The sequence below is a fragment of the Xenorhabdus mauleonii genome (assembly GCF_900113945.1).
Lineage (GTDB): Bacteria > Pseudomonadota > Gammaproteobacteria > Enterobacterales > Enterobacteriaceae > Xenorhabdus > Xenorhabdus mauleonii.
Window position 1 is genome coordinate 57,672 of sequence record NZ_FORG01000012.1, and the last position, 57,671, is coordinate 115,342.

The window sequence follows — 57,671 nt, forward strand, 5'->3', positions numbered from 1 at the left end:
CAACAGCACCCGTGCAGGCAGTTCTGTACTTAAAAAGTCGGATATTGACCGGACTCAAGCTGACAACGTTGCTCAATTACTTGATCAACTCCCCGGTGTATCAATGTCAGGCTCTCCGCGCCCCGGCGGGCAAACTTTGAATATCTGGGGAATGGGTTCAAATGAAGATGTAAAAGTCACTCTGGATGGTGTTCCGAAAGGTTTTCAAAAATATCGTCAAGGTTCCATCTTTCTTGAACCAGAGTTAATTAAGCGTATAGATGTTGATAAAGGGCCTCACAACATACTGAATGGCAACGGGGGATTTGGTGGTTCTGTTAAAATTGTCACCAAAGACGCCAGTGATTTTCTTCGCCCCGATGAAAACTGGGGAGGATTGATCAAACAAAGCTACCACACCAATGACAGGCAATGGATCAATTCTGGAACAATATACGGCAGAGATCCCAACGGCTTTGCTGACGGATTACTCTATGTAAATAAGCGCAATGGACATAATATCAAACGCCCTGATGGCACACGTTTTGAATTCTCACAGAACAATCAAACATCCTATTTATTAAAAACCAATTTCTACCCGAATGACACCCATACTATAAGCCTGTCCGCCATGCGTTCTGAATCAGCTGGTTGGCAACCATGGGCTGCTAAACGAGATGCAATGGTCGTTCCATCTGCTGCAGAAGTAAAAAAGTATGGTTGGGATAATGCATGGAAAAGAAAATTAATTTTTCGTGATCAGATTGATCAAAATTACACGGCTAAATGGAATATCGCACCAGAGGATAATCCATGGCTAAATATGACGATAACATATGGATATTCCAAAACAAAACAAGATGATAGCCGCCCAGAAAATGCATCCAATTCTTTCAGTGGATTAATGGGTAATAAAAGCTGGGTTGACTACATTGATAATATCGCAAAAATCCAGAATGAGAGTGTATTCTCAACAGGCATAATTGAACATGAGTTATTGGTGGGAGCACGTTGGCATAAAAAAGATAACGATGTTTTAATGTTCGATAAGAACAAAAAAAATAAAGCTGATTATAATTATGGTTATTACCAACCTAATTATATGCCGTCTGGCAGTCAGCAAACTTACAGTTTTTATGTTCAGGATTCTTTGAAACTGGGCAATGTTACTATCACTCCTGGTGTCCGTTACGACCATATCAAGAATACTGGTGAAGAAAATAAGGCACCGAGATTTAACAATAAATCACCTAACGTAAACCATGACTACCGTAGTGTAACATATACTGGTTGGTCACCTCATTTAGGCGCAATGTGGCAAGCCAATAAAAACCTTTCCCTATTTGCAGATATCAGCCGTACATGGCGAGCACCATTGGTTGATGAGCAATATGAAGTTCAGTCAGCAATTACCAGCTTGCCGGGTTCAAGCCGCAATCTTGATGTTGAGAAAATGACAGGGATACGCCTTGGTGCCATTCTCGATTTCGACAATTTGATGCTTGAGGGTGACAACCTGCAAATTCGTACCACGCTATTCCGCAATCGTGGTAAAGATGAAATTTTTAAAAGACGTGGTATCTACTGTGAAGCTCAGATCGAAAGTGGCTCAACAAAATCATGTGGAAAACCGCTGTCAAACTATCGTAACCTGCCGGGATATACCATCGAAGGTCTGGAAATAGAAACCTTCTATAACAGCAATACCTTATTCGGGAAATTCTCTTTTTCCACCCTGCGCGGCCAGCGTGATGCTTCAATGCGTGATCCGTGGATAGGGCATAAAACCTGGACTGATGAAATTCCACCGACTTCTGCTCATGCTATGTTGGGTTTCAAGATCCCACAATTACAAATGGAGATGGGATGGAAAGGCGATTTTATTCGCAAACAAGATCGCTCACCGGCAGATGGTGATCCAATGGCCGGTTATTGGTCATTACCTAAAAGTAAAGGTTATGCCTTGCACGGCCTGTTTGCGAACTGGCGTCCGACTTACATAAAAGGATTTGAAGCGCGCATCACCGTCGATAACCTGTTCAACCGTGATTACTATCCTTACTTAGGAGAAAAAGTTTCAGGCATTGGCCGTAACTTCAAATTCAGTATTTCGCAACAGTTTTAACCTACAACCTTACATATAATTCTTTCATCCCTTGCCCTCTTAATTTTGAAGAGGGCTTGTAGTCATAATGAAATGGAAAATAAACTGTAGCACTTAATGTCTACATAAGAGATACCTAATTATATACACTGTATAAATAATTAATAACTGATTCTCTTTCTTATCATTTACAAAAATATTTTCTTGGCTCCCAATATAATTAATTATCAGTATTATTTAATTATGAGATCAAAAGAGAAAAATATCTAAATAGCATATCACTATGGCAGTTTACCGTCTCCCGCGCCACGTGGGACGATAATCTAATACTATTAAGGTAACTTATTTCATTTAAATTATTTTCCTCAGAATTGAGTTAATAAATATACACGCATCGTTCTTCAACGATGCGTTGATTATTTCCTTATAAATCGGAAAAAAACCGGCTCAAGTTTATTCCAATCGTACCAAACTTAAATCAGCCAAGCCAAAACGGGAAATCTATAAAGGATGAATTAAAGATATCTGAATTATGTGAGACCCGGAAAAATTGACTGTTTAGCATTAACCATTTGATTAAAAAGAGGCTAGTTAGTATGACAGCGATAATTGATTGTGAGGATAAAGTCATCATTGTAGGGGCGGGAATCGGAGGGGTAACACTTGCTGCCCAACTTTCTTTATCAGGAATAAAATGTGACGTTTATGAACAGCGAATGAATTTTTCTGAAGTTGGATTTGGCTTAAATATTCAACCTGATGCAGTATCAGTTTTATACCGTTTAGGGCTTGCTGAAAAGTTGGATTCTTGTGGTATACAAACCAGAGCACACCGCTATGTTGACCATTTAGGGACTACTCTTTTCGAAGAAGAAAGGGGGATAAAAGCAGGTTTCGATGCTCCGCAGATATCTATATCTCGTTCCAAACTGCTTAACCTAATATTTTCTATAGCTAATACAAAAGCAGCCTTTAACTTTGGCACGACGTTTTCTACTAATGTTTTACAAAACCCAGAATGGGCAAAAAGCCTTATCGTAGGGGCTGATGGTATACATTCAGTAGTGCGGCAAAATTTATTTCCAGACTCTATGCAACTCAATGCTGGCAATATGATGTTATGGCGGGGAATTACCCCCATGCCAAAGCTTCTGGATGGTCGAACCATGATTCACGCAAACAATAATGAGAATAAGGTTCGTCTCATTGCATATCCTGTATCCAAAGCTCATGATCTGCGTGGGGAAAGCCTTATTAATTGGGTGCTCCTTGTTCCTATTTCACTTGATAAGCCATTTGATGTAATAGCCAATCGATCCCAAGCGACAGATTACCTACTTGACCTCATTAAAGAGTGGCATTTTGATTGGCTTAATCTCCGAACATTAATCACCGAAAGCAAGGCATTGATGCGAACCGAGATGGTGGATAGAAACCCGCTGGATAAATGGAGTCATAATCAGTCTGTTCTAATAGGAGATGCTGCCCATCCTATGTTCCCAATCGGTGCAAATGGAGCAACTCAATCTATCATTGATGCCGAAGTCCTTGCTTCCGCTATCAAAGAAACCTCTGACTTCAGATCTGCAATAGAGAAATATGAGCAAAAACGTATACCTGCTGTATCCAAAATTGTAATGGTGAATAGGGAAATGAACTTACGTGAACTTGCGAATCAAACTCTCAGTCAACAAGCGCGTATTCAAGCAATTGCCGACACAACAAGCCATTACAGAGTTGAAACAACAGGGAGGTTTTCGAATTCATAACGAATTAGGGTTAAAAGTACTTGATATCGAAAAAGGTAAGAATGTCGGCGGTACTTGGTATTGGAATCGTTATCCTGATATTCGTACTGCGTTTGTAGTGCCGGTGGGGCAATAATTGAAACACTCAGGAGCTTATGTTCAGAGTCAGTCACCGCCTGATTAATCTTTTAAAGCTCTCTGGGCTTTTTGCCTTATCTCCCTCGCCCGTACTGGGCGAAGGAGATAAGGCGCATTTTGCTAAATGACCTAACGTTTTGATGAGATTGTATTCTCATCAAAGAATGCGGTTTTTCTCCAGTTGGGCAAGACGAGCGGCTTCCCTTGCTTCGCGTTTTTTGCGGGCATCGCAAGGTTCAGGGCAATCACATACTTTTTCTACACCGATGCTGCCCAATCCACCACAACTTCCCTGAATACTCTTGCGCTTGACGATATAGCCCAGTGCCATTCCTGCAAAAGCCAGCAGGAAGAAGATAAAAGCGGCGATAAAGACTTCCATAACTTTTCCCCCTTCTTATTTCTTCTGTAAGTATGCTTTAAAAGCCGCGCTATAGCGCTCTTCGAAGCCATCTTTGGTTTTGACAATCATAAAGACCGGGATATTCAGTTTCTCAGCCACTTTCATTCCCTCCTCAGGCCCCAATACATCCAAGCCGGTAGAAAAGCCATCTGCGCTCATGCAGGTTGGCGCTATTACCGTAATTGAAACCAGATTATGCCTGATCGGCTTTCCGGTTTTAGGATTAATCGTGTGGGAATAACGTACGCCATTTTGTTCAAAATAATTACGATAGTCGCCGGATGTCGCTACGGCCATATTTCCCGGCGCAATTATTTCTTGAGCACTCTGGGCCATCCCTTTGTCTGATGGCTTTTCAATTGCAATCCGCCATGGATTTCCTTTGCCATTGTGACCCGATGTGCGAACTTCACCACCAATATCAACCATGTAATTTTTGATGTTCTGGGATTCCAGATATTCGGCTACAACATCGACACCATAGCCTTTGGCGATAGAGGAGAGATCAACATAAAGTTCAGGGATAGATTTGATCAGGTTATTGCCCTCAACGGACAATTTATCGATTCCCGTCCAAGCACGGCGAGTTTCTAACTCATTATTCGTCGGTGCCTTGGTTACCCTTCCTTCTGGCCCAAATCCCCACAAATTGACTAATGGGCCAACAGTCACATCCAGCGCGCCTTCAGTGAGCTTATTAATTCTAATAGCTTCTTTGACAACTTTGGCTGTAGCGGCAGAGACCGGGAAAGGTTTATTCACTTCACGACTTTGATTAAAACGACTCAATTCAGAATTTGGCCGATAAGTGGACATTTGATTGTTGACTTCTTCCAGCAACCGATCAATTTCTTTTTGCTGGTCTTCCGGAGCAGCTACCGACGAGTCAGAAACGTATTTAACGGAGTAATAAGTCCCCATCGTCTGCCCACTCAAGTCTTGCTGTTCAGGGCCGCCGCACGCCGACAACAGCACAACCGCAAAAAACAATGTACCCCAGTTGATAATTTTTTTACTCAACATAACTTACTCTTTCTGACTTATGTTTGCCTTGTTCTGAATCGTCAGCGCCCACCTAGAGTGGGCGCTGCCGTTAAATCAATGCACTACCCTTTATATTCGCGGTCTTTCAAGCTATCGCACGGGTGGCTGAAACTTGAAATCGATTGACTTGAAATATATTGGGTACATCATCAACCGCCGAAATCATCCAGCATGATGTTTTCATCTTCTACGCCGAGGTCTTTCAACATCTTGATTACTGCGGCGTTCATGACCGGAGGCCCACACATGTAGAACTCACAATCTTCTGGTGCTGGATGATCTTTCAGGTAGTTTTCATACAGGACATTATGGATAAAGCCTGTGTAACCATCCCAATTATCTTCCGGCAGGGCATCAGACAACGCTACATGCCAGCTAAAGTTCTCGTTTTCTGCGGCCAAACTGTCGAAATCTTCGGTATAAAACATTTCACGCTTAGAACGTGCGCCATACCAGAAGGTGATCTTACGCTTGGAATTCAAACGATTGAGCTGATCTAAGATGTGAGAACGCATTGGCGCCATACCCGCACCACCACCGATGAAGATCATTTCTGCATCCGTGTCTTTTGCAAAGAACTCACCAAATGGGCCAGAAATCGTCACCTTATCACCGGCTTTCAATGACCAGATGTAAGAAGACATGATACCCGGAGTAACATCTGGGTTTCTTGGCGGTGGAGTCGCAATACGCACGTTCAGCATGATAATGCCGTGCTCTTCCGGATAGTTCGCCATTGAGTATGCACGAACCGTTGGCTCTTTGACTTCAGAAACATAACGGAACAGATTGAATTTATCCCAATCTTCACGGTATTCCTCTGGTACGTCATAGTCAGCATAACGGGCTACGTGTGGCGGACATTCAATCTGAATGTAACCACCGGCACGGAATGGCACGACTTCTCCCTCAGGAATTTTCAGTTTCAATTCTTTAATGAAAGTCGCTTTGTTATCGTTGGAGATAACTTCACATTCCCATTTCTTAACGCCGAAAATTTCCTCTGGCAATTCGATTTTCAGGTCTTGTTTAACATTGACCTGACACGCCAAACGGCAACCTTCTTTCGCTTCACGCTTATTAATGTGAGACAGTTCGGTAGGCAGAATATCGCCGCCGCCCTCTTTGATTTTCACACGGCACTGACCACAAGAGCCACCACCACCACACGCAGAGGACACAAAAATCCCCTGGCCGGAAAGCACATTCAACAATTTGTCACCGGCGGGAGCAGAGAAACTTTTGTCCTCATCGCCATTGACTTCAACTTTAATATCCCCGGTGTTCACTAACTTAGATTTTGCGAACAAAATCATTGCCGTCAGTACCAACACAATCAGGGTAAACATTACTACGCCTAAAATGATTATATCCATGAATTCTTCTCGCCTTTAGAGCTGCACACCGGAGAAGGACATAAAGCCCAATGCCATCAAGCCAGTAGTGACAAAGGTGATCCCCAACCCTTTCAGACCCGCCGGAACATCCGCATATTTCATTTTTTCACGGATAGCGGCCATCAGAACAATCGCCAGCATCCAGCCCATGCCGGAACCGAAGCCATATACGATGGATTCACTGAAGTTATAGTCACGCTGTGCCATGAAAGAAACGCCACCGAAAATCGCACAGTTTACGGTAATCAACGGCAGGAAAATTCCTAACGCGTTGTAAAGTGCCGGAACATAGCGATCCAAGATCATTTCCAGAATCTGTACCAGTGCAGCAATCACCCCGATAAAGGTGATGAAGTTCAAGAAGCTGAGATCAACCCCATCCATCAAGGCCCCGTCACGGAGTACCAGATTGTAGACAAGGTTGTTGGCAGGGACAGAAATACCCAATACAACCGTTACAGCAACACCGAGGCCAAAAGCCGTCTTCACGTTCTTTGATACCGCCAGAAACGTACACATACCGAGGAAGAAAGATAACGCCATATTCTCGATAAAGACTGCGCGGACAAACAAACTAATATAGTGTTCCATTTTGTTTGTTACTCCTTCTCAACCTGCGCAGGTTTCAGAGTCCGCAGACCCCAAATCAGCATACCAATAATGAAGAATGCACTCGGTGCCAGCAGGAACAGGCCATTCGGCTGATACCAACCGCCATTTTTGACAGATTCCAACACCGTGATACCTAACAATTTTCCGGAACCAAACAGTTCACGCAGGAAGCCAACCAGCAACAAAATCACGCCGTAGCCTAAACCGTTACCGATACCGTCCATGAAACTTTCAACAGGCGGTGATTTCATCGCATAGGCTTCAGCACGTCCCATTACGATACAGTTCGTAATAATAAGGCCGACAAACACCGATAACTGTTTGGAAATTTCGTAAGCATAAGCCCGCAAGATTTGGTCTACTACGATAACCAGTGATGCGATAATAGCCATTTGTACAATGATTCGCACGCTGCCCGGAATGAAGTTGCGAATCAATGAAATGAAAAAGTTAGAAAACGCTGTAACCAGTGTCACAGCAATTGTCATAACCAATGCAGTTTCCAGCTTGGTGGTCACAGCCAATGCTGAACACACACCCAAAACCTGCAATGCAATTGGGTTATTATCAAACAGCGGCCCAAGAAGGACGCGTTTTATCTCTTTACTATCAGCCATCTTTCAGGGCTCCCTCACGTACTTTTTTCAGGAACGGGCCAAAACCATTATCACCCAACCAGAAATCAAACATATGCTGAACACCGTTGGAGGTCAGGGTCGCGCCGGATAAACCATCTACACCGTAAGGATTATCACCTGCCCCACCACGAACGATCTTAAGTGCCGGAACACCTTGCGGGTTGTAGAGTTTTTTACCTACCCATTGCTTGCGCCACTGAGGGTTATCAACTTCTCCACCCAAGCCCGGGGTTTCACCATGAGAGTAATAACTGATACCACGAGATGTCACACCGTCTACATCAATGGAAATAAAGGCGTACATCACTGACCACAAACCTGATCCGTAGATAGGCAGAACCAGTTCTGTCGTCTTACCGGCTTCATCTTTCACCAAATAGATTTCTGCCATATTGGCGCGACGGCGGATTTTTGCCAGATCCTGCTCTGGTGGCAAAGCAATACTGCTTTCATCACTGCGCAAAGCGTTATTCAGATCAAAATCGCCATTAGTTTTTTCCAGCGTTGCTGTTTTCAAATCAAGCAATTCAGGCTGGATACGGCTGTTGTAAATCTCTTTGATTTCCGCAGTTGTCATGCCTGGTTTCAATAAACCGGCTACATCCAAAATATTACGCTGTTTATCCAGTTGTTTTTGTTCTTGCTGCTGTGCTTTCAGGCCTACAGCTGATCCCGCAACCACAATCGAACATACAAGGCACAGCACAAAAACAACGAGAAACGTTCTACCAATGCTGTCATTATTTTTTGGTTTATCATTAGCCACGGGCTTTTCTCCGCTTAATATTGGCCTGAACGACCAGATAATCGAACAGTGGCGCGAACAGGTTAGCAAACAGAATCGCCAACATCATGCCTTCCGGGTAAGCTGGGTTTACTACTCTGATAAGAACACACATAGCACCAATCAGAATACCGTATGCCCATTTACCTTTGTCCGTAAATGCAGCGGAGACAGGATCGGTCGCCATAAAGATCATACCGAAAGCAAAGCCACCCAGAACCAGATGCCAATACCACTCCATAGCAAACATTGGGTTAGTGGTAGAGCCAATCAGATTAAACAGGTAAGAAGTCGCAATCATACCGAGCATCACACCCGCGACAATGCGCCATGAAGCGATGCGGGCAAACAAAATGATGGCACCACCGATAAGGATCATCAACGTGGAAACTTCGCCGATTGAACCAGGAATATTACCGATAAAAGCGTCCATCCATGTGACTGGCTGCCCAGTAATGGTATTTACCAAGCCGTGACTACCGGAGGTTGCCCATTGAGACAGAGGAGTCGCACCAGAAAAACCATCAGCTGCTGTCCAAACCAAATCACCTGAAATTTGAGCCGGATAAGCAAAGAACAAGAAAGCACGGCCAGCTAAAGCAGGGTTAAGGAAGTTACGCCCTGTACCACCGAAGATTTCCTTGGCAATCACAACACCAAAGGTAATCCCTATGGCTGCTTGCCATAATGGCAAGGTTGGCGGAACAATCAACGCAAACAGAATAGAACTGACGAAGAAACCTTCGTTGATTTCATGTTTACGGATAATGGCGAACAGAACTTCCCAGAAGCCACCCACCACAAAAACCACGGCATAAATTGGCAGGAAGTAGGTTGCGCCCAGCAACATTTTGCTGCCCCAACCTGCATCAGGTGTCAGCGAGGCCCCAAGATACTGCGCAAGCACATAGTGCCAGTCAGAAGCCAAAACCTGCTGTAACGCATCTCCGCTGTATAAATGGGTCAGCGCCGGAATGGCCTGATTACCAACGTTATACATTCCCCAGAACATTGCTGGAAAAACAGACATCCATACCAAGATCATCATACGTTTGAGATCGATGGCATCACGGACGTGGGCACGCCCTTTTGTTACTGTACCCGGAGTATAGAAAACGGTGCTCACTGCCTCATAAAGAGGATAATACTTTTCCAGTTTGCCACCGGCCTCAAAGTGGTGTTCTACTTTTTCAAATAAATTTTTCAGGCCCATGAATTACCCTTCCAGCTCAATCTTAGTCAGCACGTCACGCAATACCGGACCGTACTCATATTTGCCGGGGCAAACATAGGTACACAATGCCAAATCTTCTTCATCCAGTTCCAGACAACCCAGCGCCTGAGAACTGTCAGTATCGCCTGCAAGCAAGTCACGCAGCAGATGTGTTGCCATGATGTCCAACGGCATCACACGCTCGTAGTTGCCAATCGGCACCATAGAGCGCTCACCACCATTTGTGGTGGTTGAGAAAGCAAAACGTTTCTTTTTCAGGAAGTGACCAATTGTGGTACGGGTAATGGAGAACTTATTAACTCCTGGCGCAATCCAGCCAAACAGCTCTTTTTCACGGCCTTCTGCCAGCACAGAAACCAGAGTGTGGAAACGGCCAAGGTATTGATGAGCATCATCCGATTTTGTACCACACAGCACAGAACCGGAAATAATGCGGTTTTCATCTTCTTTCAGCTGATTTTGTGTTAGTTCCAGTAAGTCTGCACCCAGACGGGTACGCACTAAACGTGGCGTTTTAACTTGAGGGCCAGCCAGAGATACCACACGCTCGGCGTAAAGTTCACCTGTCGTGAATAACTTACCAATGGCGATAACATCCTGATAGCCTAAATGCCACACCATTTTTTGGATACTGACAGGCGCAAGGAAATGAATATGAGTACCAACCAGACCTGCTGGGTGCGGCCCGGCAAATTGGTTATAGGTAATTTGCGTGTTGTTTCCTGCGGTTGGGATCTTTCCAGCGCCATGACAGACGTGGATTTTTCCCTCTGTCAATTTTGACAGAATATTCAGGCCATCAACAAAAGCCTCTTCCTGTGTCGCGATAACAACCAATGGATCAGCAGCCAGTGGCTGGGTATCCATTGCAGTGACGAAGATAGCCTTTGGTGTGGAACCGGGAACAGGAGAACGACTGAAAGGACGCGTACGCAGTGCTGTCCACAACCCTGACGCAAGCAGGTTTTTTTCTACTTGTTCACGGCTAAGACCAGCAAGCTCTGCACGATCATAACAATCAAACATCACTTTCTCATCGCCATTCACTTCAATCACGACAGATTGCAGGATACGGCGCTCACCGCGAGCGATAGTTACAATTTTTCCGCTTGCGGGACTAGTAAAAACAACCCCTGGATTCTTTTTATCTTCAAAAAGAATTTGCCCTTTTTTGACATGCTCACCTTCCTTTACCAGCATAGAAGGACGCATTCCAACATATTCTTCGCCGAGTAAAGCGACATGGCGAATCGTCGGACCATCTTCTATAACTTGGGCAGGCGCTCCTGCTATCGGGAGGTCGAGTCCTTTTTTAATTTTAATCATAAGATTTGCACAAGTTTATCAATTAAATCATATGCTACCAATTACCCTTGGGGTAACGCAGCGACTTCAGTAATTAAAAACAGCTTGAGCGATATGCGGCTCAAGTCATTCACTCCGATAATTGTTACAATTTTCTCTTAATTTTCGCCGGCGGTAATTCTAACATTTCCCCCACTGGCTGTCTGAATAATCAAGTGACTTAGTTCAAGCAAATAAGAATAATTTCTCTGCTGAACCGTTAACTATTCGAGAAAGGCGAGCTATAAGCTCATTTTTACCTACACCAGAATACTTTTTAACCAAAAAGTATCTTCACATAGGTCAGTTATCACTGCTATCTTTTACTCAATCTTTCGCTAAAATTTTGTAATCCTGCATTCAATATTTTGATAACTCCACACCCTTTCATACGGTTACTTTATGAAAAAAATCATTTTTTCTCTTTCAGTAAACCTATTGCTATTGCATATTCCGCTTTCTGCTACCGCACAGACAGCCATACAACAATCATCTTCATCGTGGCTCAACTTACCGCCCCAAAAAACATTATTAAAACAACTTGGTGCTGAGATTTTCATCCAAATACTCAAAGAAGAGAAACTTCTTGAAATTTATACAAAAAACAGCAATGGCCGTTACCAGTTAACCCAAAGTTATCCGATCTGCAATTACTCTGGTGGGCTTGGCCCCAAAATATTGCCTGGAGACTTTAAAAGCCCCGAAGGGTTTTATCACGTCAGGCTTAAACAGTTAAAGCCGAATAGCCACTATTATCGGGCCATTAATCTAGGTTTCCCCAATGAGTTTGATAAATCCAGAGGTTATTCCGGCAGTAACTTAATGATTCATGGTGAATGCAAGTCTATTGGCTGTTATGCCATGACCAATCGCTATATGGATGAAATATATCAATATACGGAAAGTGCACTTTATCACGGACAACATGAAATCAAGATCAATATTTATCCCTTCAGGATGACATCACAAAATATGGTACGGCATAAAAATAACGACAATTATCCTTTTTGGAAACAGTTGCAGCCCGCCTATGAGTATTTTGCCAAACATAGTGTTCCTGCCAATGTCAGCGTAATAGGCGGGCAATACATCGTTAGCGCAAATCCCGAAAAGCAACCTCTGCCCGAAAATATTGAATCAAACTACACGCTCACCAAAATGGAATAGCACATAGCTCCCTGGTTCAATACGATGCCAATTTTCATTGCCGGTCAAAGGCTGAGTCGCAATGACTGAGACTACATCCCCGGGTTGGGTATGCTGCTGAAAATCGATCTCAACATCCTGATCAAGTAACTTTGCCCTGCCAAAAGGGGCACGACGGGTAATCCAATTTAATTGAGTAGAACAGTAAGCCATCACAAACTGCCCGTCTGACAAGAGCATATTGAAAACCCCTTTCTTTCTCAACTCATCGGCTAAAGATGCAATGAATTTAAATACAGGCTTCCAGTTAGAAGGCCGTTTAGGATACTTTAGGGATAATTGATGTAATATCCAGCAGAATGCCCACTCGCTGTCCGTCTCACCAACCGGGCGGAAATGACCCGTTTTCAGACTACGAAATCCTTTCAGTTGCCCATTGTGGGCATAAGTCCAATATTTACCCCAAAGCTCGCGGGTAAATGGATGAGTATTTACCAGAGAAACATTACCGCGGTTTGCTTGACGAATGTGAGCGACAATCACTTCCGACTTAATCGGGCAACCCTGTACAAATTGCGCCACAGGGGAGCGACAACTGGACTGGTGGTCTTTAAACGTCCGGTATCCCAACCCTTCATAAAAAGTAATTCCCCAACCATCCTTGTGAGGGCCGGTGTGCCCACCTCGTTGAATCAGCCCACTCAGGCTGAAAACGATATCTGTTGGTACATTGGCACTCATACCAAGTAATTCACACATTGCCTACCCCTAACAACTGCCCCTGCTTCCTACCCCTGCGGATAGAAATCAGGCTTTAACCATTTCTTTTTCAATCAATTGAATCAAGATGTGAATCACCTTGATGTGAATTTCCTGAATGCGATCCGCATAACCAAAATGCGGTACTCTGATTTCAACATCTGCCGTTCCCGCCATTTTCCCGCCATCTTTACCGGTTAAAGTAATCACTTTCATCCCCTTGGCACGAGCGGCTTCAATCGCCTTGATAATATTGCCGGAATTTCCTGACGTTGAAATCCCCAACAAAACATCGCCTTTCTGACCAACGGCTTCAAGGTAACGGGAAAAAACATAATCGTAACCAAAGTCATTGCTCACACAGGACAAATGGCTTGGATCAGAAATCGCAATGCCCGGATAGCCCGGACGGTTTTCCCGGTAGCGGCCAGTCAACTCTTCCGCAAAATGCATGGCATCACAATGTGAACCACCATTGCCACAGGAAAGCACTTTTCCTCCTGCCTTGAATGAATCAGCCAGCAAAACCGCTGCTTCTTGGATAGCATTAATATTTGCATCATCATTGAGGAATTTAGCCAGCGTGTCTGCGGCTTCAGATAATTCACTGCGGATCAGATCTTGATACATGGGACTCATACTCCTGAAAGGTCTTCGGGATTAATAACATCAGCCGCTCAGTGTAACGGATTCCCCCCTTTGAAAGAAGATGCCATTGCCTCCCTGTGAAATTATTCCGTACAAAACTTGAGTGACTTTGTGAGCTGGATTGTAATTAAGATGTAAATATATTGATAATTGCCCTTTCCTCATCTAAAACAGAAGGACATCGCAACAGGTCAGACCTCTGACAACTCAACCTGAGATTTACAGGAGTTTTACTATGACCGCTCTCAGCATTATTTTATTTTTAGTCTTGATTGGCGGGCTTTGCTACCACAAAGTCAGCTTGATGCTCAGTAGCTTACTGCTTGCTGCCTATACTATTGTCATGGGTATGGCTGGCCTTTGGAGTTACTGGCTGCTGTTACCGTTAGCCATTGTTCTTTTACCACTTATCTTCACTCCAGTACGTATTTCTTTATTCTCTGCCCCTGGCTTGAAAACTTTCCGCAAAGTCATGCCAAGCATGTCCACAACAGAGAAAGAAGCTATTGACGCAGGAACAACTTGGTGGGAAGGCGATCTGTTCAGCGGTAATCCAGATTGGCAAAAAATGCATAACTACCCAAAACCACAATTGACTGCTGAAGAGCAAGCCTTTATTGATGGTCCGGTAGAAGAAGCCTGCCGCATGGCAAATGATTTTCAAATCTCCCATGAACTGGCTGATTTACCGCCAGAGCTGTGGAATTATCTGAAAGAAAAGCGTTTCTTTGCCATGATCATCAAGAAAGAATACGGTGGTCTGGAATTTTCCGCTTACGCTCAATCTCAGGTACTACAAAAACTGTCTGGGGTATCCGGTATTCTGGCAATTACTGTTGGCGTGCCTAACTCTTTGGGCCCAGGTGAATTGCTGCAACACTACGGCACCGATGAGCAGAAAAAACACTATCTGCCAGGTCTGGCCCGTGGTGAAGAGATCCCTTGTTTTGCTTTAACCAGCCCTGAAGCTGGCTCTGATGCCGGTTCTATTCCGGATACAGGCGTCGTCTGTATGGGTGAATGGCAAGGCAAGCAAGTGCTTGGCATGCGCCTGAACTGGAATAAGCGCTATATCACGCTGGCACCTATCGCTACTGTATTGGGCCTAGCATTCAAACTGTACGATCCTGATCATCTGCTAGGTGATACTGAGTCTCTGGGCATCACTTGTGCCTTGATCCCAACCAACACCCCGGGTGTTGAGATTGGCAAGCGCCACTTCCCGTTGAATATTCCATTCCAAAATGGCCCAACCCGCGGTAAAGATATTTTTGTTCCTATCGATTACATCATCGGTGGGCCAAAAATGGCAGGCCAGGGTTGGAGAATGCTGGTTGAATGTCTGTCTGTTGGCCGTGGCATTACCCTGCCTTCCAATGCAACAGGTGGACTGAAAAGTGCTGCCATGGCGATTGGGGCTTACTCCCATATCCGCCGTCAATTCAAAGTTTCCATCGGTAAAATGGAAGGCATTGAAGAGCCATTGGCACGTATCGCCGGTAACTCTTACCTAATGGATGCAGCAGCAACCATGGTTACCACCGGCATTATGCTAGGCGAAAAACCTGCTGTTCTTTCCGCTATCGTGAAATACCACTGTACTCACAGAGGACAACGCGCCTTTATCGATGCAATGGATATCGCTGGCGGTAAAGGCATCTGCCTTGGGCCATCCAACTTCCTTGCCCGCGGTTATCAGGGCGCCCCGATTGCCATTACTGTAGAAGGTGCGAATATCTTGACCCGCAGTCTGATAATCTTCGGTCAGGGTGCAATTCGCTGCCATCCTTATGTTCTGGCTGAAATCGCGGCGGCAGAAAATAACAACGTGAAAGCCTTTGACAAGGCGCTGTTTGGTCATCTCGGCCATGTTGCCAGCAATACTCTGCGCAGCCTGTGGCTCGGCCTTACCAAGGGCAGAACCAGCAAATCACCAATGAATGACGCAACCCGTCGCTACTACCAGCAGATCAATAGATTAAGTGCCAACCTTGCCCTGCTTTCTGATGTCTCAATGGGCGTATTGGGTGGCAGCCTGAAACGTCGTGAGCGCGTTTCTGCACGCTTGGGTGATATTCTGAGTCAAATTTTCTTGGCTTCCGCTGCGTTAAAACGCTACGAAGATGAAGGCCGCCAAAAAGAAGATTTGCCATTGGTGCAATGGGCTGTAGAAGATAGCTTGCATCAAGCAGAGCTGGCGATGAACGATTTACTGCTCAATTTCCCGAACCGCCTGATTGCTGGTTTAATGCATGTTATCGTCTTCCCATTGGGTCGCGCGCATACTGCACCATCCGATAAACTGGATCACAAGCTGGCTCAGATATTGCAAACGCCTTCTGCAACCCGTAGCCGTATCGGGCGTGGCCAATACCTGACACCCAGCGAACACAATCCTCACGGCTTATTGGAAGAAGCATTGCTCGATATCCTCGCAGCAGAGCCAATCCATGCCCGTTTAAGCCGTGAAGCAGGCAAAAATCTGAGCTTTACTCGCTTGGATAACTTGGCCGAAAAAGCGCTGGCAGAGAATAAAATCACTCAAGAAGAGGCGAATATTCTCAAACGTGCTGAAAACAGCCGCCTGCGTTCAATCAATGTTGATGAGTTTGAGGCGGATGCTTTTGCTGTACCGCATTCAGCAAAAAAGCTTGAAAGTCAGAGTCAAACTAAAGTTGCCTGACACTGACTAACTCTGATGCTGATTGAAGAAAGAAAGAGTTGAAGCAAGATAAATAAGACAAATACGGGGACATAAAACGCCCCGTATTTTATTTTACACAGACTCCAGCAATAACAGTTCCTCTATTGTCTGGCGACGCCGAATCAAACGAGCCAGTCCTCCAGTGAACAAAACTTCGGGAATCAAAGGGCGGCTATTATAATTAGAAGACATGGATGCGCCGTACGCTCCTGTATCATGGAAAATCAGATAATCACCAACCTGAACGCGAGGCAGCATACGCGGTATAACTTCCCCTCCTTCCAACTGGGTAAAAACGTCACCTGATTCACATAATGGTCCGGCGACCAACGTTTCCTGCAAGTCGTTTTCCTGTAGATTGCGGCTATCATCATGAACGGTTGCAGGCAACACTGAAATATGGTGATAACTGCCATACATTGCCGGTCGCATCAAATCATTGAATCCCGCATCCCCCAGCACATAATGACGACTTCCCATCGATTTCACGGCCCGCACTTCTGCCATTAAGATGCCGGACTGAGCAACCAAAAAACGCCCCGGTTCAATTTCCAACTCAACATGGTGCCCCAGATGTTGCTCGATGCGCTGACGGGCTTCATGCCACAAACTATAATAGTGTTCCGTATCCACGGCTTCTTCGCTGCTATTGTAAGGAATCGATAGTCCCCCTCCCGCTGAGATAGCCTGAATATCTTCCCCACACAATATGACCTGTTCCACCATCGCATTGCATACATTGGCAAGGTGCTGATAATCCACACCTGAACCAATGTGCATATGCAATCCCATCAATTTCAATCCGTTCTGACGAATCTTTTCAATCGCAGAAGAAATTTCCTGATACCAAATGCCATGTTTGCTGTTTTCGCCACCTGTATTCGTTTTCTGGCTATGCCCATGCCCAAATCCGGGGTTGATGCGTAGCCAAACAGGATGTCCGGGCTGGCGTTCACCTATCTGGTCCAGCATATCAATAGAGCCAACGTTTACAGGAATATCCAGTTCAATGACACGGGCCAGAGTTGCTTCATCAATCACATCAGCAGTAAACACAATTTCTGATTTTTTCCGCCCCGGTTGAAAACCCGCATAAAGCGCCCGTTCAATTTCGCCCAATGACACCGCATCGACTTTAACACCCTGCTCTCTCATTAAACGCAGGATATGAGTATTGGAGCATGCTTTTTGCGCAAATCGGATAACATCAAACTGTTTTAATTTCTCGATTTGTTGAATGATGCTATCGCCATCGTAAACCCATAATGGAGTTCCATATTGATGAGGTAATTGAGAAAGGTGCTCACGGGTAAAATGTTTCCCAAAATTGGGGGGAAAAGTTGCAATTGTCATTGAAGTACCTTACAGAATCAGCAGATGATTCATTATGGGCAATAACAAGGTTGGAAAAAAATATCCATTTATCCGCACTCTATTCACCTGTGATATAGAGTTGTCTATTTTTAGAGCCGCTTTTTAGTATAATATTTACGTGGCATGAGAATATCATGCCAACCTATCGTGAACGGACGATTCCAGCGGGCACAAACAATAAAGGAAAAATATATGCATCCTTGTTCATGGCGACATATTGAGATTTTTCATGCAGTAATGACCACTAACAATCTGACCGATGCTGCGATCTTGTTGAAAACATCTCAACCAACAGTCAGTCGTGAACTCGCCCGACTTGAAAAATTGCTGAAACTAAAATTATTTGATCGCATCAAAGGACGATTGTTTCCTACAGTACAGGGATTGCGGTTATTTGAAGAGGTACAGCGTTCTTACTACGGCCTAGAGAGAATAATCAATGCAGCAGACAGTATTCGCCAATTTGAATATGCCCAACTATCCATCGCCTGTTTGCCCATGTTCACCCAATCCCTGCTTCCCAAAGTTTGCAGTAGCTTTATCCAGCGTTATCCTGAGGCGAAATTGACTATCATTCCTCAAGAATCCCCTTTGTTGGAAGAATGGCTTTCAGCGCAGCGTCACGATTTTGGTTTAACCGAACACTTACAGACACCCGCAGGCACTGAACAAGAAACCCTGATGACTTTAAATGAGGTTTGCGTTCTGCCGGCCAATCACCCACTCAGCCAAAAATCACATCTGACACCAGAAGATTTTCACGGGCAGAATTTTATCAGCCTGTCGATAACAGACAGTTATCGACAGCTCATTGATGCAATATTTACTGAACATCACGTCAGCCGAAAAATGGTGATGGAAACCCACAGTACGGCCTCAATTTGTGCCATGATTAATGAAAGCATTGGCATATCTATTATCAATCCACTCACGGCTTTGGACTACTTAGATAGGAATACCGAGATTTGCATTCGCCCATTCAGTATCAATATTCCTTTCACCGTAAGTTTAATCAAGCCAATACACCGCCCCACCTCAGAGCCTGTAGAGGCGTTTATCACTCATTTAAAACAGCACATAGTTTCATTTCCCGAAAAATTATCTTCAGCGTTTCAGCATTAATTTTTGCCAGTGCTCTGATGTAGCAAACCAGTTCACCAGAAAATCCAGCAATACACGCAAAGTCGCCGGCATATTTTGCCGGCTGGCATAGATACCATAAATCCCCATCGCCTGAGGTTGGTAATCCGGCATCAACTCGACTAGCTGCCCTGACATTAAATAAGAAGCAACAGAATAATAAGGTTGCATTGCGATTCCAGCCCCTTGCAAAGCGGCTTCCATTAATACCGTGGACTCATTGGCGCTTAGTGTGCCACTGACCGGAACTGAATAGCATTCATGCTGTTTTTCAAATACCCACAAACTTTTGCCGAAAAAATTATAAGTCAGGCAATTATGTGATGCTAAATCTTCGGGATTTTTAGGTGGTGAATTCTTTGCCAAGTAAGATGGGGCAGCGCAAATAATGGAATGGCAGGTCGATAATGGACGAGCGATCAGATTTGGCTCCAGGTTGTTAGTAATGCGGATTGCCAAATCAACACGTTCTTCTATCAAATTAACGACTTTATTATTCATTTGCAGATTGACAGCAATCTGTGGATACATCTGCATAAATTCTGGAATGGCAACCGCCAGCGCACTCATGCCCAATGATTGAGAACAACTGACACGCAACGATCCCCTCAATGTTTGTGCTTCCAATGATTGCTGCACAGGCATGGCTTCCGCCAATTCCATTAACTTAAGACAGCGATGATATACACTCTCCCCTGCCGAAGTCAGGCTAATTTTGCGCGTTGTACGATGCAATAAACGAATTCCCGCCCATTTTTCCATTTCAGCCAAATAACGTGACACCATTGCTCTTGACATATCCAACCGCTCTGCCGCCGCAATTAAACTTCCTTGCTCAACAATCGTCACAAACACTTGTGCTGCTGTGATCCTGTCCATTTCAACCACCCATTAGATCGATATACGCAACAAATAATTGCTGATTATGGTGTTTTTAAATCGAAATATGCAACTTATCATACGTGCCATTCAAGCAAACAAGCATTTTGATATAGGAATTCAATGATGGCTCGCAAAACAACATCAACTATCGCTCTGGCGGCGACCCTGTCTTTAGGAATGACAGCACTGGCTCAAGCTGCCGAACTCAAGATGGGTATCTACAACCCAGGTGAAAAAGGCATTTTCCCTGTTTCTTCAGAAATTATCAGTGGTGACCGTGAAGTTGTCCTGATCGATGCCCAGTTTAAGAAAAATGATGCGCAAGAGCTGGTAAAAATGATCCAGCAGACCGGCAAAAAATTAACAACGATTTACATCAGCCATTCTGATCCCGATTTTTATTTTGGGCTTGATGTGATAACAGACGCGTTCCCTGACGCCAAAATCATTGCATCACCTGAAACCATCAAAGCCATCAATGAAACCAAAGACGGTAAACTGGCTTATTGGGGTGAAATTCTGGCAGATCAGGCACCTAAAAAAATCGTTGTGCCTGAGCCACTGAAAGGCAACACATTTATGGTTGATGGCGAAAAATTGATTGTTGAAGGCTTGGATGGCCCGGCAGCAGATCGTACATTTGTCTGGATACCGAAACTGAAAGCCGTCGTGGGTGGCGTTATCGTTTCAGACAACATTCATGTCTGGACTGCGGATACTCAAACTAAAGAATCGCGTCAACATTGGGTACAAACATTAGATCGCATTAAAAAACTGAAACCAGAGACTGTTGTACCAAGCCATTACCTGGGCGATTCATCGATGTCATTGCAGTCAGTGAATTTCACGCAAAATTATCTGACTACACTGGAAAAAGAGTTGCCAAAAGCAAAAGATTCCGAAGCGTTGATTGCCGCGATGAAGAAACACTATCCAAACCTTGCTGATGAATCCAGCCTGGAAATGGGTGCCAAAGTGCTGAAAGGCGAGATGAAGTGGCCTCAATAATCTGACAATGTATACCGGACGCTGCAAACAGCAGCGCCCGGCCTTGCTTTTTCTCATTCTTACCGTTTTTTCAGCTAATTTTTCCCTATAGGCCAATCCAACTGATAGAACGACATCCGCAAGGACTAGTGGTATCTAGTCAGCCATAGAAGCCACGCGCATATCCCAATTGCGCATGATTTCCGTAACCGCCGCATCCAGCACAGCACCAGATACCCCATCGCGCGCCAATATGGACAATCCACCGAGGAAACAGTAAAAGGCGGCGGCAAAAGCCTGTATGTCGGTATCCGCAGGCAGTTCCCCAGAGTTGACTGCACGCTGCATACACTGTCGAAACCCTTCACTCGTACGCTCACGCTGTTTGGCAAGTAACTTCTGTACATGCTCATGCTCTGGTGAACAAGTGCTGGTTGACAGCACCAGCAGACACCCTTTGGGGTGATCTGGTTCAGTTTGCATCTTTGCAGAGCGGCGCAAAGAAAGTTCGACGGCTTGGCGCGGTGAAAGATTTTCATCCCATAAACTGGTGATGACTTGACCGTGTGTAGCGATATACCGTTCCACCACCTCTCGAAACAGCGCTTCTTTGGAACCGAAGGCAGCATAAAAACTGGGGGCGGTTATGCCACCACCAATGCCTGCTTTAAGCAGCGATAGGGATGTGGATTCGTAACCATGTTCCCAGAACAGGTTCATCGCCTGTTGGACAGCTTCATCACGATCGAAGGTACGGGGACGACCCATTTTTGCCATAACTGACTCCTCTGGTGCAACGGCATAAATACTGTTCTACATAAATACGACCTTATATAAATACTAATCGATATAAAAGTCATTGACAATGTGAGACCGTCTCATCTATATTTATATCGATCGGTACATAATGACATAAAAGCCCAGCTTAACCCGCGTTCCGCCTGTTGTGGTGGCCGGGCCTGCACAGCAAACGGAAAACACTCAAGCAGGTGCAGGGGGAAAAATGTTATTTATTTTTTGACTATACCTAGGAGTCCATAACATGAGTTCACTTGCAGGAAAAGTCGCCCTCGTTACCGGAGGCAGCCGTGGAATTGGTGCAGCCATTGCGCGCACCCTGGCCGCACAAGGTGCGGACATTGCTATCACCTATGGCACATCTCAGGATAAGGCACAAGCCGTGGCCGACGAGATTCGTTCACTCGGCCGCCGTGCCGAAATTATCGCTGCCGATGCAACTGATGCCACACAGGTCATCGCGGCAGTGGATACCGTCGTCGCCAAATTCGGGCAGTTGGATATTTTGGTCAACAACGCTGGTAACTTCCTGACTGGTACTATCGACCAACTCACGCTTGACGACTTTGAGCGCACTATTTCTGTCAATCTGCGAGCGGTGTTCGCCGCCACCATGCAGGCGGTTAAATATCTTCCCGACGGTGGGCGTATTATCTCCATCGGCAGTTGCCTTGCTACACGCGCAGGGGAGCCTGGTCTCAGCTTGTATGCCACCAGCAAAGCGGCCCTGGTTGGCTTCACCAAAGGTGTGGCACGCGATCTGGGTGCACGCCGTATCATGGTCAACCTCGTACAGCCAGGCCCAACAAATACTGACATGAATCCAGCCGATGGCCCGCGTGCACCTTCAAAACTGGCTGGATTGGCACTGCCGGCTTACGGTCAACCCGAAGATATTGCTGCTACCGTGCTGCATCTGGCTGGCGATGGCGGGCATTTTATTACTGGCTCGGTATTCGATGTAGACGGCGGTTTCAGCGCTTAATTCGACCCTAAAGAGGAAGCTATAATGCCCACACATGATGCCGGTGTACGCCGCTGGTTGTTGTTACTGTCCGTCTGCCTGACCGGCATCCTGACACCATTGTGCTTCACCGGCCCAGCGGTAGTGTTGCCGTCCATCCATCAGGTACTGGGAGGCACACCCAGTCAACTCAATTGGGTAATAAATGGCTACATTCTCACCTACGGCAGCCTGATGATGGCTGCTGGCAGTCTGGCTGATACCTATGGGCGCAAGCGCGTCTGGTTACTCGGCTTGATGTTATTCATCGTGGTAACATTCGCCATTCCCTATGCACCTTCAATACTGTGGATGGATGCATTGCGCTTGTTGCAAGGCGCTGGCGGTGCGATAGCCTTCGCCGGCGGTGTTTCTACTCTGGCGCAGGTGTTTCACGGTTCATTGCGCACCCGTGCATTCAGTATTCTGGGAACCTGCTTCGGCGTGGCGTTGGCCTTTGGGCCGCTGGTGGCGGGTTGGCTGACAGATACAGCAGGCTGGCGCTGGGTATTTCTGGCAACCGGGCTGCTCAGTATCATAAGCCTGATTCTGGCATTCTTTACTGCCGACGAGTCACGCGATCCACAAGCGATGGGGCTGGATTGGCCGGGAGCCATTAGTTTCTCAGGCTTTCTCACTCTGTTGACTTACGGCCTGCTGCTCGTACCTGAGCATGGCTGGGCGGATACCGGCGTCATCATATCGCTGGCAGCGACTGTCGTTCTTTTTATTGCTTTCGTCATCATCGAGCGATATAAGGCCCGACCAATGCTCGACCTGTCTCTGTTCAGTAACGCCCGCTTCATAGGCATACAGATACTCGGCGCTTCACCCGCATTTTTCTACATCACTCTGATAGTGATTCTGCCGGTGCGTTTCATCAGCGTAGATGGCTACAACGCGTTGGAGGCCGGACAGTTGATGGTTACCCTTTCTGCGCCATTACTGGTAGTGCCCTTCATCGCCGGAATATTAGCTCGATGGCTGTCAGCGGGCGTACTTTCCGGTATTGGCTTGCTGATTCTGGCTCTGGGATTGTTTTGGCTGGGGAAAACCCTTGCAGGAGGCGCAGCCGATGGCGCTTTATTATGGCCAATGATGTTGATTGGCATTGGCATCGGTTTACCTTGGGGCCTGATGGACAGTCTGGCGGTCAGTGTTGTAGAGAAAGAACGCGCAGGCATGGCAACCGGTATCTTCAATGCAGTGCGTGTGTCCGCCGATGGCGTGGCACTGGCAGTATTGGGCGCGCTGTTGGCGGCACGTATTCACGCTGGTCTTTCGGACATAGTTTCTGACGCAGTACTCAGACAAGTCGCCAGCCGTGCAGCCATTGGCGACGTCGCAGGTGCCAGTGCTTTATTGCCGGGTTTGGGCGATGCAGTTCTGCATAGCTACGACTCTGCATTTCAAACCACACTGTTTCTTTTGTCGAGTGCCGCTGTTCTTACAGCATTGCTGATCTTCGCGTTGCTTGGACACGTGCATGCCCACGACGAAAAATCGGTTAGTACGAAAAGCGAGTATAAACCGTCTCGCTCTTAAGTGAGGTCAAGCACCACAAGAACAATCAGCGCAAGGTTAATTACCACAAAATAAGAGCTTCATTATTTTCGTTGCTGCCTATATTTCAGCCACTACCTGTATTTTCACGATTACATAATGTGGCTGATATATTTGGTGTAGATGATGTGTTCCACTTCTCCCGCGCAGACAAGCGATTATACATTAATAATCTATCCCAAAAGGATTTTATTCCACATAAGTAATCCACAACAAAAATATAGATCGCTACAGTTTATCTTTCCATATGCAAATCAAGCGATATTAGAATAAATTTTTAATTATAAAAAAATCTAATAGCATATGGCCAATAAGTATTATTGGCCATATGGAACATTAAATAACATTCAAAAAAATATTTATTTTTTTGAGAGAAACAAATTATATAAAAATTAACAATTAATTACCTAAAAAGTAAAATCCACAATAAACTGGAATCATTAAAATTAAATTACTAATGACATAAATTCAATTGGTTCAGAATGTTTTCACAAAAATAATAAAAACATATTACAATTGCAAAAATATTTACTCTGTTATTCTCACAAATTTTTCCCATAATTTCTCTTTAGTCTCGGCAAACTCCGGAAGAAGGGGTATACAATCGACAGGACATACTTGCTGACATTGTGGAACATCATAATGACCAATACATTCAGTACAGAGGTTTGAGTCTATTTCATAGTACTCATTCCCTGCAGAAATTGCTTTGTTGGGGCAAGCAGGGCGGCAAACATCACAGTAAATGCATTCTTCAGTAATCGTTAAAGACATATTTTCTTATATCCAATTCAGTTAAGAATTAATTTTCCACGGAGGATTAAATGGCAACAGGACGTTTTCAGGTACTGGTTTCCTGGCTACATTGAGTTCTTTTCCCAATAAAGAGAAATAACCATCCAGAGCAGTAAGTTCAACTATGCCGGATTCGCCAAATCGAGATTTGACAGCATCATAAGTGGCATTTTTAACCATATGAGTTTTATTTAGCTCGGTGATAAATTGATAGACAATGGTTTCGTCATACGTCATGTTTTCTGGTATACGTTGTGCAGCTAATGCATCTGCGGTATGTCTTGAAACACCCGAACGCAAAGCGATCGGTTCATGAATATACCATTCATAAGGCGATTGAACTTCCCTACCGACGATCAAAATCGCAAACTCACGGATGGATTTTGGTAACGGTGAAGTAAAACGAACATGCTCACCAAGCATTTGTACTCGATTCAGTAGCTCAGGGCTTCTCAACAACACTGAAAATGGTCCAAAGATACAGCCACGAGGGCCTGAACTGATTTTTTTAATAGCTTTCAGTTGAGCAGAATCTGCATTAGAGGGAACTATATCAGGCAATCGTTCCAGATATTTATCCTCATCAGAAAATTTGACAGCATCACATTGTGCAGGCCATTTTAGAGGATCACTGATTTTTTCCACTTGAGAGGCATAGGCCATGCTTTTTGAGCATAGAAGAACCAACACTAATGCTGTGCTTTTTAGTAATTTCATTTAATTATACTCCTTGATAGTTTTAAATATCGCCTGTTGTTACGAGGCTGTTGAATAAAACTGAATAGTCGGTTTATTACTGTAGGTTTCCTGAATTATGGTTTGTTAATTCCTGAAATCATCAATCTCACTACAATTGACATAAATACGAGAAACATTCCTAAGATGATTTAGATCAATATCCTGTTTACGTGCGGATTCGCATTGGGCAAAAAGACAAATATCCGCCAAGCCCGGTGATGACCCGCAACAAAAAGAAGATTGAATAGATTTTTGGCCCATCATATCTTCAGCTACTCTCAACGATTCTTTTAACCAGTAAGTTTTCCATTCTCTTATTTCATCTTCGTCGAAACTGGATCCATGCAATTTTTCAACGACTCTTCGTGTGATTAAAGGATGATAGTCCGAAATAAATATTCCTGCGAAACTACGGCTCCATGCTCTATCTGTAGGATTTTCAGGAAGAAGTGATTTAGGCGGCACTATTTCATCCAGATATTCAATAATGGCTAGTGACTGCGTCAGTGAATATTGATCATGAGTCAACATCGGTACTTTTCTTTGCACATTAAGTTGGTGAAATGCACAAGATCGATGTTCTCCTTCCGATAAATCTATTTCTACGTAATCGTATATAATATGCTTTAGCTTTAATGCGAGCATGACTCGCTTCGTCGCCGAAGAGGATTGGTAACCATAAAGAATAAATTTGTTCATACTCATAGCTCATCACCAACTGATTTAAATGTGCCCCTTTTAATCACACTGAATAACCAGTTAAGAAATCCTGGTGCCTGTAATAAGATCATTAATCCGAATGCTACTTGGTACGCGGTCTGGGGATAATGCCCTGCTGAATCTACAGGCCAAAAACCAATGATCACGCCGAACACAGTTTGTGTAAGAAAAGCACCAAATAGAATGAGCAAATTAAGACAAGTAGCGGCACGGCCAGTCATTGCTGGAGATACATTTTGCGCCACAATGGTATATTCTAGACCGGCAATGGTGCCTATCAGAGCGAAGCTAATAGAGAGCAGCGGCAATAAAGGAACGATGTTGAAAACACATAAAACCTGTATTGCCAAAAACAAGGCAATGCCTATCCCACCAACTTCCATAGGTTTAATATTGAACTTGCCTGCCCACTCAGTGATGGCACCCACAGAAAGTGAGCCGACAACGACTGCTCCCATTCCAACAAACAGGTAGAGCGAAGTGAGTGCATTACTGCAATGCCCGACATCCTGTAACCATTTGCCCATCCACAGCCCCTGTAGCCCAAAAGCAACTGTATGAGGAAGCAGTAACAAGCTGATGACCTTACGAAACGCGCGATCTCTATAGACTTCAAGCAATGAAGCGAGACTTGGCCACTTCACCATTTTATGCTCAATTGGATCTTTGGGAACCCATATTGCGATGGCAATCATAACAATCAGAGTAATACCTGCCATCGCAAAGAATAAATTTTCATTATTATCTTAGTAGCAATTTACATAATGTATTCTACATAAATGAATGAAAGCAAAAACATACAAGACCATTTTGTAAATGTGAAAAAATAGTGGTGTTATAGTCATTGTCTGAGGCTCGGCGCAGCCGGAATGAAAAACAGGAACGGGCTTACTTCGTGGTGTATGCGCGCAGAGAACAAACCGATCGAAAACTCTGGCTCATGCGGTACTGGCAGCCTTGCGGATACGAGAGAAAAAAAACGCCGGAGGGGTTGATAGCCCTCAGTGTAGCGGCACTGCGTAATCTGCTGTCAAAATTGATGGAAAAAATGGGAGAGGCAATCGAACAGATTTTACATTGGCCATACTGGCGGCGACAATACTGTGCACAACAATATCACTATCGCCGCCGGGATAACCCTTTGAACACAAATCAATTACAGCTGTAATACTAAGACATCGCCGCTCTCGCAAGTTATCAAAGAACAATATATTAAAAAGGAAATATATTAAAAATTAAATACCTAAAAAAATTTGAAAATCAAATAGTTTAACCATCCATGATATTAATATCGCTCAGGTGAAACCCCAACAGTATTATTGCCGAAAAACATAAATAAGGCCCAAAAGCGATAAAGTCAGGATAAGATTTTCTTTTTAACCTTAATAACATAAATCCAAATAAACCAGACAATGAAGCCATTAATATCAGGATTGGCACCATCTCTACACCTAACCATGCCCCTATCGCTGCTGTTAATTTGAGATCCCCTTGACCGATTCCCTCTTTTTTAAAGATATAAAAGCATGACCAATATAAAAACCACAAAAATAAATACCCTGATATGGCGCCGTAGACTGCACTCCTAATCGTCACCCAGTTGCCATCGATATTAAATAAAATTCCAACCCATAATAAAGGAAAAGTGATAATATCCGGCAAGCAATATGTTTTAATATCAATAATAGATAATAAGAGCAACGTACTGCAAAAAAACATAACCACCATATAATCTAAATTAATTAAAATAATAAACCATCCTTTGTTTTATTTTTAGAAAAGCACTTATCTTTATAGAAAAACATTTCTTTTTATAAATGACATCCTTGTCACTCTATTATTTCCTTATTTTCTGAGATTAGTCAGAACAGAATGGATACTAATATTTTGTTCCTGACGTTGACAAGAATAAATTAATTAAAAACGTGGCTGTGAAATAAATCTGCGAGCCGGCTCGCAAGAGCCATCTGTTCCTTCGAAACAAAGAGATATATCCAATGGATTTCAAAATGCAGTGCGGCCGCAAAGGCAGCAAGGAGGTTACATATTTGTCAGTAATGAACTGGTCATTCCCAAAACTTTCCTCCAGTAAGTGACTCCAACAAAAAATCGGTAATTTGAAAGGCAACGTGTATAACTTGATCGTGTAAACAGCGCTCATTTATCATGGCAGAATTCACATTGTCATATGACTGTTTGCGCCATACCGGAATTATCCGGGAAAAAAGAAGGAAAGAAGAAATATGCGAATTCCCCGCATCTATCACCCTGAGCCGCTCTCAATGGGGATTGAAATCTATCTGAATGATGATGCAGCCAACCATGTTGGTCGAGTGCTCAGAATGAACCCCGGTCAGGCATTACAGCTTTTTGATGGCAGCAATCAGGTTTTCGATGCAGAAATTACCGAAGCCAGTAAAAAATCCGTCAAGGTACGTATCCTTAACAATCAATTGGCTGATCATGAATCCCCACTGGATTTACATCTGGGGCAAGTCATGTCCCGCGGTGAAAAGATGGAATTCACCATCCAAAAATCTGTCGAATTGGGTGTCAGCACCATAACCCCATTACTTTCTGAACGATGTGGTGTAAAACTGGATGCTGAAAGGTTGGAGAAGAAATTACAACAATGGAAAAAAATTGCCATTTCAGCCTGTGAACAATGCGGCCGCAACCGCATTCCTGAAATCCGCCCAGTGATGTCGCTGGAAGCATGGTGCGAAGAAAATGATGGTAGCCTAAAATTGAATCTACATCCTCGTGCCAATCAGAGTATTAATACCCTCCCACTTCCCGTGGAAAAAGTACGCCTGCTGATTGGGCCTGAAGGGGGATTATCTGCGGAGGAAATTGAAATGACGGCAAAATATCAATTTACTGATATCCTGTTGGGGCCTCGCATTCTGAGGACAGAAACTACGGCACTCACCGCAATTACCGCCTTGCAAGTACGTTTTGGTGATTTGGGTTAAGGAGAAGAAATGATCAAGCTCGGTATAGTGATGGACCCTATTTCATCCATCAAAATCAAGAAAGACACTAGTTTTGCCATGTTGCTGGAAGCACAAAAACGAGGCTGGGAAATTCATTACATGGAGATGAATGATCTCTATCTGCATCAAGGTGAAGCCCGCGCCCGTACCCGCTTACTCACAGTAGAAGAAAACCCACAGCAATGGTATCAGTTTGGCAGTGAACAAGAGATTGCTCTCGATAGTTTGCAAGTCATCTTGATGCGTAAAGATCCGCCGTTTGATACTGAATACATCTACGCTACCTATATTCTGGAAAGGGCGGAAGTCAAGGGCAGTCTGATCGTCAATAAGCCCCAAAGCCTGCGCGATTGCAACGAAAAACTCTTTACTGCCTGGTTCCCGGAATTGACGCCCGATACGCTGGTTACCCGCAGTGCAAAGCATTTGCGTGAATTCCACCAAAAACATGGCGATGTTATCTTCAAGCCACTGGATGGCATGGGAGGCGCGTCTATCTTCCGTTTGAAGCAAGATGACGCCAATGTAGGGGTTATTATTGAAACCCTCACTGAACATGGCAGCCGTTATTGCATGGCACAAAATTTCCTTCCGGCCATTAAAGATGGTGATAAGCGCGTACTGGTCGTGGATGGTGAACCTGTACCATACTGCCTCGCCCGCATCCCGGCTCAAGGGGAAACACGCGGCAACCTTGCGGCTGGCGGACGTGGCGAAGCCCGCCCATTGTCAGAAAGTGATTGGGCCATTGCCCGTGCAGTTGCGCCGGTATTAAAAGAGAAGGGACTTATCTTTGTTGGGTTAGACATTATTGGCGATCGCTTAACTGAAATTAACGTCACCAGCCCAACCTGCGCCCGTGAAATAGAAGCCGCCTTCCCTGATATTTCGGTCACAGGGATGCTCATGGATGCTATCGAAAAACGATTGGAAAAACAGGTAGCATAATAGCCCGAACTATACCCGTTTCCCGGTAATATTTGCCATTTATAATAAGTGCCCACATACTGGTGGGCCAAATTACTCTTACATTGCCAAAATAATTATCAGAAAACACATGAACCTACAGCACCATTTTCTTATTGCCATGCCTTCGCTCTCTGATCCTTATTTCAACCGTTCTGTAGTCTATATCTGCGAACATGATCAAAACGGGGCAATGGGATTAGTTATCAATAAGCCAATCGCTCAGATATCCATCCAAGGTATCTTGGAAAAGCTGAATATCGCCCCAGAAGATAGAGACGATACCATCAGCCTCAATAAACCGGTCATGGCAGGTGGTCCCCTGTCTGAAGAGCACGGCTTTATTTTGCATACACCACAATCAGGTTTCAGTTCCAGCATTCAAATTTCCGATCAAACGATGATCACCACTTCCAAAGATATGCTGGAAGCACTTGGTACACCACGCCAACCAAAAGATGTTTTAATGACTCTCGGGTATTCAAGCTGGGAAACAGGCCAATTGGAAAAGGAAATAATGGAAAACAGTTGGCTTACCGTCGGAGCAGAACCCTCTATCATTTTTAATACTCCCATTGCTGATCGCTGGCGTGAAGCCGCTTCTTTGCTGGGGGTTAATATTCACAATCTCGCACCACAAGCAGGGCATGCCTGATGAAAAATCGTACTATTATTGCTTTTGATTTCGGTACTCGCAGTATCGGTGCCGCTATCGGACAAGAAATTACAGGCACAGCCAGAGCGCTATCTTCCTTTAAGGCCAACGAAGGCTCTCCAAATTGGGAGCTTATTGGCAAATTACTCAAGGAGTGGCAACCCGATTTGGTTATTGTTGGCCTGCCACTCAATATGGATGGAACTGAGCAACTCGTTACCGCCCAAGCCCGAAAATTCGCCAATCGTCTGCATGGTCGTTTCGGTGTTCAGGTTGAGCTGCACGATGAGCGGTTAAGCACTGTGGAAGCCCGTTCCCATTTGTTCAATTACGGCGGCTATAAGGCATTGGATAAAGGCAAAGTAGATGCCGCTTCTGCCGTTATAATTCTGGAAAGCTGGTTTGAGCAGCAACACTCGTAATGCACAAGGAAACTAGCTGTTATCTTGCAATAGCAGCTACCCCTTATTCTGCCAGCAGCCCCGATAAACTGCGTTGCTGCCGGCTTTGCTCATAGGTTTGCATACCGCAGGCAGCCCCCGTCTGCATTAAAGAGGCTATTTGATGATTTTTGCCTTCTCGGATTAAATGGCTGACGGCTTGATTAACAACCAGGATTTCATGGATAGCCACCCTTCCCCCTTTTCTGGTCGGTATCAGCTGTTGAGAAATAACCGCTTTTAAACTTCCTGCCAGTTGGCTGCCAATCCAACCTTTTTCTTCTGCGGAGAACACATCAATCAGACGATCTATCGTTTGAATAGCACCTCGGGTATGTAACGTGGACAAAACCAAATGCCCCGTTTCAGCCGCAGTCAAGGCCAATCGGATTGTCTCCTTATCACGCAATTCTCCCAGTAAAATCACGTCGGGATCTTGCCGCAATGCCCCTTTCAATGCGGTTTGATAATCGGAGGCATCCTTGCCTATCTGCCGTTGCTGTATCAGGCAATTCCGGCTTTGATGAACAAATTCAATGGGATCTTCCAACGTAATGATATGCTTGCTGCTGTGGCTGTTAAGAGTATCAATCATGGACGATAAGGTTGTCGATTTTCCGCTTCCTGTTGCACCTGTCACTAATATCAAGCCGCTCGCCTCCTGCAAAATAAGCTGCTGGATAATATCTGGTGCGTGGAGTTGTTCCAGAGTCGGGCATTTATCCGCAATTAACCGCAATACCAATGACAGGCGTGATTGCTGGTAAAACAAATTTCCCCTTAGCCGTTGTTTATCTGGCAACTCCAACGCAAAATCAACATGCCCGTGTTTTTTTAATTGCTGCTTCTGGGTATCCGATAATATTTTTTCACTCCATGCTACGAGGGTAGCTGACTGAATTCTTTCCAATTGCATCTGTGGATACAGCACACCATTGATGCGCAAAACAGGAACTTGCCCGACACAAAGATGCAGATCAGAAGCATTATGCTTTACACTAAGGGACACCCATTTTTCCATATTCATTTTTTAATCTCCTGAGTTACTTATGAACAATATCGAACAAAATATTCAAGATGTCAGGAACCACATTACTCTTGCAGCTCAGAAATGCGGGCGCATTCCAGAACAAATTACTTTACTTGCAGTCAGCAAAACCAAACCTGCGGGTGACATCGCAAAAGCCATAGCCGCAGGCCAACGGGAATTTGGTGAAAATTATGTTCAGGAAGGCGTTGAAAAAATTCAACACTTCAGCAACCGAAATGATCTGGTATGGCACTTTATTGGCCCATTGCAGTCCAATAAGAGTCGCTTGGTTGCAGAAAACTTTGATTGGTGCCACACCATTGATAGGGAAAAAATCGCCCAACGCTTAAGTGAACAACGTCCTGAAAATATGGCGCCCCTCAATGTATTGATTCAAATTAATATCAGTGGTGAAGAAAGCAAATCAGGCATATTGCTGGAAGATTTAACTGAATTGGCAGCAAGGATTAACGCACTGCCTAATCTGGTATTGCGTGGATTAATGGCTATCCCCGCACCGGAAAGCAACCCAGAGCGCCAAGTCGCTGTTTTTCGCCTGATGGAACAAGCATTCCTAGATCTAAAGACACACTATCCGCAAATCGATACCCTTTCCATGGGTATGACGGATGATATGGAAGCGGCAATTACCTGCGGTTCTACATTGGTTAGAATTGGAACGGCAATATTTGGCGCCCGTTAGTACCGTTCTGACTTTGAATCCTAAATTTAATAGCATCTGATTGATATTTAAAGTTAATTTATTGATATGCAAGGTTTTTTAATGAAGAATCGTAAAATCACCTTTATTGGCGCAGGAAATATGGCTCACGCTATCATCGCCGGATTGGTCAAAAAAGGTTATCCCGCCGAGCTTATTACTGTCTGTTCCCCAAACACAACTCGCCGTGATGTGTTGGCAAATGAGTATGGCATCAACAGCCAAAGCGACAGCATTCGCTATTCTCAGGAAGCCGATGTTATTGTACTGGCTGTTAAGCCTCAAATGATGGCAGAAGTATGTGAACCACTGCATTCACACGTTGATTTCAACCAGAAGCTGGTTCTTTCTATTGCTTCCGGTATTAGCGTTTCCCGTTTTTATGCGCTGTTGCAAGATAATCTCAACATTGTCCGCATCATGCCCAATACCCCTTCACTTATTGGCCAAGGTATCAGTGGGTTGTTTGCACCAAAACAGGTGGGGCAATCTGATCGCGAATTCGCTGAATCACTGATGAGCAGTGTTGGTAAAGCCTGCTGGCTCAATAATGAAGACGGCATTAACGACATTATTGCCATTTCCGGCAGCGCTCCTGCCTATTTTTTCCTGTTCATGGAATCGATGCAGCAAGAGGCCGAAAAGCTGGGGTTCGATAGTGAAACCGCCAGAGAACTCGTTTTGCAAACCGCAATAGGCTCCGCCAAACTTGCCGAAACGCAAAAAGATCTTCCTTTTTCTCTCCTGCGTGAACAGGTAACATCTAAAGGAGGCACAACAGCGGAAGCATTACGCGTTTTTTATGAGGGCAATCTGCCTGAAACTGTATCCCGTGCCATGCAAGCTGCTATTCGCCGTGCACAGGAAATGGAAAAGTTATTTTAATTCAATTCGTTTAATCAGGGCTGCTACATGCAATTCTTAAATTTTGTCGTTCTCACAATTCTGGATTTATATATTGCTGTTTTACTACTGCGTGTCTGGATGCAATGGGCACGCTGTGATTTTTATAATCCATTTGCACAATTTATCGTTAAGATCACTCAACCGATAGTCCACCCGTTACGCAGGGTTATCCCTTCGATTGGCCCGATTGACACAGCTTCTGTCGTTCTTGCCTATCCACTTGTGCTGATCAAGATAATGTTGCCTATATGGATAGCTGCCGGGCAAGCTATCATGCCTACCGCAATCGTATTCCTGCTGGGGGTAATTGAACTGCTGACTGCGGCCGGTAAACTTGTCTTCTGGTTGGTGATTGCCAGAGCCTTGCTCAGTTGGATCAGCCAAGGCCGCAACCCTGTCGACTATGTATTGCTCCAATTGACCGAACCACTAATGGCACCTATCCGTCGCATTTTGCCTTCAATGGGTGGCCTTGATTTTTCCGCCATGATTGTGATTTTAATCCTCTACGCGTTGAATGCCCTGCGTTATGACGTCATAGGCTGGTTAGTTTCAATGTTCGTGATTTCATAAGTCGTGTCGCTGAATCGGATACATATATTGATTACTAGACAAATTAATTGCTAAACAGGTTAATTGGATACATAACAATGCAGAAAGTTGTTCTCGCCACGGGAAATGCTGGCAAAGTACGTGAGCTGGCTGATTTATTAGCCGATTTTGGCTTAGATATCGTGGCCCAAACTGAACTGGGTGTGGATTCAGCGGATGAAACCGGCCTCACCTTCATTGAAAACGCGATCATCAAAGCTCGCCATGCCGCAGCAGTCACCGGATTGCCTGCCATTGCGGATGATTCAGGGCTGTCTGTGGATGCTTTGGGCGGTGCGCCCGGTATTTACTCTGCCCGCTATGCAGGCAGCGATGCATCAGACCAGGCAAATCTGGAAAAATTACTGGAAGCCATGCGTGATGTTCCAGATGGACAGCGTCAGGCTCAATTCAATTGTGTTCTGGTCTATTTGCGCCACGCAGAAGATCCTACTCCTCTGGTATTTCACGGTCGCTGGTCTGGCATTATCGCCCGTGAATCCGCCGGGGAAGGCGGTTTTGGTTATGATCCTATTTTCTATGCACCCGAGTTTGACTGTACGGCAGCCCAACTAAGCCGTGAACAAAAAAATGCGGTTTCACATCGTGGAAAAGCATTGGAAATGTTACTGGAAGCCTTGCGTAATGCTTAAGCTGCCTCCTCTTAGCCTGTATATTCATATTCCTTGGTGTGTACAAAAGTGCCCTTATTGTGATTTCAATTCACATGCATTAAAAGGAGACGTACCGCATCAGGAGTATGTTGATCACCTGTTGGCGGATTTACGCGCGGATCTGCCGATGATTGGTGATCGTGAAGTATCAACGATTTTTATCGGCGGAGGTACTCCCAGCCTGTTAAGTGCAGAAGGAATGCAGCGATTGCTGGATGGAGTAAGAGCCTCACTCCGGCTTTCTCCACAGGCAGAGATTACGATGGAAGCCAATCCGGGCACTGTTGAAGCGGATCGTTTCAGTGCCTACCAGAAAGCAGGCGTCAATCGAATTTCCATCGGCATACAGAGTTTCGGCTCCGATAAACTGATCCGTCTGGGGCGTATTCACGGGCCGGAAGAGGCCAAGCGAGCAGCAAAATTAGCTGATGGGCTTGGTTTACGCAGCTTCAATCTGGATTTAATGCACGGTTTACCCAATCAGACACTCGACGAAGCCCTGAATGATTTGCGTCAGGCTATTGAGCTGTCTCCGCCGCACCTGTCTTGGTATCAATTAACGATTGAACCCAATACCAGTTTCGGTTCCCGTCCACCGGTGTTACCTGATGATGATGCGTTATGGGATATTTTTTCCCAAGGCCATCAGTTACTGACAGAGGCTGGCTATCAACAATACGAAACTTCGGCATATGCCAAGCCGGGTTATCAGTGTCAGCATAACCTTAATTACTGGCGTTTTGGTGATTACTTAGGCATTGGCTGTGGGGCACACGGTAAGATTTCATTTGAAGATGGGCGTATCCTCCGCACTGTAAAAACCAAGCATCCGCGCGGTTACATGCAGGGACGTTATTTGGATCAGCAGAATCATGTGGATAATGAAGATCGTCCATTTGAATTTTTTATGAACCGTTTTCGGTTATTAGAATCAATGCCGCGTCAGGATTTCAATCATTTTAGCGGATTACCGGAAAGTGCCATTCGTCCACAACTCGATGAAGCACTGGCTAAGGGCTATATCACAGAAAGCGATACACATTGGCAAATCACCAAACACGGTAAGCTGTTTCTGAACTCGTTACTGGAATTATTCCTTTAATAGCTGTTTTCTTACTGACTGCTTTCTTAATAATTGGCTCCTAAAAAATAAACTGCACCCGAAAATTAAAGGGTGCAGTTTATAATCCGTCGAATCTAAATTATTTAATTCTGCCCGTCGCACGGGCATAAGAAAACAAGCCACCAGCCGAGACGATATTGGCTAATTCACCAATAGGATCAGTTTTATATTTGTCACCATCTTTCAATAAAGTCACCGTCTGGTTTTCAACATCAATCTCAATGCTATCGCCCGTTACTAATTTTTCGCACAAGCGTTCTTGTGCTGCTATAGGCAATAACTCGCCGGTTGATACACAATTACGGAAAAATATACGGGCATAAGACTGAGCCAGAACAACTTGCACCCCGGATGCGCCCAATGCGGCAACTGCATGTTCACGCGAAGATCCGCAGCCAAAATTCTGCCCTGCCACAATAATCGGATACTTTGCCTTGCCCTTTTCTTCATCAATGAAAGGCAGAGAGCCTTCTGGTAACCCGCACATTGCCAATGAAGCCAGTTGAGCATATCCCTCAGGAGTCGAAGGATTTACTTTGAGATATTCTGCTGACAGGATCTGGTCAGTATCAATATTATCCGTTAATACATAGACCTCACCCCGAATAATATTTTCCTTTGAATCACTCATAAAAACTCCTCAGGATTTGTAATCTGTCCAGTAATCGCTGCGGCGGCAACGGAGTAAGGGGAAGCAAGATAAATGTTGGCGCGCTTGTGCCCCATTCGACCAACGAAATTACGATTGGTGGTCGATATCACGGATATTGGGTCATTGACACGCCCAAAAGTATCCGGCGGGCCACCACAACAAGCCGCGCATCCTGATTCAGAGGACAGTTTCACTCCCGCATCACTCAGAATTTGATAGACAGAAACACCTTCAATTTGAGTTGTGATCGTCTTGTGGAAAACCTCTTTTGTTGCGGGAACAGCATAAGTTGGAATTTTAACTTTATGCCCTTTGATAACACGGGCAGCCGCAACGAAATCTTCCAGTTTCCCTCCCGTGCAAGAACCAATATAGGCTTGGGAAATGGCAACATTGGCCACTTTCTCAATGGAAACCACATTATCTGGAGAATGGGGTTTTGCAATTTTCGGCTGCATGGAAGAAACATCAATATTTAACACACGGCTATACTGCGCATCTTCGTCAGGATAGACAATTTCAAAAGGGAGGCTATTCCGCTCTGCCAAATAGTCCAAGGTGGCCTGATTTGGCACCATGATGCCATTTTTCGCTCCGCACTCTACAACCATATTGCAAATGGTCATGCGCTCTTCTACAGATAATTCATCGACAACATTGCCGCCGAATTCTATGGCCTGATAGGTGGCTCCATCAACCGTTAATTCTGACAGCACGGACAGGATCATATCCTTGGCCAAAACGTGGGCAGGCTTGGTTCCGGTAAAATTGACGCGAATCGTTGTCGGTACTTTGAGAGGAATTTCCCCTGTGCCCAATGCATAGGCGGCATCAGTAATCCCCAGCCCGATGGCAAATGCGCCAAAAGCACCGGCAGTTACCGTATGAGAATCCGTTCCCAATAACACTTCTCCGGGGCGGGTATGGCCACCTTCAGCAAGCCCGATATGGCAAACACCTTTATAATTGGGCGTCCCGACATCATAGAAATATTTAATGTTCTGTTCAGCAGCAAACTCCCGCATAACGCGAATATTTTGATTGGCTTGTGAGTCTGCTGAATAGACGAAATGATCCGGGATCAAAATAAACCGTTCAGGATCCCATATCCGTGCATCCTGACCGAACTCTTTTTTAAAGACACTGGCTACGCCCGGTGTGCAGGGATCGTGAGACATTAGAATATCCACTTTCGCCCAAACCACTTCACCCGGAGTGACGTGTTCGCGCCCGCTCGCACGGGCAAGAATTTTTTGTGTGATAGTTTGGTTCATCTCACATTACCCCCAAAGATTAAAACAGACTCTGTTGATTGCATCCCCATTGGACTTCAAGATTAACGAGTACAGCCAACAAAGCAGTAACTTGAAATACGATAGCCATAATCCTAGCAAGATAACTACGCCTGTTAGTAGGGAAATACCTTCTTATGGCTCACTGTTTCCATTATGGGACAGTAGTTCTAAAAATGGGAAATTCTGCTGTTTAAATTTGCTACAGATTGTCCTGCTTAACTAAAGAATAGTCACTTCTATTCATCAGATATGTGATATCTTATGCAACGGTTCTTTCGCGCAAATCATCAGGTTATTTTATGAATAATATTGAGAATCTTACCTCAATGGTGGTTTTTGCCCGTGTAGTAGAGACTCTGAGCTTTACTGAAGCGGCAAAATCGTTACGGCTATCTAAATCTTCTGTCAGTCGTGAAATTGCACAATTAGAGGTAAGGTTAGGCACTCAGTTGCTTAATCGCACTACGCGCAAAATCCAAGTCACTGAAGTTGGGATGAGTTACTATCAGTACTGCCAACGGATTTTTACCGAATTCCAAAATGCTGAACATTTTATCCGCAATTTTCATGAAGAGCCGATAGGCAGTCTGCGTCTGATTGCGCCGGTATCATTCGGCAGTCAATGTATTGTCCCTGCCCTGAACAATTTTATTGCCGGGAATATACATATCAGCGTTGACCTGGAACTCACTGACAGAATAGTGAATATGGATGAAGATCAATGTGATATAGCGATCATTATCGGGCGCGAAGCTCCCCATCACCCATTCGTTATGCCCCTGATTGATATTACCTGGGGGCTTTATGCCACACCGAACTATCTGAAGCAGTTTGCCCCAATAGAAAAACCAGAAGATCTTCCCCGCTATGATTATCTGCTCTTCCGTGGCCCTGCACATACTATCTCTCTTCCGTTTCGCAAAGAGAGGCATAAACAACACATTGAAGTGCGGAGTCGGTTTCGCATCAATAACAGCGTGGCATTGATGAGTTCAGCGTTAAGCGGAGCCGGTATCGCTTATCTGCCAGATTATGTTACCCATGAGTCGGTTGCGGAAGGGAAATTAGTCAGGCTTCTTCCCGACTGGAATATGGACATTTACCAAGCCTGGATGCTGTTTAAATCAGAAAGCACACTCTCTTCACGCGTACAGTACTTTGCGACTTCCTTGCAGCATAAGCTGAAGCAGAATTTAGAAAATGGGAAAACGCATAAATAAGGAACATCAATGCGGGCGCCGCAGCACCCGCAAGAGATATCAGTAATAATTACCGTGACGATAATCCCAAGTAGTAAAGATGTCAGACATCATTGACATGATCTTATGGACATCCAACCCCTTACGGATCAGCACTGGGCAAGGCGTGATATCGCGCTGACCGTTTTGCGATGGCACCAATTTGCCCGAATCATCCACCATTGAAACCATGACACCTTGCTCATAGCGAGTTTGCTCAGTTTCATTTGGCTGGATGGACTTAACGTAATCATTGGCTGAAATAATCAGGTCAGCGCGCTCTTCTATCCGCTCACCAATACATTCAACCAGACCGCGGTTACCTTTGCCCGATGGATTAGCCGAGCTGGCAAAGGAGAACTTGCCGTATTTTTCCCACAGTTCTTTCGCCAAAATTTCGCCTGGTTTACCAAACTTAATCACGAAACAACTTGTGCCGCGCTGATCCATCATCAACTCTTTGGAACCATCATCTGGGATCTTGGCGACGGCTTCCTCTTTCCATGGCAGGATACAGCCCAACAATACGTCTTCATCCCAATGTTTTTGATAAAGTTCTTCAATTTCCGCGTTAATCTGAGCCAGCTCTTTCAACTGTTCCAGAGATCCACACAACACAACGCCCGGTTTGTTGCGATTACGCTGTTTCGCTTCAAACTTGCGCTCCAGACCTTGCGCATCAGATGTCATGATAATGTAGCCAACTTTGGTTGGACAGACGATCATTCCGCCATCATTAGACAGGATCTCTACCGCTTCCTGCTGTAACCCATTATTCCATTCAACTTTTTTGCTGCTCATATTATATCCTCTACTGGAAACGGAAGAGTTATTCATCAATTAACGTTGGTAGTAAGCGGTTATAGAGGCTGTTGCCAGCGTATTTGCTTGGATCATAAAACGCGCAACCGCATTTGTCGTTTCCGCATTAACCCCTAATTTTTCTACCGCCAAGGCATGCACAGTGAAAATATAACGATGTGCTTTATCACCTTCAGGCGGACAAGGGCCACCAAAACCGGACAGGCCATAATCATTTTTGCTTTGAATCGTTCCTGCTGGTAACAAGCTGCCATCACTTTTTCCGGCATTTGCCGACAAGGCTTGTGTTACCACCGGGATATCAAAAGCAACCCAGTGCCAGAAACCACTGCCTGTCGGAGCATCAGGATCATAGACGGTAACAGCAAAACTTTTAGTTTCGGCTGGCGCATCTGCCCAGAAAAGCTCGGGCGAACGATTACCACCATTAGCACCAAATTCATTAAATTCATGTTCTTTCTGCAAGAAATCATTATTCTTAAATTCAGTTGAATTGATAATCATGATTATGTCTCCCAGTTAAGTGCCTTTTGAAACATCTTAACGCAGACTTCCTATACTGCAAGACGAGGTTATCATTTTGCTTGATTGTTTCAATTTGGGAACAGTATGTAAGTCGAGAGATATTTTAATGGCGTGAAATCAAGCGCCTTAAGGGATAAGCTCAGTGAGAATAGGTTTAATAAAAAGCAAATCGATGTAACCCCGAAATCGACATAGGCCGATTTCGGGATGGATTTCAGGTAGGTAATGACTAATAGGCGAGATTACAATTCATCAGGTTACAATGCATCAGACACTGCATTAACCTGCCGTGTCAGGCTGTCCAAACCACCGCCGGACAGATACCAGAGGTCAGATTGTAAATAGACAATCTTGCCATTTTTATAAGCATTGGTTGATTTGATTTGCTCATCGCCTTCAAACTTTTCTTTTGTCAATTCACCCGCCCCTATTGCCTTGCTGCGATCGATGATAAAAATCACATCAGGGTTTGCCTGTGCGATCATATCCGCCGTAACAACCCGGCTTTTTTCGTTCTCTGGTTGGGCAGGCAATACCGCTTTTGGCGCTTGAATCACGCTGTAAACAATGGCTTGGTTATTGGGGTATAACTCGCCCGCATTATGCAGAAGAACCAACACCTTGCTGTTTATCGCCTTGGCTTTTTCCTGAGCTGATGTGATGGTTTTTTCCAAGCCAACAATTTGCGCTTTAACTGCATCTTGCTTATTAAATAATTCGCCTAACAGTTTCAAATTACTATCAACGGATGACAGGTAATTTTTATTATCCGTACTTAAATTAACGGTCGGTGCAATTTGTGACAGGCGATCATAAAAATCCCCCTGACGACCGGTTATCACAATCAGATCGGGTTTTATTTCTGCTAATTTTTCCAAATCTGGCTTTTTCATGCCTCCGGCATCCTGCATATTCGCAGAAACACTGCTGCGCACATATTCAGGCAAACTTTCAATAGGCAATGCAATTACTCTTTCAGATAAGCCTAGTTTTGCCATTGAGTCATAAGTGCCGAAGTCAAACAGAACAACCCTGTTAGGATTTTTTTTGACCTTAGTCTCACCTGAAAGATGTTTTACGGTGACATCATCACCAGACTGTGCGATCACTGTGTTTGATGTAAATGATGCTGATGATTGACTAAATGCAGAATAGCTGGTGACAGAAAGCAATGATGCGATAACAATTGGCAGGATTTTTTTCATTGTTACACCTAAATTGTGCCCATGAATAAGTGGTGGCTTGCATTCTAAGCGGCAACGTTAATATGTCAACCAAATAAGAATCAATATCAAATTGATTCTTATTTATTTTATTCATAGCCTGCTCCTCTTGAGAACGGTTTCGGCATCCACCAAAACTTTGCTTCTGGAACAGGCTTCCCGTCAATTTCTTATCCAGAATTCATATCATGTTATATTTTTTAAATTTTGGGCGTTCTCTATTTTCATTTTCTTCGAGATTTCTTCAATAACATTCCTGATAGTTTGAATGCCAGCATCCAAATCCTCACGTTCAATAGTCAATGGAGGAAGGAGCTTGAGCACCTGATCCTCGTTTCCACATCTCTCTACTATTAGCTTATTTTCAAAGCTCCGTTGAGCAACTTTGCAGGCAATTCTAGGATCAAAAAACTCCAGGCCATACATCAGCCCTCTTCCTTTTACTTCCTTGATCAGATGTGGAAAATCGCTCTTTATCTGCCCTAAGCGCGCTGCTATATATACCTCATCATTCTCAATCTTTTCGCTTAAGCTATTATCAGACCAAAAATTACATATGGCAGCAGTCGCAGTCACCATCGCCAAGGTGTTTCCTCTAAAAGTGCCATTATCTTCACCTGGTGACCAAATATCCAAATTACTTTCCATCAACAGCAAAGATAAAGGATAGCCATATCCACTCAATGATTTAGATAAACAGACCATATCCGGTTTAATATCTGCATATTCAAAACTAAAGAAAGATCCGGTACGACCACAGCCTGCCTGTACGTCGTCAATGATTAACAATATTCCTTTTTCAAGCGTCAGCGCCCGCAGCTTACGTACCCATTCTTTGGAAGCAACATTAATGCCGCCTTCTCCCTGAACTGTTTCAACGATAACCGCAGCAGGCAGTTCATAACCCGAACTCCGGTCTTCCAACAGCTTGCGAAACAATTCCAAAGAGTCTAATCCCGAGAAATACAAATCGAATGGCAAACGTTCCACATCTGTATCCAGCACAGGTTGGCGATTATCCTTATTACCAGTCAAACCTAAGGCTGTTCCTGTCATGCCGTGGAAACCATTGGTAAAAGCAACAACTCGACGGCGTTGAGTCACTTTACGAGCAAGTTTAATCGCTGATTCAACAACACTGGTACCAGTCGGAGAGGTGAATTGTAGTTTGTAGGTTAACCCTCTGGGCACCAAAATATTTTCTTTAAAAGCAGTAATAAAATCTTTTTTTGCTTTAGTGTATAAATCCAGTGCGCCTTGAATACCATCCTCACTAACATATTCAAGTACAGCCGTTTTTAAGGCAGGATGGTTATGTCCATAGTTCAAAGCGCCGGCGCAACTTAAAAAATCAAGATATGGCGAGCCATTCTGGTCATATAAATAGGAACCAGAGGCTTTATAAAATACTTTCTGAAATTTACGGCAATAAGAACGTACTTCTGATTCATTTAACTCAAAAGCTTGATAATCGTCTTGTTGTATTATCAATCCTTCCATCTGTTTAACTCCTCTAAGCGTTTCTTTAAGCCTATATAAGCCAGTATCGTAGATTAGATTTAGTACTAAGGAATTAATCAGCCAGCGATAATTAAATAATCCGTTCGGGTGAAAATGCTATGTCTTCTATTTTTTCGCTTAACTGTTCAGCTAATGTCAACGCGAAGCCAATGCCATAACGTTTTTCATCTGCCGTCACATTTATGAAAATACCTTCACCTTCCAGATCATTTATCAACTCCACTCTAATCGGTAAGCTAGTGTGATCACGCACATCCTCATCAACACTTATTAGTCCTTGTTTTAATAACTCATTGCGAGAGTGAAAATGAACATAACTAAATGCCGCCTCAAATGGAGGTCCTCCTAATGCAGCTTGTATTTCTGAATATGGAAAGCGCCTAAAAAGCAATATTTCTTTTTCCGCATTGAACGATTGTCTTGCGAGTGCCTGCCAGTTATTAACAGAGTCAAGATTCAGCTTTATCGGAACATGGTTAAGGAACAGTCCAAGAGTCAGATCCGCCCCTTCCATCTCCGGCCTGCCGTTAACAGACATACCTGCTACGAAATCGATATCCTGTAATTGATGGGCGGTTGCCAGATAAAACCCAGCAAAAAACATACTTTTTAATGGAATTCCCCACTTAGAGACATTATTTAACAATTGCTCCACGGTTCGTTCCGGCAATATGCGTGATGCTTTTTTAAAATCTGGCACTTGATGTCTATTCATTTTTTCTTTAGCTGAATATCGGCTAAAAAATTGTTTAGCGTGGTCGTTGCCAAGGGCCTCACGCTCAAGTTTGACAAATTCTGATAATGGCGCTGGCGAAGCTAATGATATAGATTCGCCGGATAAATTTGCTTGATACAATTTCAGAAGTTCAAGAATAAAAACAGACTCACTCCAGCCGTCAAGGATCGCATGATGGAAGGCGTAGGTTAACCGAAACTGTCTTTCATTTAACATTGCCGCATGCACTCTCATTAAGGGAGCGACTTCAGGATCAAACGGTTTTCTTAACTCCGCCATGACGTGTTCATGACGCTCAGCCAACTGTTCATCAGCAAAATTTATGTAGCTTTCCACTGCAAGTGGCAATAATGGTTGAACTTCAACGAGTTGCATCACTTCGCTGAAAGAAGACAAATCAAACCTTGTTCTAAGCACCGGGTGCCTTCTGGCCATTGCCTGAAGTGTGTCATAGAACACTTTTTCATCCAGCGGTAAGTTAATATCTCGAGAAATAATATCAAGGTAGATGGATTTATCACTGTATAACCCTTCAAACAGCATCCCTAGCTGCAATCTTGTAGCCGGATAAGCAGTTTCGATACCCACGGGTAAGCTATTCTTATCGAATTCATTTATCAGTTGGCTTTCATTCTGTTGAGTGGAATCTATTCGCGTTTGAGTCGCCCCACTGCAAATTCCACGCAAGGTCGGATTGCGAAATAAGGTGCCCAGTTCAATCACTAAACCCTGTTTTTCAGCTTCTGCAATCACTTGGATAGCCAGAATAGAATCACCTCCCAACGCGAAAAAATCAGCTTCAGGCACGGCATCAAATGGACCCAATACTTGTTGCCATATCTTTGCCAGCAAAGCCTCATCTTCCGTCAGTTCACTGTCTGCCTGCCCTGATGAGAATTCATTGGATGGCATCTCTTCTAATCGATTAACCTCTTCCCATCCCATAAGAAGCCGACGGTCGACTTTGCCACTAGTCGTTAAAGGTAACTGCTCATGGCGAATAAACCGGCTAGGATGCATATAAGCTGGGAGTAGTGTCTGAATATGCGAGATAATGGATTGCTCAATATCAATGCTCTCAGCATCAGCGTGGATGGCATAATGAGCAACCAATTGTTCAATATGGCGTTTATTGTCAATATGCAATACAACACAAACAGAACTTACATCCTGACAACTTCTTATCGCATGCTCTACTTCTGCCAATTCAACCCGGTGGCCCCGGACTTTGACTTGATCATCAAGCCTACCGACAAATTCAATCAGGCCGTTATTCGACAATATCCCTTCATCACCTGTAGCAAACATTCTGGCACCGGGTTGGGTGGAAAAAGGATCAGGTAAAAAACGTTGGCTGGTCAGCCCCGGCTGATACAAATATCCCCGGGCGACAGACTGTCCCCCAATGTAGATTTCACCACTCTCACCAGGTCTGACGGGTCTTAGCATTTCATCCAATAAGTACATTTTCGCATTGTCGATAGGCTCTCCTAAGGGGGCTTTTGTCGCATCAACACTTAATGATGACATAGGATAGCTACTCACCAGAGTTGTTCCTTCAGTCGGCCCATACACGTTATTAAATAAAAAACGCTGACCTCGTTTTTGCTTTCTGGACAGATAATTAAATGCATGAGTGATTGACATTGCATCACCACCGACAATCAATTGTGGCACTCCATCCAGTGCTTCTTCGCGATAATCAACTAAGACATGAAACAAAGCCGGGGTCAGCAATAAAGTTGTAATACCATATTCAATGAGGCACTTTGGCAGTTCATCAATGGCTTGATATGAAGGCGAGGCTAATACTAATGTTGCCCCATTGGTTAATGCCCCCCATATTTCGAAAGCAGAAGCATCAAAGGCGGCAGGAGCCAATTGCAGTATTTTTTCATCAGGCCCGAAATGAACGTAGTGCTGTTTCTGGCTAACGAGATTGGCGGCGCTATAGTGAGCCACTCCCACGCCTTTAGGCTGTCCAGTACTTCCCGACGTATAAATAATGTAAGCCAGTTGTTGACTGGAAACGTGTGGCAAAATCTTTGGCTCTACAAGTTGAAATTCATCGATAGAGAGAGTTGCAACACTTTCAATAACCGGTGAATTTTCCATCACAGTTCGAGTCAGTACCAGTTTTGTGCGCGAGTCAGCCACCATATAACGAAGTCGCTCAGCCGGGTAATCAGGGGGCAATGCTAAATAAGCGGCACCCACTTTAAGCACTGCCAACATTGCTATAATCATGTCAGGAGAGCGATCAATGTAAATCCCGACCACATCTTCACTCTCAATACCTGACGCCATCAGCCGATAAGCAAGTTGGTTAGCACGCTCTTGGACACTTTGGTATGTCATTTCTAGATGATTTGCACTAATGGCAACCTTGTGCGGGGCGCTTTCAACCATCGCATCAAATTGCTCATGCAACACGATGAGTTCTTTCATGACATTCATTCCTGTGAACAATTTGCAGCAGCCAATTTGACTGGTAGATGTTGGTAACCAGACAGAAATGTCGAATAGATAGGACTCGGTTCCCCACTCAAAGAAATCTCATCAACGAGTTCCAGAAGTGCTTCCAGCAACGCAGTAATTTCTATTCTGGCAAGTGCGGCGCCAAGGCAGAAATGCGCTCCATATGCAAAAGAAAGGTGCCGATTATCAGTGCGATTAAGATTAAGCTCATTAGGCTTTGTAAAGACGGTTTCATCAAAGTTAGCTGATCGATTCCAGACAGTCACAACATCACCAGCCCTAATCTGTTGCCCCCCTAATTCGGTATCAACCGTTGCCGTTCTACCGCCATGCAAGGCCGGTGTAGTCCACCGCAGCAACTCTTCTACCGCCTTGCTGATTTCTGCTTCCCCCCGTTGTAACTGAGCCCAGCATTCTGGATTTTCAGCAAATGTTTTTACGATCCCTATTAATGCCAACCGAGTTGTTTCATCTCCGCCAAGCAGTATGCTATAGCAATTAAAAACCAATTCTTCTTGTGTCAAGGCCAAGGAGTCTTGAGTGAGCGTAATCAGATTACTGATTAGATCATCTTCCAATGGCTTGATTTGGCGAGTCTGAATACATTTATAGAAATACATCAATAATTCATTGCGGGCGAGGCGGGTATCCAACTCATCCACTGACAAAGAATTCGAAGCCAGTGCTGTACTCGCATTGGCAAATAGTTTTGCCCGATCTGCTTCTGGAATTTTCAAAATGTCACAGATGGCTGCCAGCGGAATATGTGGCGCTACGTCAGTGGCAAAATCACATTGCTCGGATATGACTGCATTGCGTACAAGTTCATGCATTGCATGCTTGATTCTTTTCTGTACCGACATCAAATTTTTCGGGCTAAAAGACTTTAACAGCTCCTTACGAATTTGGCGGTGTCTATCTCCATCTGACACGGCAAGCATTCGACCACCAGCAGAATCTCCGCCATGTAACAAAGTCGCCATGACATTGCCATGAACAGACGTAAAGGTTTGGCTATCACGGTAAACTTGCATAACCAGTTCATGGGTGCTGACCACCCAAAATCCCGGCAGCCCATTAACCGCAGCGTGCCAGGCAACAGGGGATTCCTTGCGTAATTGCCGCCAAATATTATCGATATCAGGACGTAGATGAGTAAGAGGATCAGTGAGATCTAGATTATCTGGTACTTTAGCGATACTTGAGATTAGATTCATATTTCCCCCATTTCATGAGCATTAAGAATTTTAACTTCGTTACTGTCCGTAAACCGGACATGGAAATGCAAGCACTGCCCCATACGCTGATAAATATCCAAAAATGACTCGTGATTATCCACCTTGCCTAGCACCGTGTTAATTTCATAGGTTTGTGAGCCTCCCGGCAATACAGTGCCAGTCCACACATATGAGCGATATGACAACACGCCATCAAGTGAGCGCAGCTCATCTTCTCCGCTGACTCGAAGAATTTCACATGGGTGTGTTGGTGCGATGTGACAGATATTGAAATAGACGTGTTCCGAGTTGAAATCAGGCAGATCCACTACTTTTCCCAATGCTAATTGGGCTGCAATTTCAAGCAAACTAATATTGAGACTGATTTTGGCCATTTCATTGATCCCCCCACCCACCCGGCCATTCACTTCAATGATCCTGGCTCCCTGTCCGGTCAACTTTAGTTCGGTATGGGTGATGCCCTGACTAACGCCCAATGCTTTGATGGCGTTTTCTGTTAATGCATAAATTTGGTTCTGTTCTCTATCATTTAAGGTCGAAGGCCAGATATGGCCATACTCACGAAAAGGAGGGCTAAGTGGCATCTTGCCAGTCACATTGATATGTTTAATTTTTCCATCGAATACTAGGCTTTCAACAGATACATAATCGCCAAACGGTAAAGATGGTCGTCCTTCAATAAACTCCTCCAATACCAGTGAGCGGCCACCATCAAATCCAATTTGTTTATTTGATAGCAGCCTTTCTACAAGATCCTTTCCTGTTGCCCGATCTTCAATAAGATATGTATCGATGCTGCCACCGCCATAAGCCGGTTTAAGCACTGCGGGCAAACAAACCTTTTCAACGGCTTTTTCCCAATCGGATACGGCTGTAATGAGATCAAACCTTATTGACTCAATACCCGCATTTTGTAACGCCACTCGCTGCTTATATTTGTCAGTAAGTCGATAAACCGTTTCAATGCTATGAAAAGGCAAATTTAAACGTTTTGCTAACGTCGCCGTAAGACGTAAAGCTCGCTCACTAAAGGTCACAATACCTGCTGGATTAAAGTGAATTAACTCTAACACCGCCTTTTCAACGTCATAACCATCAATCACGTAACCAAATCGAGAGAAATACGATATGCGCTCTCTGGTGTGTTCATTGGCATTGATAACAAATACAAGCGGTGCAATTCCATTCAATTCGGTAACAATATCTCTGGGCAGGGCAGCGCCTTCATCGTAAACCACTATCAGGGGCTGATTATCAACGGCTTTAAAGTCATTACGCAGAGACGCCGGGCGCATGTCGATCCAAATATCTTCAATCCATTTTCGACAAACTTCTTTTGTGCCACTAAAACCAGTTGCCCGCCATCCTATAGCGGCAGGCCACTCAGCGCGTACACAGGCATACTGCTCTTCATCATTTACTACAACCAAATATTCATCAGTCAAACCTTCAACGCTAGACGAATACTTCATTTGTGTTTGGATATTTTTATTGCTCATCAGTGCAGACTTCCTTATTTAAGCAAGCTTGACGGATACACAAATAGATGTCGTAAAGCTGATTTCGATAGTAGAAGTGATCTCCAGGGAATATGGCCGACTGGCAAGAGCTATATGTCAGTAATTGCCATGCTTTTAAATGCGATGGAGTTACCCATGGGTCACGATCACCGCCGATGGATAAAATAGGACAATGGACTTTGCCGCTGGCTTGTTTATGTTGAGCCAAATCGCTCATAGAATACGCACTGCCGCCGCCCAAAGGAGCGATAACGACGGTCATTGTGGTTTGCTCTGGATCGCAATAACTCCATAACCCCGGCGTCAATCGAACACGTTTCATCCCTGTTGCTCTCTAGAAACGTTCAACTTCGGATCAATCCAATATTCAGTTATCCAATCCAGACATTCTTTTTCTGAGCCTGAAAATCCGGCATTCTGCCAGCCCAACGGTAATATCCGCCCTTCTGGCCAAATGGAAAACCGACCTTCATCGTTACATACCACTTCATAGTTCATGTTTCTCGCTCCGCCGCTTGATAGTCACAACTTGATCCGCCTGAGCAAGCAAATCAAAATTCTGCGATGCCACAATCCAGAGCCCAGGCCACTGTTTAGGTAGTAATAGCCATATCGCTCGGGCTGTATCCGCGTCCAATGATGAATCGCAATCATCGACAACATAAACTTCAGCTGGATGGCATAACATACGCGCCAGTGTCAAACGTTGGCGCTGACCACCTGATAACTGTCTGGCGCCACCAGAACCCAGCACAGTATCAAGTCCTTCCGGAAGATCAGGTGAACCTGGTTTCAGATACACTGCCGTTAACGCCCGCTCCATAGTTTCATCACTGATAGAGTGGTTACCCAGCGCCAAATTCTCTCGAACAGTACCGCCAATAAAACCTGCGCCCTGACGGGCATAAACAACCTTAGGGCTTTGCCACCAATGCGCATTGCCACAAACTTCTTTATCATTCCAAAGCACACTTCCAGATAAACTTCGTTCCAACGCTAATAAGCTGCGGAGCATTCGGCTTTTACCTGAGCCGACTTCTCCATTAACGACGATGAGTTGATTGGGTATTGCGGAGAATGAAATAGGTTGCGTATCGCTATTGCAACAAAGCCCGCTTACTGTCAGTGATTTCAGCGTATCATCAGTAATAGGGGCTTCATTATCGGATTGTTCTATCTGTAACAGTGGCTTAATTCGCTCATAGCAAACATCGGCATTTTTATAGTTAGCCAATACGCGGCCAAAAAAGAAGATCTGCTCACTTACCCAACCGATATAAGTTAAAAACAGAGCGAGTTTGCCAATGGTGAAATCGCCGCTAATGATGCGGGTGCTGACAACAATCAAGACGATAGATGTACCTAACATCACTATATTTCGAAATAACCCAGACAACAGATCAGTGAACATTTGATGTTTTGCCTGCACCATACGGCGATGTTCAAAGCTTGTTGAAAGGCGTTCAATATGCAAATCCAATTTTCCGCTAAGGCGAAGGTCACGAATTCCTGTCAGTATATCGGTAATACGGCCGGCAATTTGGCCTTGATATTGACGCTTCTCTTCCTGTAATGCCCCGACCTTGTTTTTGAGAATTACGCCCAGCCATAACCCTCCAACCATCGGCAAAAGTGCCAGTGTCGTCACAATGTCAGTACTTAACAGCACGACGAGTGCAATCAACAATAATACCGCCCGGTAGAAAAAATCCGCAGTCCAACCAAGGAAGGAGGCCACTTCATCACTGTCATTGCGAATACGATTGAGCATATCTCCCTGTGGAAGATGCAAGCCGGTGACAGAAAAGTGACTATTTATCCCCTCCAAAATACGTTTTTTGAGATATGCACTGACTTTAAAAATCAGTGTGAAATCAACTTGTAACCCCAAAATCAATATTGCAGAGCGCAATACCATCGTGCCTACAGCCAATCCCAACAGCCACCAAACTTCTGAACCGACAGGATCTATAACAGCACTGTCAAGAAGCCGGCTAATGGCAAAACCCACAACCAAAGGTAAGCCATGAATTAGCGTCCATACGACCATGCTAATAAAGTAAAGGAAGGAAAATTTGCGCACTAAGCCCAATAAAGCAGACAACATTTTTGATGGGAAAAAATGGGTTAACACCGTCATGATATAAATTCCATATTTTCTGTTAACGTTTTGATCCCTTCGCCATGAACGACTTCCTTGACACAGCCTTCACTCATGATGATGACTTGGTCAGCAGTGGATAATGTATGCAAGCGATGGGCAACGATGATTACTGTTCGATTGGCACTAATTTTTTCCAGTAACCCCAGCCAGCTTTTCTCAGTACTGGGGTCTAATAACGAGGTGCCTTCATCGATAATGATCAATTGTGCGTCTTGAAGCATGGTTCTTGCGCCAGCAATCATCTGGACTTCACCTTCCGATAATGAGCGCCCCCCGCTCCCCATCAAAGTATTCAGTCCTTCAGGCAACGCCTTCACCCATTTATGAATATTTAATTCTTCGAGTACACGCCAGATTGCGTTATCTGGAATGTTGCTATCAAACAAGGTTAAATTTTCACGTAGCGTTGCTGTGAATAGATGGGCTTTTTGACTTAATACGGCTACACGCTTGGCAAATTCATCAGGATGGATGGATGTGACCTCTGTACCGGCAATGGTAACTCGCCCGCTGTCAGGCTGGGCCAATCCACACATAAGATTGAGTATTGTGCTTTTGCCTGCTCCCGTTCGCCCAACAATGCCCACTTTGTTTCCGGCATCCACATTGAAACTCACGTCATGTAAAACTTGTCTGCCCTGACTTTCATAGCGAAAACAAACTTGCTCAAATTTAATGGATAGAGGGCCTTCAGGTAGTTGAACGCCTACACTATGGCGACTTACTTTTTCCTCATCTCGTAACATCTTCACGACAAGCGATAAAGTCGCCATCAATCGTTGTACCTGATCTACCTCCGAAGACATTTCTTCCATTGGCTCTCTGAGCCGATCAACATAAAGGTAAATCATGGTTAACGTGCCAATACTGATACTGTTATGGCCGAGTAATTGCAGCCCAAATCCAAAACCCAGACCAAAACTCAATGCAAAAAATAGCTGGGTAATCGGCCAAAATATGCGTCCGCTCACATATGCTTTGCGCTCCATTTTTAATAGGACAGAAAGCATTTTTTGTAGTTGTAAAGCGGGCCAGCGGCTCCTTCCTAATAAACGCAGATCATCCTTTGCGACAAAAACATCACCGATAAAACCAAATATGTGGGCTTTCTCTTCACGGGCTTTTTGCCACCGCACTACCGCCAGATTGGTCAGTTTCACCAAAATATAAGCCACAACAAGAACCAGTACAGTAATCGCGATGCCTACTTCAGGTATGACAGAAAACAGGATTATTAAGGTGCCTAATACTAATGCGATATTTCCTATAATCCTGAAACCGGATTCTGCAATCGTTTTTCCAATGATGTCCGCATTACCCTCAATTTTTTCAAGAAGTTTACCCTGGGCTTCGCTTTCAATTTGCAGGATCGACCGGTTGTGTACAACATGATGAAATAGCTGACGTCTAAGCGTATCCGCAATGCCCCAACCAGCATTGGTGCTCCAATAACTGGTAACCAATCCAGCAATGACCCCGAAACAAGAGATAATTGCATAGCCCAAAGCCAAGAAGATAAGCTCATAAACGAAAGTACCTGCCGTCGCTTTATCAATATAATGACGGATAACAAATGGCCCCGCTAAATCACAAGCAAGTGTGATTGATAATGCCAAGAAAGCACCGATAACGGCTTTTTTCATCGGCCGGGCACTCTGCCAAAGCAACTTAAAGCCTGCCAATAGATTAGGGGAGTTCATCTCTTGCATATTCGTTTGTATTTTCATATTGATTGTTTTGGGTTATCTGTTCATTGAATTCAGCTAAAACCGTTTTTATTTGCGCTGTAGGCACAACGTCAGCTGCAAATTGAGCACGAATCTCCATCACTCCATCATTCACACTAATATTAAAAGAAAGCAAATAATCCATAGGTGTTGACAGAGGCTTCCAGTAACCGGTTCCATCGGTAGTGATATCAATAAAAAGTGGATTGGTTACACTTTCATCATGAGTATTCAGAAATAAAAGTTCTCCTTCGAAATCCAGCCTTAATTGTGGTCGAGGAATTGCTTTTAATTTTTCTGCTATTTGGGAATTTGCAGAAAGATAGCGAAGTACTTCAAAACCAAATCCTCTCGAAGGCACTTCATCTAACAACTGTGCCACTTCAGTTACATGTTCAGCAAAGTTTCGTCCCATCGAAAAGGGCAACAAGAACGGAAAACCACATGTAAACCAGCCAACAGTGCGGCCTAAATCAACGTCATCGAATAGGTCTTCCCGCCCATGCCCGCCCAGTTCAATGAGAATATTGTTGGCACTGGAGGGGAAATGACGCTCTAAAGACCGAGCTAGCAGGGTCAATAACCGAGCAAGCACAGGGAGTTGGCTGTGTTCCGATGGCCTTAAAAATTGCCGGGTCTGTACTTCATTAAGTATCGTTATTTGCTCCACCATATTCGCTTCAATGCCAATAGCATTTGTGTTCACTAGCTGCTGCGCTTGCTCATAAGGTTGGGAAAGCCAATAATGAATGCCAAACCGTTCTGGATCATCCTGCACCAATCGATGTAAGCGCCTGGCCCAAGCAAAATACGAAGTTGTTGGGTCTTTTAATTTATGAAGTTCAGTTCCTTCCAGAAGTGCCGCTAAATCCTCTGTAATGAGATCCCAAGAATAAGGATCAACGACTAAGTGATGCACTATGATTAACAATTTATCCGGCAAGTTATGGGCCGTTTGATAAAATTGTATGCGGCAGATTGGCCCATTCAACAAATCTAACGACTCATGCCCTAAATTTGCTAACTCAGTAATCTTCTGCGATAAACTATCTGGGCTCAGTTGTTGCAATTCGAATTGTTCGACAGCAATACGGGCTTGTGGATTAATGCCTTGCCACCTCCCTAATTCAGTAGCCACAAAGCTGGCCCCCAAAATAGGAAATCTTTCCAGCAGTACAGATGCCGAATGCTCAATCGTAGCCAATGACAAAGGGCGGCTCAGTGTCAACAACACACCATGATTACAATAATTTTCATTTGGATTATCACGCTCAAAAAAAGCATGCTGGGCTGGTGCCAAGGGAGCCAAATCACTTAATCCATTCGGAGCATGTTTGACTTTGGTTAATGCGCTTCTCCACTTGGCCAACAATGTATTGATTGCAGTTTCATTATGACGAAAAGGAACATATTCAAGCGTAATAACCAGTTTGCCATCAACAATAGCCGCATTAATCTCCCATTCTAGTGGACGCTGGCTAATTGCAGCCCGTCGCATTCCAATATCTTCTTCGATACTGAAAAAACCATCACTCTGCTGCTTCGTATTGAAACGCCCTAAATAGTTGAATCCAATTTTGAGGTTCTCTGGCATAACATAGAATTGTTGTAAATGGGCTTTGATATAAGGGCTGGCTTCTATCATTGCCGTCGTCACTTCGAGTACAGTAACTGTACTGTTGATCGGTAACACAAAAGGAGCGATGGTTGTAAACCACCCCACAGTCCGCATTACGTCAATAGATTCATTTTCTTCTTGTCTGCCATGCCCTTCCAATTCAATCAAGAGTTGCCCACAACCCTGTGCAGCAGCAATTGAATTAGCAAGCCCGGTCAAGAGAACCGCAGGCATTCCGCCGTTAGGAACCAATGCTGCAATTTCCTGAATATATTGTGTTTCTGACTCAGATAAATTGACCTCTACAACAGAGCGGTTTCCATAAAAGTTACCAATATTGCTATTCACCTGTACCACATCAATTGGTGTGGTTGGCCTAAGTGGAGGAAGTATTTGGGGCGGGATTGCTGCTTGTTGTTGAGACCAATAAAGATATTGCGTACTTTTCCTCGGTAGCCTTGGCGTTACTTTTTGAATAATAGACTGATACGCCATTTCGAGATCTTCTAGCAATATTTGCCAGGATACTTGATCCACTATTAGGTGATGCAATGTCAGCAAAATTCGGAAATCATCCAGCATCACAACTCGCAGCAACGGCCCTTTCTCGATTGATAACGATGCATGCGCCCTATTGGCAATAGTTTCGTCAGAACAATCCGCCTCAGCCATCCACAATAAGTCGTCATGAATGGCGTTTAAGGCTTGATAATGTTGTTCTCCCTCTCTGGGGAAACAAACACGCAATTGGTCATGGTGCTCCACCAGCATTTTTATCGCTAAGGACAATGTTTCCGCGTCTAATTGTTCCTTTGCGCTAATTACATGCGACTGATTCCAATGATGTTGCTCAGAAAATTGTTGGTCGAAGAACCATTGTTGAATGGGGGTTAACGGTGCTCTCTCAATCTGTAGAGTTGAGTTCACCACCATTTCACCTTTGGCATTCGCCAATTTCGCAAGTGAGGCAATAGTTGGATACTCAAGCAAATGACGAGGGCGCAAGTTGATTCCCAAAGAACCCACTTCATGCATCAGGCGAATGCCAATAATGGAATCTCCACCCAAAGCAAAAAAATCCTCGGTGATGCTTACTTTTTCTAACTTGAGATATTTACACCATAAATCACAAAGCTGTTGTTCCAACTTGGTTTGAGGCGCGACATAAGAAGTAGATTCAGGCTGCTGTTTTGCTAACGCCTTTAATTGATTACGATCGACTTTACCATTAGCGTTGCATAACAGTGCATCGAGGAAATAAAATTTGCTCGGCACCATATAATCCGGCAATTGCTTGGATAAAAACGCACTCAAAGACTTCGCATCAGCGGCGGCGTCATTCAACTTAGTCACGAAGGCACTTAGTTGCTCAAAACCGCCCATATCGACAAGCTCAACTGCACACATCGCTATATCCGGATGACTTGCCAATACAGCTTCAATTTCACCAAGCTCCACTCGCCGGCCTCGAATTTTCACCTGATTATCAGCTCGGCCAAAACACTCTAATACCCCCTCGTTTCGCCAACGGCCGCGATCACCTGTCCGGTACATTCTGGCCCCTGGAATAGATATAAATGGATCAGGTAAAAAAGCCGCCGCCGTGAGACGATTAGAGCCTATGTAACCCCGCCCAACATTAGGCCCGCCAATAAAAATTTCACCACCAACCATTGGAGGAACAAGTTGAAAATCTTTATCTAATACATAAATTGTCACATTGGGCAAAGGCGCGCCAACCGGGCAATATAATCCATCAAATTGCTCGCCTACCTTTCCTTGAGTCACATCATCAGTACACTCTGCCGGGCCATAGGCATTTAACAGTGCTACCATTGGCATGCATTGATGCCAGCGGCGTGCCAGTTCTGTGCTTAACACTTCACCCGTCGAAATCATCCCACGTAACTGTTGCTGAACCCGCATCTTCAGTGATACCGATTGTTCGAGGATATCCAAGATGACGGCAATGAGCGAAGGAACCAATTCAATATATTCAAATTGCTGCTCAATAATGTATTGGATTAATACTTGAGGATCTTTTACAACATCATCAGAGACAATAGAAACCGTCGCTCCAGCAGTTAACCCTGTAAACATTTGCCAAACAGATATATCAAAAGAAATAGG

General features: G+C 44.4%; 52 protein-coding genes (2 of these 52 cut by a window edge). 19 read left to right on the top strand and 33 right to left on the bottom strand.

Features of this window, described 5'->3' with window-relative positions; all coding sequences use genetic code 11:
• Together BM100_RS12810 and BM100_RS12815 are read left to right on the top strand one after the other, a co-directional pair.
• On the top strand, positions 1-2,104 hold the 3' portion of the coding sequence (locus BM100_RS12810) for a TonB-dependent hemoglobin/transferrin/lactoferrin family receptor (protein ID WP_099139518.1). Its footprint begins 206 nt before the window's first position; the window shows 2,104 of its 2,310 coding nt (coding positions 207-2,310); the start codon falls outside the window, past its left edge; it ends in the stop codon at positions 2,102-2,104.
• Between the two features lie 575 nt (positions 2,105-2,679).
• Positions 2,680-3,852, top strand: a complete 1,173-nt coding sequence (locus BM100_RS12815) for an FAD-dependent monooxygenase (RefSeq protein WP_092511535.1) — start codon at positions 2,680-2,682, stop codon at positions 3,850-3,852.
• Between the two features lie 274 nt (positions 3,853-4,126).
• Here the strand turns inward: BM100_RS12815 and nqrM are convergent, their stop codons facing one another.
• From nqrM to BM100_RS12855, 8 genes are all read right to left on the bottom strand, one after another.
• On the bottom strand, positions 4,127-4,351 hold the full coding sequence (gene nqrM / locus BM100_RS12820; protein ID WP_092511537.1) for a (Na+)-NQR maturation NqrM: 225 nt from the start codon (positions 4,349-4,351) through the stop codon (positions 4,127-4,129).
• Between the two features lie 15 nt (positions 4,352-4,366).
• Positions 4,367-5,395 (bottom strand): FAD:protein FMN transferase, encoded by a 1,029-nt coding sequence (locus tag BM100_RS12825; RefSeq protein ID WP_092511539.1) that lies wholly within the window; start codon positions 5,393-5,395, stop codon positions 4,367-4,369.
• A gap of 170 nt (positions 5,396-5,565) precedes the next feature.
• The gene (nqrF, locus tag BM100_RS12830) at positions 5,566-6,792 is read right to left on the bottom strand and encodes an NADH:ubiquinone reductase (Na(+)-transporting) subunit F (protein WP_092511541.1); all 1,227 of its coding nucleotides are present in this window, start codon (positions 6,790-6,792) and stop codon (positions 5,566-5,568) included.
• A gap of 15 nt (positions 6,793-6,807) precedes the next feature.
• Positions 6,808-7,404, bottom strand: coding sequence for an NADH:ubiquinone reductase (Na(+)-transporting) subunit E (gene nqrE / locus BM100_RS12835; RefSeq protein ID WP_038235359.1), 597 nt, complete (start codon positions 7,402-7,404; stop codon positions 6,808-6,810).
• An 8-nt stretch (positions 7,405-7,412) separates the two neighbouring features.
• Entirely contained in the window at positions 7,413-8,042 is a 630-nt protein-coding gene (locus tag BM100_RS12840) for an NADH:ubiquinone reductase (Na(+)-transporting) subunit D (protein ID WP_092511543.1), read from the bottom strand.
• Positions 8,035-8,829 (bottom strand): Na(+)-translocating NADH-quinone reductase subunit C, encoded by a 795-nt coding sequence (locus BM100_RS12845; RefSeq protein WP_092511545.1) that lies wholly within the window; start codon positions 8,827-8,829, stop codon positions 8,035-8,037. Before BM100_RS12845 ends, BM100_RS12840 begins: the two co-directional genes overlap by 8 nt.
• Entirely contained in the window at positions 8,822-10,060 is a 1,239-nt protein-coding gene (locus BM100_RS12850) for an NADH:ubiquinone reductase (Na(+)-transporting) subunit B (protein WP_092511547.1), read from the bottom strand. The genes BM100_RS12845 and BM100_RS12850 overlap by 8 nt, the downstream gene beginning before the upstream one ends.
• Positions 10,061-10,063: 3 nt before the next feature.
• The gene (locus BM100_RS12855; protein ID WP_092511549.1) at positions 10,064-11,407 is read right to left on the bottom strand and encodes a Na(+)-translocating NADH-quinone reductase subunit A; all 1,344 of its coding nucleotides are present in this window, start codon (positions 11,405-11,407) and stop codon (positions 10,064-10,066) included.
• Positions 11,408-11,827: 420 nt separating this feature from the next.
• On the opposite strand from BM100_RS12855, the gene BM100_RS12860 reads away from it, so the two are divergent.
• Positions 11,828-12,592 (top strand): L,D-transpeptidase family protein, encoded by a 765-nt coding sequence (locus BM100_RS12860; protein ID WP_092511551.1) that lies wholly within the window; start codon positions 11,828-11,830, stop codon positions 12,590-12,592.
• Here the strand turns inward: BM100_RS12860 and BM100_RS12865 are convergent.
• Together BM100_RS12865 and lpcA are read right to left on the bottom strand one after the other, a co-directional pair.
• Entirely contained in the window at positions 12,563-13,330 is a 768-nt protein-coding gene (locus BM100_RS12865) for a class II glutamine amidotransferase (protein ID WP_092511553.1), read from the bottom strand. The genes BM100_RS12860 and BM100_RS12865 overlap by 30 nt on opposite strands.
• A gap of 48 nt (positions 13,331-13,378) precedes the next feature.
• Positions 13,379-13,960 (bottom strand): D-sedoheptulose 7-phosphate isomerase, encoded by a 582-nt coding sequence (gene lpcA, locus BM100_RS12870; RefSeq protein WP_092511555.1) that lies wholly within the window; start codon positions 13,958-13,960, stop codon positions 13,379-13,381.
• Positions 13,961-14,213: 253 nt separating this feature from the next.
• Between lpcA and fadE the strand changes: the two genes are divergently transcribed.
• Positions 14,214-16,661, top strand: a complete 2,448-nt coding sequence (gene fadE / locus BM100_RS12875) for an acyl-CoA dehydrogenase FadE (RefSeq protein ID WP_092511557.1) — start codon at positions 14,214-14,216, stop codon at positions 16,659-16,661.
• A 93-nt stretch (positions 16,662-16,754) separates the two neighbouring features.
• Here fadE and lysA read toward each other — a convergent pair whose 3' ends face one another.
• Positions 16,755-18,035 carry a diaminopimelate decarboxylase gene (lysA, locus tag BM100_RS12880; RefSeq protein ID WP_092511559.1) on the bottom strand — a complete coding sequence of 427 codons (1,281 nt, stop codon included), beginning with the start codon at positions 18,033-18,035 and terminating at the stop codon, positions 16,755-16,757.
• Positions 18,036-18,248: 213 nt separating this feature from the next.
• On the opposite strand from lysA, the gene BM100_RS12885 reads away from it, so the two are divergent.
• Positions 18,249-19,178 (top strand): LysR family transcriptional regulator, encoded by a 930-nt coding sequence (locus BM100_RS12885; RefSeq protein WP_092511561.1) that lies wholly within the window; start codon positions 18,249-18,251, stop codon positions 19,176-19,178.
• Here the strand turns inward: BM100_RS12885 and BM100_RS12890 are convergent.
• Positions 19,161-20,075 (bottom strand): LysR family transcriptional regulator, encoded by a 915-nt coding sequence (locus BM100_RS12890; RefSeq protein ID WP_092511563.1) that lies wholly within the window; start codon positions 20,073-20,075, stop codon positions 19,161-19,163. The genes BM100_RS12885 and BM100_RS12890 overlap by 18 nt on opposite strands.
• A 126-nt stretch (positions 20,076-20,201) precedes the next feature.
• On the opposite strand from BM100_RS12890, the gene BM100_RS12895 reads away from it, so the two are divergent.
• Complete coding sequence (locus BM100_RS12895) at positions 20,202-21,086, top strand: MBL fold metallo-hydrolase (protein ID WP_092511565.1); 885 nt, start codon at positions 20,202-20,204, stop codon at positions 21,084-21,086.
• A gap of 135 nt (positions 21,087-21,221) precedes the next feature.
• Here the strand turns inward: BM100_RS12895 and BM100_RS12900 are convergent, their stop codons facing one another.
• On the bottom strand, positions 21,222-21,842 hold the full coding sequence (locus BM100_RS12900) for a TetR/AcrR family transcriptional regulator (protein ID WP_092511567.1): 621 nt from the start codon (positions 21,840-21,842) through the stop codon (positions 21,222-21,224).
• 265 nt (positions 21,843-22,107) lie between these two features.
• Here BM100_RS12900 and BM100_RS12905 point away from each other — a divergent pair, with 265 nt between their 5' ends.
• Positions 22,108-22,848 (top strand): SDR family NAD(P)-dependent oxidoreductase, encoded by a 741-nt coding sequence (locus BM100_RS12905; protein WP_092511569.1) that lies wholly within the window; start codon positions 22,108-22,110, stop codon positions 22,846-22,848.
• A 24-nt stretch (positions 22,849-22,872) separates the two neighbouring features.
• Positions 22,873-24,411: an MFS transporter gene (locus BM100_RS12910; RefSeq protein WP_092511571.1), complete on the top strand. Its 1,539-nt coding sequence runs from the start codon at positions 22,873-22,875 to the stop codon at positions 24,409-24,411.
• A 546-nt stretch (positions 24,412-24,957) separates the two neighbouring features.
• Here BM100_RS12910 and BM100_RS12915 read toward each other — a convergent pair.
• From BM100_RS12915 to BM100_RS12930, 4 genes are all read right to left on the bottom strand, one after another.
• Complete coding sequence (locus BM100_RS12915) at positions 24,958-25,203, bottom strand: YfhL family 4Fe-4S dicluster ferredoxin (RefSeq protein ID WP_092511573.1); 246 nt, start codon at positions 25,201-25,203, stop codon at positions 24,958-24,960.
• Between the two features lie 21 nt (positions 25,204-25,224).
• On the bottom strand, positions 25,225-25,941 hold the full coding sequence (locus BM100_RS23410) for a carboxymuconolactone decarboxylase family protein (protein ID WP_211284492.1): 717 nt from the start codon (positions 25,939-25,941) through the stop codon (positions 25,225-25,227).
• Positions 25,942-26,046: 105 nt separating this feature from the next.
• Positions 26,047-26,667, bottom strand: coding sequence for a glutathione S-transferase N-terminal domain-containing protein (locus BM100_RS12925; RefSeq protein WP_092511575.1), 621 nt, complete (start codon positions 26,665-26,667; stop codon positions 26,047-26,049).
• Positions 26,664-27,401 carry an MFS transporter gene (locus tag BM100_RS12930; RefSeq protein WP_175494954.1) on the bottom strand — a complete coding sequence of 246 codons (738 nt, stop codon included), beginning with the start codon at positions 27,399-27,401 and terminating at the stop codon, positions 26,664-26,666. The genes BM100_RS12925 and BM100_RS12930 overlap by 4 nt, the downstream gene beginning before the upstream one ends.
• A 125-nt stretch (positions 27,402-27,526) precedes the next feature.
• Here BM100_RS12930 and BM100_RS12935 point away from each other — a divergent pair, with 125 nt between their 5' ends.
• Positions 27,527-27,850: a hypothetical protein gene (locus BM100_RS12935; protein WP_092511577.1), complete on the top strand. Its 324-nt coding sequence runs from the start codon at positions 27,527-27,529 to the stop codon at positions 27,848-27,850.
• A 101-nt stretch (positions 27,851-27,951) separates the two neighbouring features.
• Here BM100_RS12935 and BM100_RS12940 read toward each other — a convergent pair whose 3' ends face one another.
• Positions 27,952-28,401 carry a prepilin peptidase gene (locus BM100_RS12940; protein ID WP_092511655.1) on the bottom strand — a complete coding sequence of 150 codons (450 nt, stop codon included), beginning with the start codon at positions 28,399-28,401 and terminating at the stop codon, positions 27,952-27,954.
• A gap of 524 nt (positions 28,402-28,925) precedes the next feature.
• Between BM100_RS12940 and rsmE the strand changes: the two genes are divergently transcribed.
• From rsmE to ruvX, 4 genes are all read left to right on the top strand, one after another.
• Positions 28,926-29,657, top strand: a complete 732-nt coding sequence (gene rsmE, locus BM100_RS12945) for a 16S rRNA (uracil(1498)-N(3))-methyltransferase (RefSeq protein WP_092511579.1) — start codon at positions 28,926-28,928, stop codon at positions 29,655-29,657.
• Positions 29,658-29,666: 9 nt separating this feature from the next.
• A complete protein-coding gene (gene gshB, locus BM100_RS12950) occupies positions 29,667-30,626 on the top strand; it encodes a glutathione synthase (RefSeq protein WP_092511581.1) in 960 nt (319 codons plus the stop codon).
• 109 nt (positions 30,627-30,735) lie between these two features.
• Positions 30,736-31,299, top strand: coding sequence for a YqgE/AlgH family protein (locus BM100_RS12955; RefSeq protein WP_092511583.1), 564 nt, complete (start codon positions 30,736-30,738; stop codon positions 31,297-31,299).
• Positions 31,299-31,721 carry a Holliday junction resolvase RuvX gene (ruvX, locus tag BM100_RS12960; protein WP_092511585.1) on the top strand — a complete coding sequence of 141 codons (423 nt, stop codon included), beginning with the start codon at positions 31,299-31,301 and terminating at the stop codon, positions 31,719-31,721. Before BM100_RS12955 ends, ruvX begins: the two co-directional genes overlap by 1 nt.
• Before the next feature lie 43 nt (positions 31,722-31,764).
• Here the strand turns inward: ruvX and BM100_RS12965 are convergent, their stop codons facing one another.
• On the bottom strand, positions 31,765-32,766 hold the full coding sequence (locus BM100_RS12965; RefSeq protein WP_092511587.1) for a type IV pilus twitching motility protein PilT: 1,002 nt from the start codon (positions 32,764-32,766) through the stop codon (positions 31,765-31,767).
• A gap of 22 nt (positions 32,767-32,788) precedes the next feature.
• Between BM100_RS12965 and BM100_RS12970 the strand changes: the two genes are divergently transcribed.
• The 5 genes from BM100_RS12970 to hemW all read left to right on the top strand — a co-directional run bounded on the left by BM100_RS12970 (position 32,789) and on the right by hemW (position 36,763).
• Complete coding sequence (locus tag BM100_RS12970; RefSeq protein ID WP_092511589.1) at positions 32,789-33,472, top strand: YggS family pyridoxal phosphate-dependent enzyme; 684 nt, start codon at positions 32,789-32,791, stop codon at positions 33,470-33,472.
• An 81-nt stretch (positions 33,473-33,553) separates the two neighbouring features.
• Positions 33,554-34,375 (top strand): pyrroline-5-carboxylate reductase, encoded by an 822-nt coding sequence (proC, locus tag BM100_RS12975; protein WP_092511591.1) that lies wholly within the window; start codon positions 33,554-33,556, stop codon positions 34,373-34,375.
• Between the two features lie 27 nt (positions 34,376-34,402).
• On the top strand, positions 34,403-34,969 hold the full coding sequence (locus BM100_RS12980) for a YggT family protein (RefSeq protein WP_092511593.1): 567 nt from the start codon (positions 34,403-34,405) through the stop codon (positions 34,967-34,969).
• A 77-nt stretch (positions 34,970-35,046) separates the two neighbouring features.
• The gene (locus tag BM100_RS12985; RefSeq protein WP_092511595.1) at positions 35,047-35,640 is read left to right on the top strand and encodes an XTP/dITP diphosphatase; all 594 of its coding nucleotides are present in this window, start codon (positions 35,047-35,049) and stop codon (positions 35,638-35,640) included.
• Positions 35,633-36,763, top strand: coding sequence for a radical SAM family heme chaperone HemW (gene hemW / locus BM100_RS12990; RefSeq protein WP_092511597.1), 1,131 nt, complete (start codon positions 35,633-35,635; stop codon positions 36,761-36,763). Before BM100_RS12985 ends, hemW begins: the two co-directional genes overlap by 8 nt.
• A gap of 100 nt (positions 36,764-36,863) precedes the next feature.
• On the opposite strand, the gene BM100_RS12995 is transcribed toward hemW, so the two are convergent.
• Both BM100_RS12995 and BM100_RS13000 read right to left on the bottom strand, forming a co-directional pair.
• The gene (locus BM100_RS12995) at positions 36,864-37,415 is read right to left on the bottom strand and encodes a LeuD/DmdB family oxidoreductase small subunit (protein WP_092511599.1); all 552 of its coding nucleotides are present in this window, start codon (positions 37,413-37,415) and stop codon (positions 36,864-36,866) included.
• Positions 37,412-38,710, bottom strand: coding sequence for a 3-isopropylmalate dehydratase large subunit (locus tag BM100_RS13000; protein ID WP_092511601.1), 1,299 nt, complete (start codon positions 38,708-38,710; stop codon positions 37,412-37,414). The genes BM100_RS12995 and BM100_RS13000 overlap by 4 nt, the downstream gene beginning before the upstream one ends.
• 320 nt (positions 38,711-39,030) lie before the next feature.
• Here BM100_RS13000 and BM100_RS13005 point away from each other — a divergent pair, with 320 nt between their 5' ends.
• On the top strand, positions 39,031-39,951 hold the full coding sequence (locus BM100_RS13005; protein ID WP_092511603.1) for a LysR family transcriptional regulator: 921 nt from the start codon (positions 39,031-39,033) through the stop codon (positions 39,949-39,951).
• Positions 39,952-39,990: 39 nt separating this feature from the next.
• On the opposite strand, the gene BM100_RS13010 is transcribed toward BM100_RS13005, so the two are convergent.
• The 12 genes from BM100_RS13010 to BM100_RS13065 form a co-directional block, all read right to left on the bottom strand.
• Positions 39,991-40,770 carry an L-threonylcarbamoyladenylate synthase gene (locus BM100_RS13010; protein ID WP_092511605.1) on the bottom strand — a complete coding sequence of 260 codons (780 nt, stop codon included), beginning with the start codon at positions 40,768-40,770 and terminating at the stop codon, positions 39,991-39,993.
• 39 nt (positions 40,771-40,809) lie between these two features.
• The gene (locus BM100_RS13015; RefSeq protein ID WP_092511607.1) at positions 40,810-41,295 is read right to left on the bottom strand and encodes a YbhB/YbcL family Raf kinase inhibitor-like protein; all 486 of its coding nucleotides are present in this window, start codon (positions 41,293-41,295) and stop codon (positions 40,810-40,812) included.
• Positions 41,296-41,573: 278 nt separating this feature from the next.
• On the bottom strand, positions 41,574-42,521 hold the full coding sequence (locus BM100_RS13020; RefSeq protein WP_092511609.1) for a siderophore ABC transporter substrate-binding protein: 948 nt from the start codon (positions 42,519-42,521) through the stop codon (positions 41,574-41,576).
• A 204-nt stretch (positions 42,522-42,725) separates the two neighbouring features.
• Positions 42,726-44,039, bottom strand: coding sequence for a diaminobutyrate--2-oxoglutarate transaminase (ectB, locus tag BM100_RS13025; RefSeq protein WP_092511611.1), 1,314 nt, complete (start codon positions 44,037-44,039; stop codon positions 42,726-42,728).
• A 91-nt stretch (positions 44,040-44,130) separates the two neighbouring features.
• Positions 44,131-47,244 carry a non-ribosomal peptide synthetase gene (locus BM100_RS13030; RefSeq protein ID WP_169924683.1) on the bottom strand — a complete coding sequence of 1,038 codons (3,114 nt, stop codon included), beginning with the start codon at positions 47,242-47,244 and terminating at the stop codon, positions 44,131-44,133.
• A 5-nt stretch (positions 47,245-47,249) separates the two neighbouring features.
• Positions 47,250-48,491, bottom strand: a complete 1,242-nt coding sequence (locus tag BM100_RS13035; RefSeq protein ID WP_092511615.1) for a cytochrome P450 — start codon at positions 48,489-48,491, stop codon at positions 47,250-47,252.
• Complete coding sequence (locus BM100_RS13040; RefSeq protein ID WP_092511617.1) at positions 48,488-50,011, bottom strand: ATP-grasp domain-containing protein; 1,524 nt, start codon at positions 50,009-50,011, stop codon at positions 48,488-48,490. Before BM100_RS13040 ends, BM100_RS13035 begins: the two co-directional genes overlap by 4 nt.
• The gene (locus BM100_RS13045; protein ID WP_092511619.1) at positions 50,001-50,354 is read right to left on the bottom strand and encodes a hypothetical protein; all 354 of its coding nucleotides are present in this window, start codon (positions 50,352-50,354) and stop codon (positions 50,001-50,003) included. Before BM100_RS13045 ends, BM100_RS13040 begins: the two co-directional genes overlap by 11 nt.
• On the bottom strand, positions 50,351-50,530 hold the full coding sequence (locus BM100_RS13050; protein WP_092511621.1) for an MbtH family NRPS accessory protein: 180 nt from the start codon (positions 50,528-50,530) through the stop codon (positions 50,351-50,353). Before BM100_RS13050 ends, BM100_RS13045 begins: the two co-directional genes overlap by 4 nt.
• Positions 50,520-52,172 (bottom strand): ATP-binding cassette domain-containing protein, encoded by a 1,653-nt coding sequence (locus BM100_RS13055; protein ID WP_092511623.1) that lies wholly within the window; start codon positions 52,170-52,172, stop codon positions 50,520-50,522. Before BM100_RS13055 ends, BM100_RS13050 begins: the two co-directional genes overlap by 11 nt.
• On the bottom strand, positions 52,169-53,923 hold the full coding sequence (locus BM100_RS13060; protein WP_092511625.1) for an ABC transporter ATP-binding protein: 1,755 nt from the start codon (positions 53,921-53,923) through the stop codon (positions 52,169-52,171). The genes BM100_RS13055 and BM100_RS13060 overlap by 4 nt, the downstream gene beginning before the upstream one ends.
• Positions 53,883-57,671 carry the 3' portion of a non-ribosomal peptide synthetase gene (locus BM100_RS13065; protein ID WP_169924684.1) on the bottom strand. Its footprint extends 1,245 nt past the window's final position, so only the last 3,789 of its 5,034 coding nucleotides appear in the window; its start codon lies beyond the right edge, outside the window; its stop codon occupies positions 53,883-53,885. Before BM100_RS13065 ends, BM100_RS13060 begins: the two co-directional genes overlap by 41 nt.

Coding starts and splice junctions, on each gene's coding strand:
- BM100_RS12995 (WP_092511599.1), bottom strand. CDS start 37,415: ATGAGTGATTCAAAGGAAAATATTATTCGGGGTGAGGTCTATGTATTA.
- BM100_RS13000 (WP_092511601.1), bottom strand. CDS start 38,710: ATGAACCAAACTATCACACAAAAAATTCTTGCCCGTGCGAGCGGGCGC.
- ectB (WP_092511611.1), bottom strand. CDS start 44,039: ATGGAAGGATTGATAATACAACAAGACGATTATCAAGCTTTTGAGTTA.
- BM100_RS12925 (WP_092511575.1), bottom strand. CDS start 26,667: ATGAGTATGAACAAATTTATTCTTTATGGTTACCAATCCTCTTCGGCG.
- BM100_RS13040 (WP_092511617.1), bottom strand. CDS start 50,011: ATGAGCAATAAAAATATCCAAACACAAATGAAGTATTCGTCTAGCGTT.
- BM100_RS13030 (WP_169924683.1), bottom strand. CDS start 47,244: ATGAAAGAACTCATCGTGTTGCATGAGCAATTTGATGCGATGGTTGAA.
- BM100_RS12865 (WP_092511553.1), bottom strand. CDS start 13,330: ATGTGTGAATTACTTGGTATGAGTGCCAATGTACCAACAGATATCGTT.
- BM100_RS12980 (WP_092511593.1), top strand. CDS start 34,403: ATGCAATTCTTAAATTTTGTCGTTCTCACAATTCTGGATTTATATATT.
- BM100_RS12985 (WP_092511595.1), top strand. CDS start 35,047: ATGCAGAAAGTTGTTCTCGCCACGGGAAATGCTGGCAAAGTACGTGAG.
- proC (WP_092511591.1), top strand. CDS start 33,554: ATGAAGAATCGTAAAATCACCTTTATTGGCGCAGGAAATATGGCTCAC.
- BM100_RS23410 (WP_211284492.1), bottom strand. CDS start 25,941: ATGAAATTACTAAAAAGCACAGCATTAGTGTTGGTTCTTCTATGCTCA.
- BM100_RS13035 (WP_092511615.1), bottom strand. CDS start 48,491: ATGAATCTAATCTCAAGTATCGCTAAAGTACCAGATAATCTAGATCTC.
- BM100_RS13050 (WP_092511621.1), bottom strand. CDS start 50,530: ATGAACTATGAAGTGGTATGTAACGATGAAGGTCGGTTTTCCATTTGG.
- BM100_RS12825 (WP_092511539.1), bottom strand. CDS start 5,395: ATGTTGAGTAAAAAAATTATCAACTGGGGTACATTGTTTTTTGCGGTT.
- BM100_RS12970 (WP_092511589.1), top strand. CDS start 32,789: ATGAACAATATCGAACAAAATATTCAAGATGTCAGGAACCACATTACT.
- fadE (WP_092511557.1), top strand. CDS start 14,214: ATGACCGCTCTCAGCATTATTTTATTTTTAGTCTTGATTGGCGGGCTT.
- lpcA (WP_092511555.1), bottom strand. CDS start 13,960: ATGTATCAAGATCTGATCCGCAGTGAATTATCTGAAGCCGCAGACACG.
- BM100_RS12965 (WP_092511587.1), bottom strand. CDS start 32,766: ATGAATATGGAAAAATGGGTGTCCCTTAGTGTAAAGCATAATGCTTCT.
- lysA (WP_092511559.1), bottom strand. CDS start 18,035: ATGACAATTGCAACTTTTCCCCCCAATTTTGGGAAACATTTTACCCGT.
- BM100_RS13020 (WP_092511609.1), bottom strand. CDS start 42,521: ATGAAAAAAATCCTGCCAATTGTTATCGCATCATTGCTTTCTGTCACC.
- BM100_RS12815 (WP_092511535.1), top strand. CDS start 2,680: ATGACAGCGATAATTGATTGTGAGGATAAAGTCATCATTGTAGGGGCG.
- gshB (WP_092511581.1), top strand. CDS start 29,667: ATGATCAAGCTCGGTATAGTGATGGACCCTATTTCATCCATCAAAATC.
- BM100_RS12940 (WP_092511655.1), bottom strand. CDS start 28,401: ATGTTTTTTTGCAGTACGTTGCTCTTATTATCTATTATTGATATTAAA.
- BM100_RS13010 (WP_092511605.1), bottom strand. CDS start 40,770: ATGAGCAGCAAAAAAGTTGAATGGAATAATGGGTTACAGCAGGAAGCG.
- BM100_RS12955 (WP_092511583.1), top strand. CDS start 30,736: ATGAACCTACAGCACCATTTTCTTATTGCCATGCCTTCGCTCTCTGAT.
- BM100_RS13055 (WP_092511623.1), bottom strand. CDS start 52,172: ATGACGGTGTTAACCCATTTTTTCCCATCAAAAATGTTGTCTGCTTTA.
- BM100_RS12895 (WP_092511565.1), top strand. CDS start 20,202: ATGGCTCGCAAAACAACATCAACTATCGCTCTGGCGGCGACCCTGTCT.
- BM100_RS13015 (WP_092511607.1), bottom strand. CDS start 41,295: ATGATTATCAATTCAACTGAATTTAAGAATAATGATTTCTTGCAGAAA.
- hemW (WP_092511597.1), top strand. CDS start 35,633: ATGCTTAAGCTGCCTCCTCTTAGCCTGTATATTCATATTCCTTGGTGT.
- BM100_RS12910 (WP_092511571.1), top strand. CDS start 22,873: ATGCCCACACATGATGCCGGTGTACGCCGCTGGTTGTTGTTACTGTCC.
- ruvX (WP_092511585.1), top strand. CDS start 31,299: ATGAAAAATCGTACTATTATTGCTTTTGATTTCGGTACTCGCAGTATC.
- BM100_RS12850 (WP_092511547.1), bottom strand. CDS start 10,060: ATGGGCCTGAAAAATTTATTTGAAAAAGTAGAACACCACTTTGAGGCC.
- BM100_RS13045 (WP_092511619.1), bottom strand. CDS start 50,354: ATGAAACGTGTTCGATTGACGCCGGGGTTATGGAGTTATTGCGATCCA.
- BM100_RS12840 (WP_092511543.1), bottom strand. CDS start 8,042: ATGGCTGATAGTAAAGAGATAAAACGCGTCCTTCTTGGGCCGCTGTTT.
- nqrM (WP_092511537.1), bottom strand. CDS start 4,351: ATGGAAGTCTTTATCGCCGCTTTTATCTTCTTCCTGCTGGCTTTTGCA.
- BM100_RS12860 (WP_092511551.1), top strand. CDS start 11,828: ATGAAAAAAATCATTTTTTCTCTTTCAGTAAACCTATTGCTATTGCAT.
- BM100_RS13060 (WP_092511625.1), bottom strand. CDS start 53,923: ATGAAAATACAAACGAATATGCAAGAGATGAACTCCCCTAATCTATTG.
- rsmE (WP_092511579.1), top strand. CDS start 28,926: ATGCGAATTCCCCGCATCTATCACCCTGAGCCGCTCTCAATGGGGATT.
- BM100_RS12855 (WP_092511549.1), bottom strand. CDS start 11,407: ATGATTAAAATTAAAAAAGGACTCGACCTCCCGATAGCAGGAGCGCCT.
- BM100_RS12890 (WP_092511563.1), bottom strand. CDS start 20,075: ATGGACAGGATCACAGCAGCACAAGTGTTTGTGACGATTGTTGAGCAA.
- BM100_RS12915 (WP_092511573.1), bottom strand. CDS start 25,203: ATGTCTTTAACGATTACTGAAGAATGCATTTACTGTGATGTTTGCCGC.
- nqrE (WP_038235359.1), bottom strand. CDS start 7,404: ATGGAACACTATATTAGTTTGTTTGTCCGCGCAGTCTTTATCGAGAAT.
- BM100_RS12905 (WP_092511569.1), top strand. CDS start 22,108: ATGAGTTCACTTGCAGGAAAAGTCGCCCTCGTTACCGGAGGCAGCCGT.
- BM100_RS13005 (WP_092511603.1), top strand. CDS start 39,031: ATGAATAATATTGAGAATCTTACCTCAATGGTGGTTTTTGCCCGTGTA.
- BM100_RS12930 (WP_175494954.1), bottom strand. CDS start 27,401: ATGGCAGGTATTACTCTGATTGTTATGATTGCCATCGCAATATGGGTT.
- nqrF (WP_092511541.1), bottom strand. CDS start 6,792: ATGGATATAATCATTTTAGGCGTAGTAATGTTTACCCTGATTGTGTTG.
- BM100_RS12885 (WP_092511561.1), top strand. CDS start 18,249: ATGCATCCTTGTTCATGGCGACATATTGAGATTTTTCATGCAGTAATG.
- BM100_RS12900 (WP_092511567.1), bottom strand. CDS start 21,842: ATGGCAAAAATGGGTCGTCCCCGTACCTTCGATCGTGATGAAGCTGTC.